53 protein-coding genes (2 of these 53 only partly in view) are annotated in these 57,671 nt (G+C 39.3%); 21 read left to right on the top strand and 32 right to left on the bottom strand.

All coding sequences use genetic code 11. The features are described from left to right. The 5 genes from K0S23_RS03310 to K0S23_RS03290 all read left to right on the top strand — a co-directional run. Positions 1 to 695: the 3' portion of a sensor histidine kinase gene (locus tag K0S23_RS03310; RefSeq protein ID WP_300354223.1), read on the top strand. 457 nt of this gene lie to the left of the window's left edge; only the last 695 of its 1,152 coding nucleotides appear in the window; its start codon lies beyond the left edge, outside the window; it ends in the stop codon at positions 693 to 695. A gap of 9 nt (positions 696 to 704) precedes the next feature. After that, on the top strand, positions 705 to 917 hold the full coding sequence (locus tag K0S23_RS03305; protein WP_300354221.1) for a DUF3820 family protein: 213 nt from the start codon (positions 705 to 707) through the stop codon (positions 915 to 917). Between the two features lie 9 nt (positions 918 to 926). Beyond that, entirely contained in the window at positions 927 to 1,727 is an 801-nt protein-coding gene (locus tag K0S23_RS03300) for a J domain-containing protein (RefSeq protein WP_300354219.1), read from the top strand. Between the two features lies 1 nt (position 1,728). Next, a complete protein-coding gene (locus K0S23_RS03295) occupies positions 1,729 to 2,505 on the top strand; it encodes a J domain-containing protein (protein WP_300354216.1) in 777 nt (258 codons plus the stop codon). 507 nt (positions 2,506 to 3,012) lie between these two features. Then, positions 3,013 to 3,384 carry a helix-turn-helix transcriptional regulator gene (locus K0S23_RS03290; RefSeq protein ID WP_300354214.1) on the top strand — a complete coding sequence of 124 codons (372 nt, stop codon included), beginning with the start codon at positions 3,013 to 3,015 and terminating at the stop codon, positions 3,382 to 3,384. On the opposite strand, the gene mnmA is transcribed toward K0S23_RS03290, so the two are convergent. After that, positions 3,371 to 4,549, bottom strand: coding sequence for a tRNA 2-thiouridine(34) synthase MnmA (gene mnmA / locus K0S23_RS03285; RefSeq protein ID WP_300354211.1), 1,179 nt, complete (start codon positions 4,547 to 4,549; stop codon positions 3,371 to 3,373). The two genes, K0S23_RS03290 and mnmA, sit on opposite strands and share 14 nt — an antisense overlap. Before the next feature lie 415 nt (positions 4,550 to 4,964). On the opposite strand from mnmA, the gene K0S23_RS03280 reads away from it, so the two are divergent. After that, a complete protein-coding gene (locus K0S23_RS03280; protein ID WP_300354208.1) occupies positions 4,965 to 5,675 on the top strand; it encodes a hypothetical protein in 711 nt (236 codons plus the stop codon). 83 nt (positions 5,676 to 5,758) lie between these two features. On the opposite strand, the gene K0S23_RS03275 is transcribed toward K0S23_RS03280, so the two are convergent. Further along, positions 5,759 to 7,540, bottom strand: a complete 1,782-nt coding sequence (locus K0S23_RS03275) for an ABC transporter ATP-binding protein (RefSeq protein ID WP_300354205.1) — start codon at positions 7,538 to 7,540, stop codon at positions 5,759 to 5,761. A 94-nt stretch (positions 7,541 to 7,634) separates the two neighbouring features. Between K0S23_RS03275 and K0S23_RS03270 the strand changes: the two genes are divergently transcribed. Genes K0S23_RS03270 through yajC form a run of 4 tightly spaced genes read left to right on the top strand, consistent with a single transcriptional unit; the run spans position 7,635 to position 10,386 of the window. Beyond that, positions 7,635 to 8,732, top strand: a complete 1,098-nt coding sequence (locus tag K0S23_RS03270) for a Glu/Leu/Phe/Val dehydrogenase dimerization domain-containing protein (protein ID WP_300354202.1) — start codon at positions 7,635 to 7,637, stop codon at positions 8,730 to 8,732. 21 nt (positions 8,733 to 8,753) lie between these two features. Further along, positions 8,754 to 9,701: a transcription antitermination factor NusB gene (gene nusB / locus K0S23_RS03265; protein ID WP_300354200.1), complete on the top strand. Its 948-nt coding sequence runs from the start codon at positions 8,754 to 8,756 to the stop codon at positions 9,699 to 9,701. Between the two features lie 4 nt (positions 9,702 to 9,705). Continuing rightward, the gene (locus K0S23_RS03260; protein WP_300354199.1) at positions 9,706 to 10,101 is read left to right on the top strand and encodes a DUF1573 domain-containing protein; all 396 of its coding nucleotides are present in this window, start codon (positions 9,706 to 9,708) and stop codon (positions 10,099 to 10,101) included. A 21-nt stretch (positions 10,102 to 10,122) separates the two neighbouring features. Beyond that, positions 10,123 to 10,386 (top strand): preprotein translocase subunit YajC, encoded by a 264-nt coding sequence (gene yajC, locus K0S23_RS03255; protein WP_300354196.1) that lies wholly within the window; start codon positions 10,123 to 10,125, stop codon positions 10,384 to 10,386. Positions 10,387 to 10,970: 584 nt separating this feature from the next. On the opposite strand, the gene K0S23_RS03250 is transcribed toward yajC, so the two are convergent. Then, positions 10,971 to 12,149 (bottom strand): acetyl-CoA C-acyltransferase, encoded by a 1,179-nt coding sequence (locus tag K0S23_RS03250; RefSeq protein WP_300354192.1) that lies wholly within the window; start codon positions 12,147 to 12,149, stop codon positions 10,971 to 10,973. 135 nt (positions 12,150 to 12,284) lie between these two features. On the opposite strand from K0S23_RS03250, the gene K0S23_RS03245 reads away from it, so the two are divergent. Next, positions 12,285 to 13,265: a DUF3078 domain-containing protein gene (locus K0S23_RS03245; RefSeq protein ID WP_300354190.1), complete on the top strand. Its 981-nt coding sequence runs from the start codon at positions 12,285 to 12,287 to the stop codon at positions 13,263 to 13,265. Between the two features lie 21 nt (positions 13,266 to 13,286). Further along, positions 13,287 to 15,368, top strand: a complete 2,082-nt coding sequence (locus tag K0S23_RS03240; RefSeq protein WP_300354188.1) for a hypothetical protein — start codon at positions 13,287 to 13,289, stop codon at positions 15,366 to 15,368. 98 nt (positions 15,369 to 15,466) lie between these two features. Here K0S23_RS03240 and K0S23_RS03235 read toward each other — a convergent pair whose 3' ends face one another. Beyond that, entirely contained in the window at positions 15,467 to 16,384 is a 918-nt protein-coding gene (locus tag K0S23_RS03235; RefSeq protein ID WP_300354185.1) for an SPFH domain-containing protein, read from the bottom strand. A 321-nt stretch (positions 16,385 to 16,705) separates the two neighbouring features. Here K0S23_RS03235 and K0S23_RS03230 point away from each other — a divergent pair, with 321 nt between their 5' ends. Then, on the top strand, positions 16,706 to 16,834 hold the full coding sequence (locus K0S23_RS03230) for a hypothetical protein (RefSeq protein WP_281281538.1): 129 nt from the start codon (positions 16,706 to 16,708) through the stop codon (positions 16,832 to 16,834). Positions 16,835 to 17,146: 312 nt separating this feature from the next. On the opposite strand, the gene K0S23_RS03225 is transcribed toward K0S23_RS03230, so the two are convergent. From K0S23_RS03225 to K0S23_RS03215, 3 genes are all read right to left on the bottom strand, one after another. Continuing rightward, positions 17,147 to 19,219 carry a M13 family metallopeptidase gene (locus K0S23_RS03225; protein WP_300354182.1) on the bottom strand — a complete coding sequence of 691 codons (2,073 nt, stop codon included), beginning with the start codon at positions 19,217 to 19,219 and terminating at the stop codon, positions 17,147 to 17,149. Further along, positions 19,212 to 19,676 carry a GNAT family N-acetyltransferase gene (locus K0S23_RS03220; protein WP_300354180.1) on the bottom strand — a complete coding sequence of 155 codons (465 nt, stop codon included), beginning with the start codon at positions 19,674 to 19,676 and terminating at the stop codon, positions 19,212 to 19,214. The genes K0S23_RS03225 and K0S23_RS03220 overlap by 8 nt, the downstream gene beginning before the upstream one ends. Before the next feature lie 71 nt (positions 19,677 to 19,747). Continuing rightward, positions 19,748 to 21,394 carry an acyl-CoA carboxylase subunit beta gene (locus K0S23_RS03215; protein ID WP_300354178.1) on the bottom strand — a complete coding sequence of 549 codons (1,647 nt, stop codon included), beginning with the start codon at positions 21,392 to 21,394 and terminating at the stop codon, positions 19,748 to 19,750. A gap of 99 nt (positions 21,395 to 21,493) precedes the next feature. Here K0S23_RS03215 and K0S23_RS03210 point away from each other — a divergent pair, with 99 nt between their 5' ends. The 3 genes from K0S23_RS03210 (at position 21,494) to K0S23_RS03200 (ending at position 24,686) form a co-directional block, all read left to right on the top strand. Further along, positions 21,494 to 22,138 (top strand): protein-L-isoaspartate(D-aspartate) O-methyltransferase, encoded by a 645-nt coding sequence (locus K0S23_RS03210; protein ID WP_300354176.1) that lies wholly within the window; start codon positions 21,494 to 21,496, stop codon positions 22,136 to 22,138. Between the two features lie 936 nt (positions 22,139 to 23,074). Further along, entirely contained in the window at positions 23,075 to 23,608 is a 534-nt protein-coding gene (locus tag K0S23_RS03205; RefSeq protein WP_300354174.1) for a sigma-70 family RNA polymerase sigma factor, read from the top strand. Beyond that, positions 23,595 to 24,686: a DUF2807 domain-containing protein gene (locus K0S23_RS03200; RefSeq protein ID WP_300354172.1), complete on the top strand. Its 1,092-nt coding sequence runs from the start codon at positions 23,595 to 23,597 to the stop codon at positions 24,684 to 24,686. Before K0S23_RS03205 ends, K0S23_RS03200 begins: the two co-directional genes overlap by 14 nt. Positions 24,687 to 24,873: 187 nt before the next feature. On the opposite strand, the gene trxB is transcribed toward K0S23_RS03200, so the two are convergent. From trxB to K0S23_RS03175, 5 genes are all read right to left on the bottom strand, one after another. Next, on the bottom strand, positions 24,874 to 25,821 hold the full coding sequence (gene trxB / locus K0S23_RS03195; protein WP_300354169.1) for a thioredoxin-disulfide reductase: 948 nt from the start codon (positions 25,819 to 25,821) through the stop codon (positions 24,874 to 24,876). Between the two features lie 100 nt (positions 25,822 to 25,921). Beyond that, entirely contained in the window at positions 25,922 to 26,479 is a 558-nt protein-coding gene (locus tag K0S23_RS03190; protein ID WP_300354166.1) for an rRNA adenine N-6-methyltransferase family protein, read from the bottom strand. Continuing rightward, positions 26,472 to 27,746 (bottom strand): dihydroorotase, encoded by a 1,275-nt coding sequence (locus K0S23_RS03185; RefSeq protein WP_300354164.1) that lies wholly within the window; start codon positions 27,744 to 27,746, stop codon positions 26,472 to 26,474. The genes K0S23_RS03190 and K0S23_RS03185 overlap by 8 nt, the downstream gene beginning before the upstream one ends. 4 nt (positions 27,747 to 27,750) lie before the next feature. Beyond that, positions 27,751 to 29,802 carry a BatA domain-containing protein gene (locus tag K0S23_RS03180; RefSeq protein ID WP_300354162.1) on the bottom strand — a complete coding sequence of 684 codons (2,052 nt, stop codon included), beginning with the start codon at positions 29,800 to 29,802 and terminating at the stop codon, positions 27,751 to 27,753. A 195-nt stretch (positions 29,803 to 29,997) separates the two neighbouring features. Further along, positions 29,998 to 30,750 carry a TIGR02757 family protein gene (locus K0S23_RS03175; RefSeq protein ID WP_300354160.1) on the bottom strand — a complete coding sequence of 251 codons (753 nt, stop codon included), beginning with the start codon at positions 30,748 to 30,750 and terminating at the stop codon, positions 29,998 to 30,000. A 78-nt stretch (positions 30,751 to 30,828) separates the two neighbouring features. On the opposite strand from K0S23_RS03175, the gene K0S23_RS03170 reads away from it, so the two are divergent. Then, the gene (locus tag K0S23_RS03170) at positions 30,829 to 31,056 is read left to right on the top strand and encodes a hypothetical protein (RefSeq protein ID WP_300354157.1); all 228 of its coding nucleotides are present in this window, start codon (positions 30,829 to 30,831) and stop codon (positions 31,054 to 31,056) included. A gap of 1 nt (position 31,057) precedes the next feature. Here the strand turns inward: K0S23_RS03170 and K0S23_RS03165 are convergent, their stop codons facing one another. From K0S23_RS03165 to K0S23_RS03120, 10 genes are all read right to left on the bottom strand, one after another. After that, a complete protein-coding gene (locus tag K0S23_RS03165) occupies positions 31,058 to 31,708 on the bottom strand; it encodes an ABC transporter ATP-binding protein (RefSeq protein ID WP_300354154.1) in 651 nt (216 codons plus the stop codon). Between the two features lie 107 nt (positions 31,709 to 31,815). Next, a complete protein-coding gene (locus K0S23_RS03160; RefSeq protein WP_300354151.1) occupies positions 31,816 to 33,030 on the bottom strand; it encodes a bifunctional 3,4-dihydroxy-2-butanone-4-phosphate synthase/GTP cyclohydrolase II in 1,215 nt (404 codons plus the stop codon). Positions 33,031 to 33,082: 52 nt separating this feature from the next. Next, positions 33,083 to 33,550 (bottom strand): hypothetical protein, encoded by a 468-nt coding sequence (locus K0S23_RS03155; RefSeq protein ID WP_300354149.1) that lies wholly within the window; start codon positions 33,548 to 33,550, stop codon positions 33,083 to 33,085. After that, positions 33,499 to 34,680, bottom strand: coding sequence for a glycosyltransferase (locus tag K0S23_RS03150; protein WP_300354146.1), 1,182 nt, complete (start codon positions 34,678 to 34,680; stop codon positions 33,499 to 33,501). Before K0S23_RS03150 ends, K0S23_RS03155 begins: the two co-directional genes overlap by 52 nt. Next, positions 34,670 to 35,836 (bottom strand): glycosyltransferase family 4 protein, encoded by a 1,167-nt coding sequence (locus K0S23_RS03145; RefSeq protein WP_300354144.1) that lies wholly within the window; start codon positions 35,834 to 35,836, stop codon positions 34,670 to 34,672. Before K0S23_RS03145 ends, K0S23_RS03150 begins: the two co-directional genes overlap by 11 nt. Next, entirely contained in the window at positions 35,833 to 37,311 is a 1,479-nt protein-coding gene (locus tag K0S23_RS03140; protein ID WP_300354141.1) for an LptF/LptG family permease, read from the bottom strand. The genes K0S23_RS03145 and K0S23_RS03140 overlap by 4 nt, the downstream gene beginning before the upstream one ends. A gap of 29 nt (positions 37,312 to 37,340) precedes the next feature. Then, positions 37,341 to 38,153 (bottom strand): choice-of-anchor J domain-containing protein, encoded by an 813-nt coding sequence (locus K0S23_RS03135; protein ID WP_300354138.1) that lies wholly within the window; start codon positions 38,151 to 38,153, stop codon positions 37,341 to 37,343. A gap of 24 nt (positions 38,154 to 38,177) precedes the next feature. Continuing rightward, positions 38,178 to 38,642, bottom strand: coding sequence for a DUF4268 domain-containing protein (locus K0S23_RS03130; protein ID WP_300354135.1), 465 nt, complete (start codon positions 38,640 to 38,642; stop codon positions 38,178 to 38,180). A gap of 425 nt (positions 38,643 to 39,067) precedes the next feature. Beyond that, entirely contained in the window at positions 39,068 to 40,723 is a 1,656-nt protein-coding gene (locus K0S23_RS03125) for a T9SS type A sorting domain-containing protein (protein ID WP_300354133.1), read from the bottom strand. Between the two features lie 398 nt (positions 40,724 to 41,121). Beyond that, positions 41,122 to 41,460: a hypothetical protein gene (locus K0S23_RS03120; protein ID WP_300354130.1), complete on the bottom strand. Its 339-nt coding sequence runs from the start codon at positions 41,458 to 41,460 to the stop codon at positions 41,122 to 41,124. Between the two features lie 524 nt (positions 41,461 to 41,984). Between K0S23_RS03120 and K0S23_RS03115 the strand changes: the two genes are divergently transcribed. After that, positions 41,985 to 43,238: a hypothetical protein gene (locus tag K0S23_RS03115; RefSeq protein WP_300354127.1), complete on the top strand. Its 1,254-nt coding sequence runs from the start codon at positions 41,985 to 41,987 to the stop codon at positions 43,236 to 43,238. Positions 43,239 to 43,357: 119 nt separating this feature from the next. Here K0S23_RS03115 and K0S23_RS03110 read toward each other — a convergent pair whose 3' ends face one another. The 5 genes from K0S23_RS03110 to K0S23_RS03090 form a co-directional block, all read right to left on the bottom strand. Further along, positions 43,358 to 43,654, bottom strand: a complete 297-nt coding sequence (locus K0S23_RS03110) for a hypothetical protein (protein ID WP_300354125.1) — start codon at positions 43,652 to 43,654, stop codon at positions 43,358 to 43,360. A 377-nt stretch (positions 43,655 to 44,031) separates the two neighbouring features. Further along, entirely contained in the window at positions 44,032 to 44,754 is a 723-nt protein-coding gene (locus K0S23_RS03105) for a hypothetical protein (RefSeq protein WP_300354122.1), read from the bottom strand. Further along, positions 44,735 to 47,782: an N-6 DNA methylase gene (locus K0S23_RS03100; protein WP_300354120.1), complete on the bottom strand. Its 3,048-nt coding sequence runs from the start codon at positions 47,780 to 47,782 to the stop codon at positions 44,735 to 44,737. Before K0S23_RS03100 ends, K0S23_RS03105 begins: the two co-directional genes overlap by 20 nt. 271 nt (positions 47,783 to 48,053) lie before the next feature. Next, entirely contained in the window at positions 48,054 to 48,782 is a 729-nt protein-coding gene (locus K0S23_RS03095; RefSeq protein ID WP_300354117.1) for a hypothetical protein, read from the bottom strand. Positions 48,783 to 48,842: 60 nt separating this feature from the next. Then, entirely contained in the window at positions 48,843 to 49,355 is a 513-nt protein-coding gene (locus K0S23_RS03090; protein WP_300354114.1) for a hypothetical protein, read from the bottom strand. A gap of 110 nt (positions 49,356 to 49,465) precedes the next feature. Here K0S23_RS03090 and K0S23_RS03085 point away from each other — a divergent pair, with 110 nt between their 5' ends. Next, positions 49,466 to 49,600, top strand: a complete 135-nt coding sequence (locus K0S23_RS03085; RefSeq protein WP_300354111.1) for a hypothetical protein — start codon at positions 49,466 to 49,468, stop codon at positions 49,598 to 49,600. 147 nt (positions 49,601 to 49,747) lie between these two features. Here K0S23_RS03085 and K0S23_RS03080 read toward each other — a convergent pair whose 3' ends face one another. From K0S23_RS03080 to K0S23_RS03070, 3 genes are all read right to left on the bottom strand, one after another. Continuing rightward, positions 49,748 to 51,673, bottom strand: coding sequence for a M56 family metallopeptidase (locus tag K0S23_RS03080; RefSeq protein WP_300354108.1), 1,926 nt, complete (start codon positions 51,671 to 51,673; stop codon positions 49,748 to 49,750). A 21-nt stretch (positions 51,674 to 51,694) separates the two neighbouring features. After that, positions 51,695 to 52,096 (bottom strand): BlaI/MecI/CopY family transcriptional regulator, encoded by a 402-nt coding sequence (locus tag K0S23_RS03075; protein WP_300354106.1) that lies wholly within the window; start codon positions 52,094 to 52,096, stop codon positions 51,695 to 51,697. Between the two features lie 214 nt (positions 52,097 to 52,310). Further along, positions 52,311 to 54,527 (bottom strand): hypothetical protein, encoded by a 2,217-nt coding sequence (locus K0S23_RS03070; RefSeq protein ID WP_300354103.1) that lies wholly within the window; start codon positions 54,525 to 54,527, stop codon positions 52,311 to 52,313. 203 nt (positions 54,528 to 54,730) lie between these two features. Here K0S23_RS03070 and K0S23_RS03065 point away from each other — a divergent pair, with 203 nt between their 5' ends. Beyond that, positions 54,731 to 55,189 carry an SRPBCC domain-containing protein gene (locus K0S23_RS03065; protein ID WP_300354101.1) on the top strand — a complete coding sequence of 153 codons (459 nt, stop codon included), beginning with the start codon at positions 54,731 to 54,733 and terminating at the stop codon, positions 55,187 to 55,189. A 263-nt stretch (positions 55,190 to 55,452) separates the two neighbouring features. Further along, positions 55,453 to 55,875, top strand: a complete 423-nt coding sequence (locus tag K0S23_RS03060; protein ID WP_300354099.1) for a hypothetical protein — start codon at positions 55,453 to 55,455, stop codon at positions 55,873 to 55,875. Positions 55,876 to 55,972: 97 nt separating this feature from the next. On the opposite strand, the gene K0S23_RS03055 is transcribed toward K0S23_RS03060, so the two are convergent. Together K0S23_RS03055 and K0S23_RS03050 are read right to left on the bottom strand one after the other, a co-directional pair. Further along, positions 55,973 to 56,638, bottom strand: a complete 666-nt coding sequence (locus tag K0S23_RS03055) for a succinate dehydrogenase cytochrome b subunit (RefSeq protein WP_300354097.1) — start codon at positions 56,636 to 56,638, stop codon at positions 55,973 to 55,975. 188 nt (positions 56,639 to 56,826) lie between these two features. Next, positions 56,827 to 57,671: the 3' portion of an MFS transporter gene (locus tag K0S23_RS03050; RefSeq protein ID WP_300354094.1), read on the bottom strand. Its footprint extends 712 nt past the window's final position; the window shows 845 of its 1,557 coding nt (coding positions 713-1,557); its start codon lies off the right edge, out of view; the stop codon is at positions 56,827 to 56,829.

The raw sequence follows: 57,671 nt of genomic DNA, 5'->3' as shown, positions 1-57,671 counted from the left end.
TCTATGTTCTAACGACGAGCTATTCCCGATCGGAAATGATTGAGGTCAATCAAAAGCTTTCAAATCAGAATAAACTTATTTCAAAACAAAATTCGGAGATGGAAGTAATGCTCAGGGAAATTCATCACCGGGTAAAAAATAACCTGCAAATTATTACGAGTTTACTTCGTCTCCAGTCCAATAATATGGATGAAGAACACAGCGGTTCTTACCAGGAAGCGATCGACCGGATAACGGCAATGGCAATTATTCATGAAAAAATGTATCAATCCGGTTCTTTATCCAAGTTTGACCTGGAAAAATACCTGAACTCATTGGTGAGTAGTTTGTTGTTGAATTATTCGATCTCCAAGCGACCGGAACTAATCATTGATGTAGAAGTGGAGGATATGAAGTCGAAAAGTATTGTTCCGCTGGCGCTTTTGATTAACGAGTTATTGCTTAATTCATTAAAGCACGCCTTTCAAAATCAGGATCATCCGCGAATTTCGATCAGCCTGAGTGAAAATGAAGAGAACAAATCAAATCGTTTTCTGCTTGTTTACAGTGATAATGGTTCCTGGATTGAAGGTTCTATTGCTTCATTTGGTACAGAGATTATTCAGGCTATGTCGGAGCAACTGGAGGGAGTTTTCAGTCTTGAAACAACATCTTCTGGAACGAAATATGTTTTTGATTTGGCTAATTTGAGCTAAATTCACGGAATGGATGAGCATCAATTAGTATCGCTGGCCAAAGCCAAAATGCCCTTCGGTAAATACAAGGACCGGTATTTGATTCATTTACCTGAGAATTACATCGTTTGGTTTAAGCAAAATGGCTTTCCTGCAGGTAAATTGGGCCAGCAGCTGGAGTTGATCTATGAAATCAAACTGAATGGACTGGAACATCTGATCTATCCTTTAATGCCTAAATGATTCCGGATCATGTTGCAACTGAATTATCTTTTAATAAGTTACCGTGGAGGAGGCCCGATGTCTGAGGAGGAGCGTTTCTGGAATTGGGTTATTATTTTTGTAATGCTTGGCGGAACGTTTGTTATCCTAATCTATAGAGGATTTATGAAAAGAGGTGGGCGAAGTTGGGATCTGGGAGTTATTCCGAGAAACTTCAAGCCGACAGAGAAAAATATTTTCGAATTATTCGTTGCGGCCTCCGGGGCTATTGTCCGACGAGATTTGGATAACCATTACATGAAGTTTTCATACATAGATCAATATCTCGAAAAAAATTTCGGGGATGTTTACTATCATGCAATTGAATCTTACACCTATTCATTGAATTATGCTGTGAAGATCGACTCATTGGCTTCCTGGTCCAATGAGCATTTATCAGAGGAGTGGAAAATTAAACTGATTAATTTTTTGGCCGGTATTGCCTGTTATGATGGCGGAGTTAACCTGGATGAGCAGCGTCACCTGTTGATTTTGATGTCCAAATTAAATTTGGAAATAACAGATTTTGATCCGGTTTACAGGGAGAAATTAACTCGTCAAAATGAAAGAAGAGATCAAGCGAGGACAAGTTATTCCAAAACGGATTTCTTTTATAAGGTTTTAGGCTTAGAGAAAACTGCTTCTGTAGAAGAAGTGAAGGATGCCTACAGAAGATTGGTCAAATTAACGCATCCGGACCGTTTTATGAAGGAATCCCAAGAGGTTCAAAATCGGATGAGTGAGAAATTTCGTGAAATTCAAACAGCATACGAATCAATTGTAAATCCGTGATATGTTAGTTCTTGGAATTATTTCTGCTTTTTTAGTGCTTTTCCTTGCTGTTGTTTTGGTAAGGAGACAGGTGCAGGATTCCAGGCAGCGAGAAATAAGTTCTGAACTCATTTTGAAGCGCAGTTTTCAGCCTCCTTCCGGAAAGAAAACCGAGAAGATGATTTTCCAGATTTATGTTTTGCTTGCTGCATGGATGATGCGAAAAAATGCAATCAAATCATTTGAAAAACAATCGTTTATAGTTGTTTATATCAATAAAAAGTTTAATATAGATTCCTTAATCATTGCGAATGAATTGGAGTTGGTCGGAGAAACATCTATCCATGTTCGAAGTGTTGCGAATTGGGTAGTGCAGAAGATGCATGGTTCCGCAGAGCGTGCTGAGCTAATGGATTTCCTGATCGATTTGGTTTTTGTGGATAATGAACTGATTGACCGTGAATTTACTGCCTTGGTTCGTTTGGGAGAATTAATTGGAATTCAGTCGTTTTATATTGAGAAAAGAGTGATCGAGCATCGCAAGCGCATTTTTGGTTCCTCACCAAATAATGAGCGCCTGCATACAATTGCGAATGCAGGAAGCCGGAGAAAGATGGCTTTGGCTATCCTGGACCTCGGATCCGAAGCAACGGAAGGAGAGATCAAGAAAAGTTACCGGAATCTTGTTAAAAAGTACCATCCGGATCTGAATCCGAATGTTAAGGAAGAGGAGAGGGCAGAATATGCTCAACGCTTTTTAGAGATCCAGGATGCTTATGAAGAATTGATATCTAATTAGATTTTTTTTGTCACATATGTATTTTCTTGTTTTTATATATAAATACTTGTTTTTTAATGGGTTAATTAGAATTGTTCAAACGCATTATTAAATCAATTTTCAGTTTTTTTTATTTTTTTTGATTGGATTTGTAACCTAAATTAGAACTGTGGCGTAAATGGGTCAAAACAGAATCGCATTTAAGTTTTATATAATATGGAAAGCACAATGATTAATAATGCAGTAAGCTTGGCGAAAACAAAATTGGAACGCCATAAAGCAATGGGTAAGAGTAGCAACTTGAGTATTGTAGAAGTTGCACGATTGATGGACTTGGTTACATTTGGACCGAATATGCCACATGTTCAAAACAGTATGCTTTTCTTTGGTTATAGCTCGAATTAGTCGAAATAAAAATAGTTTAAAAAGGGATTTGCTTTGCGAATCCCTTTTTTTGTATCCGTACTTGTTACAAATGTAAACGCCCAATCATTCAGATATGTAATTATTTAATGATACATTTGTGTTATGGAGATAAAAGATCGTTTGCGGTTGATTATGGACTCACACAAATTAAATGCCGGATCCTTTGCGGACAAGATCGGTGTGCAAAGATCGAATGTGAGTCATGTGCTGAGTGGGCGCAATAAGCCTGGTTTCGATTTTATAGAAAAATTACTGCTTGCTTTTCCGCGTGTTTCGGCTGAATGGCTGTTTACAGGTAAGCAAACAAAGAAAGAGACGGATGATTTGGAGGTGAATGAAAAACAGGTGTCTTCTCCAGTTAAAAGCGTTTCAGATGAAGGGGTTTCATTCTCTAAATCTGAAAAGAAAATAGTTAAAACGCTTGTTTTCTATGAGGATTTCACCTTTGATGTTTTTCTTCCTAATGAGAAATAATTCCTGAACCGATCAATTCGTCTTCCAGGTAAAACGCCGCAAATTGGCCTGGTGCAATCCCTCTTTGTTTTTTATTGAATAGAATGTAGAATCCGTCTTCCAGGCGTGTGAGTGTGCCTTTTTGAAGCGGTTGACGGTATCTGATCCGGATATCAAAATCTTTCACGTCTCCAATACTCATTTCAAACAGCGGATTGATCCAGTGCATTTCGCTTGTCTCGATCTTTAAAGCCCACTTGTTTAATCCGGGATGATCGTCTTTCTGGCCGGAATAAACCGTGTTTGTTTGAGTGTCAATACCAATCACAAAAGAGGGGTTGGGTCTTCCCCCGATGTGAAGTCCTTTCCGTTGTCCGATTGTATAATAATGGGCGCCAATATGTTTTTCCACTTCTTGTCCCATGTTTGGGGAGTAGATGAACTCTTTGCTTAGTTCAACCACATGATTCAGGTCGACGGGGATATTGGAGTAGTCAATATATTGAGATTCTAATTCATTTATTTCTATAATCTTACCGTATTTTACTTCGAGTTTTTGTTGAAGAAATTCCGGTAGAGAGATTTTCCCTACAAAACATAAGCCTTGCGAATCTTTCTTTTCTGCGGTTACCAGTCCGATTTCCTTTGCAATGGCTCTTACTTCCGATTTTTGAAGGTTTCCGATAGGGAAGAGTGCTTTTGAAAGTTGTTCCTGCGACAATTGGCACAGGAAGTAAGATTGGTCTTTATTTGGGTCTAAGCCGGCAAGTAAGTGGTGTATTCCATCTTCTGATGTGCTTTTTCGGCAATAATGTCCGGTAGCAACATAATCAGCTCCCAGTTCCATTGCGGCTTTCAGGAACACGTCAAATTTAATCTCCCGGTTACAGAGTACATCCGGATTGGGAGTTCTGCCGGCTTCGTATTCGGCAAACATGTAGTCTACAATGCGTTCCTTGTATTCTTTGCTTAAGTCCAGAACCTGGAATGGGATTCCTAAGTGTTCTGCAACTAGAAGTGCGTCATTGCTGTCGTCGATCCAAGGACAGTCATTGGAAAGTGTTACGGTCTCATCGTGCCAGTTGCGCATAAAAAGTCCAATCACTTCATATCCTTCCTGTTGAAGTAAATAAGCGCTTACACTGGAATCTACACCGCCTGACAAACCGACAACTACTCTTTTCATGGTGCAAATTTACGAACTTTTGAAAAGCGCTTTTGAAAAATAGCATTCTTTCGAAAAATTAACAGTTACAAAAGTGAATTATAATGTGATACATTTGTATTGGGGCTTGATTAACGATCTTTGTTGTATTGAATTTAGAATCAGATGTTAGCTCAGGGGGCAATAGTCGTATCAATTCAAGTTCCGGATCGAGCAGTTAAATATATCTATCGGATGTTAAAAACATATACAAACGTCGCTATATCTATGCTATATCTATGCTTCAATCATGGTTCATCTATACTTCATCTATACTTCATCGTAGCTATAAAATCGGATAAGATATGTTTATAAATAAGGTTATGATCAGATTCTGAATAATGTAAATAATCGTTAACGGAAATGAATCCGCAGAAAAAAGTGATATTTTAGTCGCATGAAACTGATTGTTCCGATCTTATTATTCTTATCAGCAAGTGTCTATGCCCAGCAGCCATGTACGAGAGTCTGGCTGAGAGGAAAGGTGGAGGATACTTTGAATAAGCACTCATTTTTGAATTTAATGGTGGTCAATACTTCTACCGGGAAAGGCGTTTTTGGTCAGCCCGACGGAACATTCGGGGTTTATGTGAGTAATAACGATTCAATTGTTTTGTCGGTTAAAGGCTATGAGCGCTTTGGGTTTCGCGTGATCGGAGATTCCTCTTGTCACTTCGATGTTTATGCTGTAGTGGAAAGAAAAGCACGTCAGATCGATGAAGTTGTCATCAAGCCTTTAAAATCAATCCAGGAAATTAAGGAAGAGCGGGCTGCCCTGGCTTTGAGAGAAACAAGAACCATTACAGGTCTGGAAGCTTTTCAGAGCCCGATAACAGCATTGTATCAGCGTTTTTCGAAAAGAGAACAATCGAAAGCAATTGTTGCCCAGAAACAATACGAAGATTCAAAAGAAGAAGTCGTGCAGGAGTTGCTGAAATTGTATGTTTCTTATGATATCATCAAACTTAACAACGAGGATTTCATTGATTTCATCCGCTTCATGTCAATGGATGAGAACTTCCTGAAAACAGCGACAGATCTTGAATTAGTTACTTTTATCAAGGATAAACTGGAACATTATATGTTGCTTCATCCGGAGAAAGAATAGAGGTATATGAATTCTTTAATTATATAATTATCAAAGAAGTGAATTTCTTGATAATTCTGTCATTGCTAATTAGCATTTAACGTTTAGTCTTCAAAAACTTCCGGCTCTTCCATAAGCTGTTTATCGTAAAGTTCCCGGTACTGGCTGTTCGTTTGAAGCAAGTCAGCAGGTTTTCCTTCTTCAACAATTCGTCCGTTTTCAAGAACTAAAATGTAATCTGCATTTCTTAAACTGGAAATCCGGTGGCTCACAATAACTGAGGTAGTTTGATTTTCCTTGTTCAGCTGTTTTAAGTTTCCAAGGATAATTTCTTCTGTTTCCGTATCAACGGCTGATAAACAATCATCTAAAAGCAAAATGTGAGGCTTGCGGATCAAGGCACGGGCTATACTTACACGCTGCTTTTGTCCTCCGGAAAGATTAACCCCGCGTTCACCCAGTAATGTTTCGAATTTATCCGGAAAGGCTTCTATGTTGTGTAATACATGCGCGTGTTTCGCGGCGCTTACAATCTCTTCGCGGGTAGTACTTTCCAGGTCGAGCGCACCGAATGCAATGTTATTATAGATCGTATCCGAAAACAGGAATACATCCTGGGGAACCACAGAAAGCTGTTTCCGGTATGCTGGCAGGTTGACGGACGAAAGTTTTTGGGAATTGTAAACAACTTCACCCGAACTTGGATCCAGCTGGCGAACAATTAGCTGAAGAAGCGTTGATTTTCCCGAACCTGTTTTCCCGATAATCCCTAATGTTTCACCGCGTTTCAGCGTGAAATTAATGTTGGACAAAACATCGGGGAGTTCCGGTTTGTAGCGGAAAGACATGTCTTTAAACCGGATTTCACGGAATTCTTCCAGCGGTGCTTCGGATTGATTTTTAATTGCCGGTTCGGTTCTCAGGAATTCGTTGATGCGTTCCTGTGAAGCTGCCGCACGCTGATTGATGCTGGTTACCCAACCAATACTAGCAAAAGGCCAGGTTAAATTGTAGATCAGCAAAATGATGGTAATGATATTCCCGGTTGTAACTCCACTGAACTTATCAAAAGTCAGCAGTCCGCCAATATAAATACTTAATAAAGTACTTGTTCCGATCAAGAGTGAAATGGTGGGCATGAACAAAGCGTTTGTTCGCACCAGGCGCATTGTTTTTTTGAGATACGTTTTTGAACTTTCCTCGAAATTCTGCTTTGCATGTTTTTCCTGGATATACGCTTTAATCACACGGATTCCGGAGAATGTTTCCTGACCTAAAGTACTTAGACGGGATTGTTCCTGCTGTACCTCTTTACTCAATTTATTCATCCGGTTGGAAACCAGGTAAATCAGGCAGGCCATTATGGGAAGAGGAGCAAGGGCGTATAATGCCAGTTCGGTATTGATCTTCAGCATTTCATATAAACTGAAAGGAAAGAGTGCAATGAGGTTAATAGAATACATGATTCCCGGACCTAAATACTGGCGAACCTGGGAAACATCTTCCGAAATCCGGTTCATCAAATCTCCGGTTGATTGACTTTTGTAAAAGCTGTAATCGAGTTGCTGGTATTTTTCAAAGATCTCATTCTTTAGATCGAACTCGATGTAACGCGACATTACAATAAGTGTTTGACGGGTAAGAAAGAGGAAAAAACCCTTAATTATGTTAAAAAGAATAGCCATTCCAGCAAGGCCAAGTGCTACCCAAAAGAGTGTTTGCCCTGCGCTTATGGGTTTATCACCCTTTAAAACATTCATGGATTCACCTATAATTGCGGGAATTCGCGCGCCGAAGTAATTGCCGGCAATAATACAAAGGATGCCCAGCAGTAATCGCCAGCGGTATTTGAAGAAATATTTGTTTAAATAGCTTAGAGACTTCATTCGATAAATTTCCTATTTTTGCGAGCGCTAATGCGATTTTGTTCGAATTACAAAATTAGCCATTCGCATTGAAATAAAAGATTAAAAGTCGCGTATGTTTGAAGTAAAAGAAGTCAAAGATTTAAATCTGGCTGAAAACCCCGTTATTTCTCAAATGAGTATGTATAACCACGAGCAATTGTTATTCTGTAACGATACTGCAACTGGTCTGAAAGCAATTATTGCTGTACATAACACCGTTTTGGGCCCAGCTTTGGGAGGAACCCGAATGTGGATGTACAACAATGAAATGGAGGCTTTGAATGATGTATTGCGTCTTTCAAGAGGTATGACTTATAAGAATTCAATTTCAGGATTGAATTTAGGTGGAGGAAAAGCAGTAATCATTGGAGATTCGCGCTCAATGAAATCGGAAGCTTTATTCCGCCGTTTTGGAAAGTTTGTAAATTCCCTTGCCGGAAAATACATTACTGCGGAAGATGTAGGTATTTCACCGGTGGATATGGTTTGGGTTTCTATGGAAACAAATCATGTTGTCGGTTTACCGGGGAAAAGCGGTGATCCGTCTCCCGTAACTGCTTACGGAGTTTACATGGGAATGAAGGCTTGTGCAAGTCAGCAATTCGGTTCCGATTCACTAGCTGGTAAAAAAGTAGCTGTTCAGGGTGTTGGTCACGTTGGAGAATATTTGGTAAAACATTTGGTTTCAGAAGGTGCTGACGTAACGATCACGGATATTCACGAAGAAACATTGAAAAGAGTTTCCGGTCAGTATGGAGTAAAAGTTGTCGGATTGAACGAAATCTACGACGTACCGATGGATATTTATGCACCATGTGCTTTAGGGGCGACAATAAACGACGATACAATCAATCGTTTAAAGTGTTCGATCATTGCAGGGGCAGCAAACAATCAATTGGCGAATGAGAAAATTCACGGTCAATTGGTGAAAGAAAAAGGAATTATCTATGCTCCGGACTTTGCACTGAATGCAGGTGGTGTGATCAACTGTTATTCGGAAGTAGCAGGATTGCCGGCACAATGGTCAATGGCTAAAGCAGAAGAGATTTATACAACAATCGGGAACATTGTTTCCCGTTCAAGTGCAGAGGGTGTTCCAACCTATCAAATTGCAAACAAGATCGCAGAAGAGCGCATTGAGTCCATCGGTAAAGTGAAATTACCACTATAAAAGTTAGGAGAGTAGTTTATAATGCTGAACAGAAGACATTTAAGAATCAAAGTTTTACAAGCTCTTTATGCTTATTTCCAAGGCGACGAGGATAGTATCAAGAAGACCGAAAACGAATTAATACAGGCTGTAGACCGGATTTACGATCTATATCTTTATTTATTGCTGAGTTTTGGTGAGTTGAAAGACATTGCGGAACATCGCATTGAAGAAAATAAAAAGAAGATCCGTCCAGCGGAAGAAGATCTGAATCCGAACAGAAAATTTGTGGATTCGGTGATTATTCAAACTTTACAGGACAGTTATTCGCTGCGTGAAGCTTCTGAAGACCGCACGGTAAACTGGATCGGTGACGAACATCATGAAATGTTCCGCAAGATCTATATTCAAATGAGAGAAGGGGAGACCTGGTTCGCTCATATGAGTAATGAACTGACTGGTTTTGAAGAAGACAAAAACTTCATGATCAACCTGTTTAAAGCAGAAATCGCAAATTCGCCTTTGATCTATCACTTCTTTGAAGAGAAAAGTATTCACTGGCTGGATGATATCGATTTGGCTTGTCAGATGGTGATCAAATCGCTTAAAGCGATGGAAGAAGGGGAGAAATTTGTTGCTATGCCTTTGTACAAAGACAAGGAAGACGAGCAAGAGTTTATCCGTACTTTACTTCGTAAGACCATTTCAATGGATTCGGAGAATTTAAAACTGATTGATGAATTGACGGATAACTGGGAACTTGAACGCATTGCTAAAATGGATATTCTCCTTTTAAAAATGGCAATTACGGAACTTCAGGTTTTCAAAAGTATTCCTAAAAAAGTGACTTTGAACGAGTATATTGAGATCTCAAAATTCTATTCAACTCCGAAAAGTCACGGATTTATCAACGGTATCCTGGATAAGGCCGTTGATAGATTGGTAAAAGATGGAAAAATTGCTAAGCTCGGAAGAGGTTTAATGGATTAATGTTATGAGAAAAATTGTTTTTTTAGGGGTGGCCTTGTCGTTTTTAACGGCTTGCGGATCAGATTCTCCTTCAGAGATTGTCGGATATAAGACTACAATGAAAATTCCAAGTGTTTTTAATGCAGGAAAAATTGCAAGAGGTGAAGTAATTCACGCTAACTTTGTAGTTGAAAACACAGGTGAATACCCTTTGGTATTGTCTGATGTTTCAGGATCTTGTTCCTGTACGGTTGCTGATTGGAGCAAAGACCCGATTCCTCCGGGAGAAAAGGGATTTGTAAAAGCAAACGTAAAAACAGAATCTTTTTCTGAAGGACCGGTTACAAGAAGTGTAACGATCCTGTCAAATACAACGCCTCCAAATACCAAAGTGGTTGTGGAAGCAACAATTATTAAGTAATTAAAAATAAAAAATAGAGTTATGCAAATTATAATGCTCGTGTTGATGTTAGTGGTGTTTTACTTCTTTTTAATTCGTCCACAACAAAAAAAACAAAAAGAGCTTAAATCGTTTCGTGAGAATTTAAAGCAAGGTGATAAAGTGGTTACAATCGGTGGAATCCACGGGAAGATCCTTGAAATTACAGATACTACTGTGTTGATCAATTCAGAAGGTACAAAATTGCGCATAGAGAAATCTGCAGTTTCTACCGCTGTTGCTGAAAACCTTGGTGTACCGGCATAATCTTTAATCGGATAAAATTGAAAGCATCGTCATTTGGCGGTGCTTTTTTTGTTATTTCCCGCAGATTCCGCAGAGGAGCGCGGAAGTTTGGATGTTTATTCACAATGTTTAAATTTTAGAAGAACGGAGTTATTTCCGGCAACTAAGAAAGTTATAAAAATCTGCGTAATCCGCGATATCAGCGGGAGAAATAGGGGTGTTATATTTCGTGGTTAAAATATTTCCTTTCCTATGTGCGCTATGCGCCTTCGCTGATCACATGTCGCCAATAGCTTTAGCGATGGCACAAGCTTCTGCGTAAGCGTTGTTCCTATGTGGTTATATTACAAATTCTCAAAGAAATCATTGAAATCCGGCATTGTCCTCCCCTCTGACGGAGTCTGATACTCGTCAGAGTCATCAGACCTTTATCCCCTCTGACGGAGTCTGACACTCATCAGAGTCGTCTGACCTCCAAAGGGGGAATTGCGAAAAACTCCTTCGTGCTCTTTGTGGTTAAAACCTATGTGTTCTATGTACCTATGTGGTGATAATAAAAAATGCCACCTCCCGAGGGAAATGGCATCGTTTATAGTGAATTTATCTTAGATATTCTCGATAATCATAGCAGAAGCACCGCCGCCGCCGTTACAGATTCCTGCACCACCGATCTTTCCTCCGTTTTGTTTCAATACGTGGATCAATGTTACAATAACGCGGGATCCCGAGTTTCCTAGCGGGTGACCCAAAGCGACAGCTCCACCGTTCACATCCACTTTAGCAGGATCCAATCCTAAAATCTTCGTATTTGCCAATCCGACAACAGAAAATGCCTGGTTCAATTCCCAGAAATCTACCTGATCTGTGCTTAAACCTGCTTTTGCCAATGCTTTCGGAACTGCTTTTGAAGGTGCCGTTGTAAACCATTCCGGCTCATGAGCAGCATCAGCATAACTTACAATTTTTGCAATTGGTTTCAATCCGTGTTTCTCTACAGCTTCTTTTGAGGCTAAGATCAATGCAGAAGCTCCGTCATTCAATGTAGAAGCATTTGCAGCTGTAATCGTACCTTCTTTGTCGAATGCAGGTTTCAATGAAGGAATTTTATCTAAAAACACATTCTTGTATTCTTCGTCCTCAACCATCATGATCGGATCACCTTTACGCTGTGGAACCGAAACTCCAACGATCTCGTCATTGAATTTACCTGATTCCCATGCTGCAGCAGCACGTTTGTATGAAGTGATAGCAAAGTTGTCCTGGTCCTCACGGGTAAAACCATATTTCTTAGCTGCCAATTCAGCACATGTTCCCATAGGAACTTTACTGTATACATCCAATAAACCGTCTTTCGTGATCCCGTCAAGCATAGTGATGTTCCCGAATTTCATTCCGTTTCTGCCATCAATATAATGTGGGGTCTGGCTCATGTTTTCCATTCCACCTGCAATGATAATTTCGTTATCACCAGCTAAAATGGTTTGAGCACCCAGCATAATTGCTTTCATTCCTGAAGCACAAACTTTGTTTACAGTTGTACATGGAACCGTATTCGGTAAGCCCGCTCCTAAAGCAGCCTGACGTGCAGGAGCCTGTCCGACACCGGCCTGGAGTACATTCCCCATGAAAACTTCATCAACTAATTCAGGCTTCAATCCTGATTTGTCCAATGCTCCTTTAATAGCGGCTGATCCTAACTGAGTAGCGGAAATAGAGGATAAGCCTCCCATAAATGCTCCAATTGGGGTGCGAACCGCGGCAATAATGTATACTTCTTTCGACATAGCAATTTTAAATTTCGAACCCAAATTTACTCATTTTTCTTCTTTTATTGAAGCAGCTTAGTGCTTTCTCAAATAGGTTTGTTAATTTAATTTGCTGATTTAGCTAAATTTGTAGGATTAAATACCAAATTGCTTATGAAAATCATTATTCTCTTCCTGGCCTTATTCACCGGTTCACTTGCTTTTTCTCAAACGGATGCTGAAAAACTGCGCGACGATCTAAAAAAATTAGATGCCCTTCACGATTCATTGCTGCCCAAATATTGGACAGTTACCAGTTTGTTCGGTTTATCCGGTTCTCAAACTGCTTTTGTAAACTGGGCAGCGGGTGGTCGAAATAATATTGCAGTATTGGGATTTGTTGATTTTTCGGCGATCTATCAAAAGCGCAGGATTAAGTGGTCTAATGATGTGAAATTAGCACTTGGCGGAATGTATTACACGGATTCCGTTGGAAAGGTACAGGGACTTCAGAAAACCGATGACCGGATCGATTTGGCTACTTCTATTGGTTATGAGTTTAAGCAACATTGGTTTTTAACTGCTATAGGAGGATTTAGAACCCAATTTTTGGACGGTTTCAGCTTTCCTAATGACTCCGTACCGATTTCGCGGTTCATGGCCCCGGGATATGCCAGTTTCTCTTTAGGGATCGAATATGCACCTGTCGACTACTTCAATGTTTACCTGTCGCCAATTGCTTCTAAAATGACTTTTGTAAATGATCAGCGCCTTGCGGATGCCGGTGCATTTGGTGTACAGGCTGCAGAATTGGATACGAGCGGAAATGTATTGAAAAGAGGATTGCGTTTCAGGAATGAGATCGGGGCTTATTTCAGATTGCGTTTCCAGAAGGAGCTTGTCAAGAATATTGAAATGAAAACGCGCCTGGAATTATTTAGCAGTTATACAAATAACCCGCAGAATATTGATGTGAACCTGGAGAATATCTTCACCTTTAAAGTAAACAAATGGTTCCAGGCATCCCTGCAGTGGAATCTAATTTACGATGATGATATTGATATTCGCGATTCAAAAGGGAAAACCGGACCCAGAACACAATTTAAATCGGTGTTGGGATTAGGAATTTCATACACTTTAACGAATACGAAATAGTAAAAAGCGTATTTTCGTTCCATGAATTATTTTTCCGATCATTCTTTATGGTGGTTGCTCCCTATATCAATACTTGCTGTAGGCTTCTCATTTTATTATTATTTCAGAACCGAACAAAAAGCAATATGGGAAAGAAGGCAATTACGCGTTTTATTTTCTCTTAGAACACTGAGTCTTTTTCTCATTGGTTTGTTGCTGCTCGGATTGGTTTGGGAAACGACTACTTACAGACCTGAAAAACCACTGATCATTACTTTGGTGGATTCATCTTCTTCCATGATGAATTATAAGGACAGTAGCCAGGTAAAGAAACAAATCGGAAATTTCCGACGTGAACTTCCCCAGTCTTTGGGTGATGGATATGAATACCTGGAATTGGCTGTCGGGACAAATGTCCGGGATTTGAATAAACTTTCTCTGAACGATAAATCGAGTGACTTGGCTGCAGGATTCAAACAGATCAAGGATCGTTTCTTCAACAGGAATATCGGAGCTATTGTTTTAATCTCAGACGGGAATTACAACCAGGGAGTTCACCCGATGTATGAAGCTGAGCGAATTGAACTGACTCCTGTTTTTTCTCTGACAGTAGGTGATACGACCTTAAAGCGGGATATTGTTGTCAGATCCGTTAACTCGAACGAAGTTGCGTTTATGAACAATGAATTCCCGATCCAGGCATTGATTGATTTTCAGCGGGTTCCTCTCGGCTCATACCAGGTAAATTTATTGCAGAACGGAAAAGTAATTCAATCCCAGAAAGCGACAGTTAATAATACCAACCTGGATCAGAAAGAATTTCTGTTTAGCATATTAGCGAAGAATAAGGGATACCAGCATTTTACGGTTTCTGTGGAGCGGATAGGAGGTGAGTTTACCAAAGACAATAACCAGCAAACCTGCTTTGTAGAAGTGATTGATTCGAAAAGCAATGTCTTATTGCTGGCAAGTGCCCCGCACCCGGATGTTGCTGCTTTGCGTTCCGTATTTGAGCTAGACCAGGAAGCAGTGATCTCCTCCGAATTGATCTCGAACTATTCGTTGGGAGCAAAACTTCCGGATTTTGTGGTGTGGTACGAAAACGGTTTGCGTCCGAATGCCGGTTTGTTCAAGCAATTACAAGACAAAGGGATTCCCGTTTTGATGATTCTCGGACCGAACGTGACGAGCAGTCTACTCCAGACTTATGGTTTGGCTGTGAAAGCTCCGAACGGGAATCAGTATGAAGATGTTTATCCTTCCGTCTCCAAAGGATTTAATTCATTCGGGCTGTCAGCAGATTTTACTTCGATTGTTCCTGTTTTGACACCTTTAAGAACGAAATTCGGGATGTATAAACTTCCCTCGAACAGTGTGGTCATATTGAATCAACGGGTAGGGAATATTGCGAAAGACAATCCTTTGATCGCGGTTTCACAAACTCAGAAATCAAAAATCGGTTTTATATTGGGTGAAGGTTTGTGGCGCTGGAAAATGAAGGAATTCATGCAGAAGAAAACCACTGCCGGTTTTGAGGAATTCGTTCAGAAGCTGACACAATATATTTCAGTGAAACAGAACAGAGAGCCATTGCGAGTGACTTTACCAAAGCGATTTAATACGATAGAAGATATCATTTTTAAAGCAGAATTTTACAATGAGTCAATGGAGCTTATTACCACTCCTTCTGTTGAAATGACCATTACGAAACGTGGGGCAAAAGGATTTAAGCAATTGTTCTCTCCAACAGCCAATTTCTACCAGTTAAATGTAGGCCAGCTGGAATCGGGAACATATGACTGGAAAGTGGTTGCAGACAATAACGGAAAGAAATACGCCAAATCCGGATCGTTTGCAGTGGATGAGATTTCTTTGGAAGATCAGGACACACGAGCTAATTTCTCCACATTGAATCAATTGGCTGTTCAGTCGAACGGTTCCTACAAGACGCTGGATCAATACAAAGATTTGATCCGGGAGATTAAAACACGGAGTGATATTACTACGATACAATACGAAGATACCGGATACCAGGAACTGATTGACTGGAAATGGATCTTTGCTTTGATTATTGCATTGCTGTCGGCAGAATGGTTCTTAAGACGCTGGTGGGGAAGTTATTGATTTGATAAAACCCGTAAGCATGCAATTAATAGCGTGCCTACGGGTAAATTTATAAATATCTGCTACCGCAGATAAGTTATCGAAAGCAGTGCTTTCTCTTATTTCTTCATCATATCGTTTGCAAGCATCTGTTTTACAGTTTTTTCCATCCCGTCAACAGATCCGTCCAGGAAGATCACATTTCCTTTCCCTTTTTCAGCAAATTCTTTCACAGCTTCTGTCCACATAGAGAACATGATCAAGGAAGTATCCAGGTCCGCCTCTTTCATTTTTTCAGCCGCTTCTGTCATACCTTGTGCAACTTCCTCACGGAATAATGCGATACCCTGACCTTTCAGTTGAGCCGCTTCTTTTTCAGCCTGAGCCGCAATCTTAATTGCATTTCCTTCTGCTTCGGCAGCTTTTGTTTTGGTAATCAATAGTGCCTGACCTTCGTTTTCAGCAGCAGCTTTTAAGTTGTTCGAAGCAACTACCTTCGCCATGGAAGTAGTGATTTCCGCATCAAAGGTAATGTCGTTCAATTGCAGATCGATCAAATGGAATCCCCAGGTTTCCAAAGTGTGATCAAGGCTTTCTTTTACATCAGCAACAATTTCACCGCGCAATAATAGAATCTCGGCTTGTTTCTTTGTTGCAACGAATCCACGAACGGATCCTTCGATGGTGCGGATCAGGGCCTGGATAAAACTTCTTTGATCCACGAACTTAAAAGCAACGTTTTTGATTGTTTCTTCTTCCGCATTCAGAACCGAATAAACCAGCATGGCTTTGAAATACACATTTGCCTGGTCTTGCGTAATTGCCTGGAATTCCATTTCAATTGCACGGTTCTGAATAGAAACGCGGACATTCAAACGCTCAAAGAACGGAATCCGAACATTTAATCCGGGTTTCATGATTCTCCGATACTTACCGAACATGGTTACAACCGCAATAGTTCCTTGTTGAACAGTTACGAAACTGAAAATGAGCAGGAGTGCTACAACTCCGATTACAATGTATTTAATTTCTACCATAAAAAGTGATTTGAAACAAACTTACTATAATTCAAAATTCAAAAGGCAAAATTCAAAAATTAAATACTGATTGTTAGTTATGAAGAAATTAAAAGAAGGTTGAATGCTTGTGCAGAGGCTGTTAACTTTCTTGTAATCACTGCGGTAAAGCAAGGATCGATAGGTGTAGCGGAGTTGAAGTAAGCTTTTTAATAAGTTTCACGAACAGTTTAATATTTTTTCGGAAAAAGTTTTTCGGCGTTATAAAATAAACTTAAAAGAAAAGCGTTAAAAGAAAAAACGCACTTTATTAAGCCTATGGTAAACAAATACTTGACAAACATGCAAACACAGGAAGTTACTGAGATTGCGAATCCATCCGCAGCTGTTATCAGTCAGATACTGAACTACAGCAAATCATTGGAGGTAAAAAAATTAAAGCGCAAAAAAGTGCTTTTGAATTTAAACTAGAAAAGAGAGACCCTTAAATGGGTCTTTTTTTTGCCCTGTTCTTAACCTAAAACGGAGATGATAGTTCCCGCAGATGCGCAGATGGAATTGCCTTTGTCTGTTGAGATGGCGCCTACCGGTCGCCATCTAAGACGAGTCCGGTAGGCTCGTCCAAAAATATCTGTGAATCAGTGGGAGGGTAAAGTCGACTAGTCGCTAAAAATAATAGTCATCATTTCAGATGCAAGGCATCTTGCATATAGCTTTGGCTTGCATTAACAAAAAAAGCACCGCCAAATTGACGATGCTTTCAAATTTTCTATTGTTTTCCGACTACCAGATCTTAGCGACCTTTTCATCCGGGTTTCTCATTTTATCTCCCGGTTTCACATTGAAAGCAGCAAAGAATTCAGGGCAATTCATTAACGGTCCGTTTACGCGGTACATTCCCGGTGAGTGTGGATCCGTAGCAATTCTCTTTTTCAATTCTGCATCTGTGTAATTGATCTTCCACAATTGTGCATAAGAAATAAAGAAACGCTGAGCAGGAGTATATCCGTCGATGATTACATTTTTCTTGAAATCATCTGTCATCGTGTAGGCATAGTAAGCCATTGTTAATCCTCCCAAATCTGCGATGTTTTCTCCCATAGTCAGTTCAGGATTTACACAGTTGTCAGAAATAGGGCAGAACGAACTGAATGTTTTTCCCAGGATCTCCGTTTTGGAAACGAATTTTGCTTTGTCAGTATCTTGCCACCAATCGTTGTAACTTCCGTCTGCTGCAAATTTAGATCCATTGTCATCGAAACCGTGTGTGAATTCATGCCCGATCACCATTCCGATTCTTCCATAGTTTACCGCGTCTTCTGCTTTTTCGTCAAAGAAAGGGGGCTGCATGATTCCTGCAGGGAAAGCAATTTCATTCAAAAGCGGGTGGTAGTATGCATTTACTAAATGTGCAGGCATTTCCCATTCTTTACGGTTGACAGGTTTGTGCAATTTTTCCAGGTTTTCCTTAAATGAGAAATTACGGCAATTATCAATGTTTGCAACATAATCAACCGGGCTGATCACCAATCCTTTATAGCTTTTCCATTCATCCGGGAAGCCTAGTTTTCTTCCGATCGCATTCAGTTTTGCCAGGGCTTCTTTCTTTGTACCTGCTGACATCCAGTCCAAACCTTCGATGCGCATTCTGAAACTTGCCAATAAATTGTCAACCATTGTATTCACCCGGTTTTTTGCATTTACAGAGAAGTTTTTCTCTACGAATGCTTTTCCAAGTAATTCTGCTAAAGTGGAACCGGTGATTTCCTCAATGCAGCGTTCGTCAATCGGTTTCATATTGCTTGTACCACTTAGAACTCCACTGTAGAAATCAAAATTATGTTTTACCCAGGTGTCGTCCAGTTTTCCGGCATAAGCGTTAATTGTACACCAAGACAGGTAGTTATTCCACGATTGGAAAGAAACCTTGTCCATCATCGTGTTTACCTGTTTCATGAAGTCAGGTTGTCCAACGATCAATGAATCAAAGCTTTCGCATCCTATCTTTGCAAGGTAAGCTTCGAAATCGAATTTCGGCATTGATTTTACAAGCTGGTCCAACGACATTTTGTTGTAGGTCTTTTCCGGTAAGCGGGATTCCGCCGGAGTCATCATTGCACCTGCCAATTCTTTCTCAAAGTTGAAAACGTCATTTGCTTTCGTTTTAGCTGCATCATCCGGATCACCCAACATTTGAAATGATTTTTGAATATGCAGGATATATGCGTCGCGAATAGCCTGTTTGTTTTCCTGGAAGTAATAGTCGCGATTTGGTAAACCGATTCCGGCCTGACCCAAATAAGCAGCGTTTTTATCCACATTTTTCAGATCCTGTCCTACTCCGAAACCAAAAACAGATTCAATTCCCAACTGGTGTTGCTGTGCAATCAAATTAACAAACTCATCTTTCGATTTGATCTCTGCGATCTTAGCCAAGCGATCCGTTAAAGGTTTTACACCTGTTGCATTGCGGATATTCATATCCGTAAAAGAAGCATAATAATCTCCCAGCAACTGATCCTGGCTTCCTGATGTTTTGCTTTTAGATCCTGAAGCAGATTGAAGAATTTCTTTCAATGTAGCTTTGTTTCTTTTATCCAGCTCGTTGAAACTTCCCCAACGCGATTCTGTATTTGGTACCGGGTTGTTCTTACACCAGGTTCCGTTTGCGAACCGGAAGAAATCATCCTGGGGTTTTATCGATAGATCCATATAGGACACATCAATACTCGTAGGTTTCGATGAAAGATCGGAAGTAGAAGCAACAGCACTGTCTGGAGTTTCAACGATCGTCTTCGGCTGGCATGCAATCAGTGAAGTTGCAATTACAGCAAGCGGGAGAATTTTATTAACCATTGTTTTCGGGTTTTAAAAGCATTTCAACATGTGGGATTTCATCTTCGAAGTATTCTTTTCCTGTAGATACAAATCCGGATTTATTGTAGAATTTTTCCAGGTGTTTTTGTGCTGAAATTCGAATCGGAACTTTTCCAAATTCTTCGTGAACAAATTGAATACATTTTTCCATCAACTCAATTCCAACACCACTTCCACGACATTCCGATGTAAGAACCACTCGGCCAATTGCCACTTCCGGATAAGAAATCCCCGGGTGTAAAATCCGTGCTGTAGCAATTACATCACCTTTTCCGTCACGCAGAAGCAGGTGGTAAGCTTTTTTGTCTTTACCGTCCAAGTCCAGGTACGAACAGTTTTGTTCTACTACGAAAGCCTTTAGTCTCAAAGCAATAATGTCGTGAAACTCATTCAGCGTAAGTTCTTTGTAGGGTTTAAATTGCCAATCTAAATGCATCTTTATTTAATTTAAAATTATGAATTCAAAATGCAAAGGTTTTGAATTTTGCATTTTTCGTTTTGAATTAATCAGGTCTGGATTACTCCAACGTTATAAGGTTTTTCAGCTCTTTTGTGACTTGCCATTTCAATTCCAACCGATAAGAACTCCCTGGTTTTTGCCGGATCAATGATTGCGTCCAGCCACAAACGCGAAGCTGCATAATACGGTGAAATTTGTTCGTCGTAACGCGATTTGATCTTGTTGTAAAGTTCTGCTTCTCTTTCCGGAGTAATTTCTTCCTCTCCACGGGCTTTCAATGAAGCAACTTCGATCTGAAGCAGGGTTTTAGCTGCTGCCGCGCCACTCATTACAGCCACTTCGGCAGTCGGCCAGCCAACAATTAATCTCGGATCATACGCTTTTCCGCACATGGCATAGTTTCCTGCTCCATAAGAGTTTCCAACTACAACCGTAAATTTCGGAACGACAGAATTTGCCATTGCATTGACCATTTTCGCACCGTCTTTGATGATCCCGGCATGTTCTGATTTTGAACCGACCATGAATCCCGAAACATCCTGGAAGAAGATCAAAGGAATATTCTTTTGATTGCAGTTCATAATGAAACGTGCAGCTTTATCTGCCGAGTCATTGTAGATCACGCCGCCAAATTGCATTTCACCTTTTGCGTTCTTGGATAATTCCCGCTGATTTGCAACAATTCCAACACTCCAGCCGTCCAAACGGGCATAAGCGCAAACAATGGTTTTGCCGTAATCGCTTTTATATTCTGTTAAACTTCCCTCATCAAAAATACAGTCTAATATATCGTGTACATTATAAGGTTTGGATCTTTCCGAAGGCAGAATACCGTAAACTTTCTTCGCCTCTTCTTTTGGAGCTATGGATTCGATTCGGTCAAACCCTGCGGATTCAGGTGCTCCGATCTGACTCATCATCTTACGGATTGTCATCAAACACTCTTCATCATTGGCTACTTTGTAATCACAAACACCTGAAATCTCAGTATGTGTTGTGGCTCCGCCCAAGGTCTCATTATCAATATTTTCTCCGATTGCAGCTTTAACCAAGTAAGATCCGGCAAGAAAAATAGTTCCTGTTTTATCCACGATCAATGATTCGTCAGACATAATCGGAAGGTAAGCACCACCTGCAACACAACTTCCCATTACAGCAGCAATCTGGGTGATTCCCATGGAACTCATTACTGCATTGTTGCGGAAAATACGTCCGAAATGTTCTTTGTCGGGGAAGATCTCATCCTGCATGGGAAGATATACACCTGCTGAATCAACCAGGTAAATGATCGGCAGCTTGTTTTCCATTGCTATTTCCTGTGCACGCAGGTTTTTCTTTCCTGTGATCGGAAACCAGGCCCCGGCTTTTACGGTAGCATCGTTGGCAACAACAATACATTGTTTTCCTGAGACTTTACCGATTACTATCACAACACCGGCAGAGGGGCAGCCGCCGTGTTCTTTATACATTCCCATTCCGGCAAAAGCACCAACTTCGAAACGCGAGGTATTCGCATCCAGAAGCATGTCAATTCGCTCCCTGGCGGTCATTTTCCCCTTTTCATGAAGTGCAGCGATCCGTTTTTCTCCGCCGCCTTTCATTATTGAAGCTAATTCAGACTCCATACGGGAGATCTTAAGCCTCATTTCATCGTCGTTCTTATTGAATTCCAATTCTTTTGAATCAATTGCCATGTTTTTTCGTTTATTAGCGTCCCAAATATACACAATTCACTGTAGAAACTTTCTTGAACAAACTGAAAGAATGAGCGATTTCTAAATTACTTTTGTTACATGCAAGATACATACAAGCACAAGGGAATGAGAAAGCAATTGATTGATCAATTGCGCCTGAAAGGAATAACTGATGAACGTGTGCTGACAGCCTTTGATGCAATTCCTCGTCATTTCTTTCTCGATTTGGTATTCGAACAGCAGGCTTATTCAAATGTAGCTTTCCAGATCGGGGCCGGTCAAACGATTTCTCATCCTTATACTGTTGCTTTCCAGACTTCGATCCTGGAGTTGAAAAAAGGGGAGAAGGTTCTGGAAATTGGCACCGGATCCGGATTTCAGACTTGTATTTTGTGCTCGATGGGAATGAAAGTGTTTTCCATCGAACGCCAGAAAGAACTGCATATTAAAGCTAAAAAGATCATCGATCATTTCCGGTTTACGCCCAAGTTGTTTTTTGGAGATGGTTACGAAGGAAAAGAAACTTTTGCGCCTTTTGATAAGATCCTGGTAACTTGCGGAGCTCCGTTTATTCCCGAAAAACTTGTTCAGCAATTGAAAGTAGGAGGAATAATGGTAATTCCTGTTGGAGATTTGGATTCCCAGGAAATGCACCGGATCACAAAAATCTCTGATTCGGAATACAAAGAAGAAGTATTCGGTAATTTCAGTTTTGTTCCAATGCTGGAAAAAACAGTTCGGTAATTCAAAAGGAAAAATTCAAAATGCAAAAATTTGAATTAGTAGTTAGTATTTAAAATTGTTCCTTTTTCGGCAAAATGGAAAAAACCGGTAACCCGAAGTATTTGAGAGTAGTCACAATTATTCTTTTGATAGTGTATGTTTTGTTTATGCTCATGAATTTCCTGAAAGGAATTTGGGATTGGACATTTTATTTTGGTAATGGAGAATTGAATTCCTTGATACGAATCAAAAATTACATGGGGAAATTTCACTTGGTGATTTATGTGGTAATCTATATAATGGAGATTATTTTTCTTCTTGTTTTGAATAGGTTAGTAAAAAAGTATGGAATAGGAAAAGGATACCATTTTTTAATCATCTTATTGTCATTCCTACCTGTAGCAAACTGCTTTCTTTTCTATATTATTAAGAGGAAATTGAATAAGCAACTTTTTACTTATTCCGAAATGAGTGTGAGGAGATCTGATTTGAAAATTGTTACTACCTGGGTTTTGATGATTCTTTTTATCATTTATACATTTTTAATACCGCTTCTGATGTTTTATGTAGTTGAACCAGAGCTGGTCTCGAGGGCTGATTATTATTTGCATTTTTCTGTTTTGGTAACTGATTGCTATTTTTTAATAACCTCGCTTATCTGTTTGTTATACTACCTTGAATTTAAACAGATGTTGAATAAAATGGATTTAACTGTAAGTGGAATAGGTAACACTCCATTATTGGATAACTGATTCAAGCAGTTGAAAATGATTTTTTAAGTATACTTTGTAAGTATGTTTACTAACATGCTAATCACGTTGGTTTTAGATTGTTCATTATCTTATGCTTGTTGCGGTGTTGTAAGCACTTTTACACTTCATTTAAAATTATTTTCAATCCCGTGTCACTTTTTCGAATCTCCTTACACTAACTTTATCAAGAGACCAATTTAGGAGGATGGCGACCACGAAAAAGAAACGTTTTATGGAACTGTATGAACCTGTGCATGTCAGGTTTGAAAAGTTTTGTAAAGCAAGAGCATACGGAAATTTCAACTTCAAGGATTTGATGCATGATGCGTTGGTGGTCGCTTACGAACGTTTCGAATCCCTGAAGAATGACGGAGCGTTTTTACATTTTCTCTTCGGAATCGCCATCCGCTTGTTAGCAAATGAAAATCGAAAAATGAGCACCGAACGCTTATCCGATCACACACTGGCTTATAATTATTCGGTTGAAAACGACCGGGCAGATAAGCTTTTGGAAATTAATTTGCTGTACGAAGCGATCTCTAAATTACCTGATTTGCAAAAGGAAAGTATTATTCTTTTCGAGATTTCAGGATTCTCAATTAAGGAGATAGCGGAATTACAACAGTCGTCGGAGGATGCAGTGAAACAACGCCTGGTCAGAAGCAGAAAAAAACTCCTGGAATTGATGACCGGGAAGAAAGAAGAAGAATTAAATAATTTGAGTTATGACAGAAGATAAACTTTCAGGTTTGTTCGATGAGATTCGAAATGAGTCAGCTCAGACTTCTATTTCTGAGGTTGATCAATGGATCGATTCTGCTATAGCAGCAGCTGCAACGGCCGGACTTTTAGCAACATTGAAATTAATACTCATTAAAAAACCTTTGATTATGTGGACTACATTATTAACAGTGACCGGAGGAGCTTCATTGGGGGTCGTAATGATCTTCAGCAAGCCGGAAACAAAAGAAAAAGAAACCCGGAAGGAGCAAATTTCTTATTCCATTCCGGCAAATCCAGATGCTTACCCGAGCAAAGAAGAAAAACCGAATGAACCGGCAGATCTGGAGACTCCCATATCTGAAGAACCTGTCAGAGCCGAAAACCCAAATGTATCCGAAGATATGGGAACTGCTATTCCTTTAAAATCTCCGTGTTTTGAACGGGGAGCTATGGGAATTCCTCCCTACAGAAAACCTCAGATAACTGAATCCTTTACAAAAGTGCACGTGTCCGGGGCTTTGTATGTTGAACTTTCCCAGGGAAAAGCATGCAGTGTGACAGTGGAACCTGAAACTGCAAAAGATCTGGTTCACGTAGAAATCCATGACGGAACACTTTATTTGAAAAATGAACCAAATAAAAGGGATCGAAAAGAAAAGGTTGTTGTAAAAGTAAGTGTACAGGATTTAACTGAATTGCATATGAGCGGAGCTACCAGTTTAATGAGTGTAAATCAACTGGGATTAGATGTCCTTGATTTAGAAGCTGACGGTGCAAGTAACGTAAGTTTGAGCCTGAAAGCAACAAAGTTAAATGGTGAATTCTCAGGAGCAAGCAATGTTGAAATTGCAGGTGTTTGCGAAACAATTGAAGTGGATGTTTCGGGAGCCTCAAATGCTAAATTGTCCAATTTGTCGGCTAAAAAAGCAACTGTAGACAATAGTGGAGCTGCTCACCTTGAGATTTCTGTTTCCGAAACTTTGAACGCGGATGGATCCGGTGCCAGTGAGACCTATTATAAAGTTAGCGGGGAATCAAAATCAATCAGAGTAGATATTGAAACGAGCGGAAGTGCCGTGATCAAAAAGAATTAGAAATTGAAAATCATAACTTTTGAATTATAAAGAGGCTGTAACAAAGCATGGTTAGGTATAATATAAGTAGAGTAAAGTAGTCAGCCACGGTTGATGAAAAAGCCCCTGAGGAGAGTCAGGGGCTTTTTTTATATTCTGCAATTATATGAATGTCATTTCGGAATGTATCGAGAAAGACATGAAACAATTAATGTTCCAAACTTGCTAAATAACGCTCTGCATCCAAAGCTGCCATACAGCCTGTTCCCGCAGCAGTTACTGCCTGGCGGTATGTTTTGTCTGCCGCATCTCCGGCAACAAATACTCCCGGAATATTTGTCAGTGAAGTTCCCGGTTTTTCGTATTTGATGTATCCTGTTTCGTCCAGGTTGATGTAATCTTTGAAAACATCTGTGTTCGGTTTGTGGCCGATTGCCACGAAGAAACCGGTAGCGGGAATCTCTTTTTCTTCTCCAGTAATATTGTTTTTCACTTTTACAGCTGTAACTCCTTGTCCGTCACCTAAAACTTCAACAGTTTCCGTATTGTGGAGAATTTCAATGTTAGGTGTTTTTCGAACACGGTCAGCCATGATTTTCGAAGCACGGAATTTATCTGTGCGAACCAGCATGGTTACTTTCTTACACAACTTAGAAAGGTAATGAGCTTCCTCACAAGCAGAATCTCCTGCACCAACGATTACTGTTTCCTGACCGCGGTAAAAGAATCCGTCGCATACTGCGCAGGCAGAAACTCCACCACCAATCGAAAGGTAATGTTGCTCGGATGGTAATCCAAGGTATTTTGCAGCAGCTCCTGTAGAAATAATTACCGTTTCTGCGTGAATTTCGTGTCCGTCTTCTGTCCAGCACTTATGAATAGGTCCTGAAAAATCAACTTGAGTGATAAAACCAAAACGAATATCTGTTTCAAAGCGTTTCGCCTGAGCTTCCAGCTGGGTCATCATTTCCGGTCCGGTAACTCCATCCGGGTAACCGGGAAAGTTCTCAACTTCGTTTGTAGTTGTCAGCTGTCCTCCAGGCTGCATTCCCTGATACATCACAGGTTTCATATCTGCTCTGGCAGCATAGATTGCAGCAGTATATCCGGCGGGACCTGAACCGATGATCAGGCATTTTACTTTTTCGGCACTCATGTTTGTTTTATCGTTTTTTAGTTTGAACTATACAAAATTAGGATTTTCTCGCTTTGGAATACCTGTCAAAAAAGGATGTGAATTTGATAGGATTCCAAGTTTATTTCTTGCAGTAATAAACAAAAGCAGGGGGGAAGTTGGCAGGAGTAAATGCAATATCTACCTGTTTGTAGAACTGTTTGATGTTCTTTTTCGCATTCAGTGAATATTGAAACTGAACATACAGGGAGTTCGGATGCATTACCCGGTGACTTTCCGTAAGGATTCTGTTCTTTAACTCACTCGGGAAATTAGCAAGGGGGAGTGAGGAAACTACCACATCGGCATGGGAATAGCCATATTTCTCAAGGTATTCACCGATTTTTTCTGCCGAATCATGGATCAAAATAACGCGCGGATCTTTAAACTCTTTTTGAAGCATATTCATAAAGCTGTCATTGAGTTCGAAAACCAATAAAATACCATCAGGTCGTAGGTTTTGAAGGATCTTTCGTGTGAAAACTCCCGTTCCGGGACCAAGTTCCACAATAACTTTAGCTGTTGAGAAATCAATTCTCTTCAACATTTTCTTTGCTAAATACTTTGAGCTTGGAGCCATAGCCCCAACCATTTTACGTTCTTTCCAGAAATTACGTATAAACGAACGCTTATCAGACATTTTCTCTTGTTTCTTTCAGTGCGAATTTACCATTATTGATAATTCCATAAACAAAACCGTTTAATTGTTTGTTCAATGCCGGTGTATTGGTGCACGGTATAACTAATTCTTCTTTTGTGAATACCCAGGTTTTATCAGGAATAAACAGCGATAAATCCGCGATCGTTTGGTTTTCAATAGGTGAGGTGTCCAGTGATAATAATTCTCTTCCTTTTTCGGTTAGTCCGTTTATAACAAGTTCCAGATTGAAATCAGGACATGCGCCCAATTCTCCGAAAAGAGTTTGAAGCGTACTGTTTCCAAAATTGGCGTGATCGAACTCCAAATCTGTTTCTTCAGTATCATTTGGCCTGTGATCCGAAACGATGCAATCAATGATCCCGTCTTTCAAACCTTGCCACAAGGCTTTGCGATCTGCTTCGGTACGGAGCGGAGGCATTAACTTAAAGTTTACATCGAAATCAAGAACAGCGGTTTCGTTGTAGATTAAATGCTGGGCATGAACATCTGCAGTTACATTCAGTCCTTTTGCTTTCGCTTTTCGAATGAGATCAACAGATTCTGCGCAGGCAATACCAGTTGCGTGCAGGTTTCCTCCTGTATATTCCAATAAACGCAGGTTGCGCTCCAGCTGGATGATCTCACTGATTGCAGGGTCTGCTTTCAAACCTGTTTTTGTAGAGGCTTCTCCTTCATTAACCATCCCACCACCGGAAATGGATTTATCATGGGCAAAACCAACAACGATTCCGTCAAAGTTCTTGGAATAGAGAAGTGCACGGTACATAATTCCACCATTTACAGGAACCAGGTCGTCTGAAAACAAACGAACGCCTGATTGGAACATATCATACATTTCTGCCAATGCTTCACCGTTGTTCTTTTTTGTGATACAGCCCATCGGATGCAGAGAAGTCACTGCGTTTTCACTTCTTCTCAGGACATACTCAACGCTTGTTTTATTATCAAGAACGGGTTCTGTAGAAGGTAAAATGGTTACATGTGTAAATCCGCCATAAGCTGCGGCATCCAAACCACCTTGAATGGTTGATTTGTGTTCTTCTCCCGGATCAGCAAAATGTGCTTTTAAATCTACCCATCCTTTGGAGATATGAAGGTTATCTTCCTGAATCTCTATTTCGCATGAACGGTCAATCTTGTCTGCAATTTCATGGATCTTTCCATCTTCCAGGTAAATGTCTGCTTTCTTTCCATGCCACTTGGAACTCTTGTCTATAACTCTTACTTGTCGAATAAGTAATTTCATATCTTTATTTCTTGTAGAAAATTAGTAAAGCCATTTCACAAAGGACGAATATTGCTGCAAAGAAAACAAACCAAAACCATATGTCATAACTCTCTCCGATTTCCAACAGAGATGCGCTATTCCAGTTTGATCCGTCCTGAATGCTGTTTACCCGTATTCCGGCTTGTTCAAAAGCTGTTTTGATTTCTTCAGGGGTAGATTCCAGTGTTTGGGATTCGAGTCGGTTGTAGTTCATGGAAAGTGTTCCTCTCGGTTTCCCGTCTTGTGAAATACTGTAATTACCGGCTTCCAGGATTCGAATGGCTTCCAGTCCCTGAATCGAAAGATAGGATCGCTTGTTTTTGGTGAAAATGACAGGAATATAATCTATAGCACCCTGTTTTAAATGTACCGGATTTTCACTGGAAGAATTTATGTTTAAAGGATAGCTTCCGTCAGACCCGATTATCAGGTAATACGGATTTTGGCGCTGACTCAGATTTCCAACATGGAGTAAAAGTGTGGAAAACAACTGATTACTCGTAAATGTGCTGAATTCCTGTTTCAAGGAAGTGGAGAATAAATACGAATTGTTTTTCCCGGTACTCTTAACAAAGAATGGCGTTCCGTTTTGATAATTGATCAGGTTGCTTGAAAGTGTTCTCGAATTATTCATCAGGCGATAGGCTTTTGCAACCGCAGGAAGTGAAATATTTTCGGGTTTCCCTTCGAAAACTCCCTGGAAGAAGGGATCTTTGATGTTTAATTTCTGAATGCCCAAACCAACTGTTTGGGTTCCGTTTATGGAAGGTAAACTCAGTTTTTCGAGCAGGGCATTCCATCCTGTCGGAGAAACATTTGTTCCGGGAATGAGCAAAATTGAACCTTGTTCCTCATAATAAGCGGTCAACTCTGTGCTGAGATTGCTTGGAACCTGGTTTAAGCCGTTTAATACTACGAGATCAATGGATTCCAGGTTTTCCTGGGATGCCTGGTTTGTGGTGACTTCTTTGATCTTGTAGAAATCATCCAGTCCAAAAACGATGGCAACATTTTCCACGGCATCTTCACCGTTGATAATCATTACAGAACTGCTTTTCTTGACTTCGTAATTGAAAAAGAAGGAATCATCGCGGGTCATTTGTTTATCGTTGATCGCTATTTTTCCTTTTGCAACTCCTGCGTCCTGGTTGAAATAGTTTAATTGTACGGTATCCGATCCATTGGCGGGCAATTCTGCAAATAAATCGCGTTTCAATTTCCCGATCTGAACACTCACCACTGCGGATTCTATACGTTCTTTCCCTGTATTTACAACACGGATGGAAAGTGTTTGCGCAGAACCGAGTTTTTGAATCGGAGTTTCGAACCAAATGGTATCAATGTATAAGTTTCCTGTATTTTGAGGACTCAGAATGAGCGGTGAAACTGATGAAATTGATTTAAACTTTTTGTTCGGATTAATTGATTTAGTTTTTTGAAAATCAGATAAATAGATTAGGCTTGGTTTTGATTTGATGTTTCCTTCTTTTTGAGCATCTTCTACCCATTGATTCCAGTATGAAAGTATTTCCTCCTGCGAACGGTAAATAGGGGAATAATTCACTTTCGCCACCTCGTCTGTAAATTTTACTTTGGTTAGCGTCTGTTTTTCATTTCCGCTCAGTTCATTGGTAAACAAAACGTATTGGGTATTTCTCGGTGCTTTATCGACAATCGAACTTGCCAATTCTTTTGCTTGTGCCAATAATTCTCCCTGTCCACCAATTCGCGACATTGAAAAGGAATTGTCAATGTAAACCCCAATCAGCTGAGCGTCCTTTTTAGTTGCATCCGAATGTGGAAAATAGGGTTGGGCAAATGCAATGACAAGACAGGTAAAAGCCAGCATCCGCGAAATTAAGATCAGTAAATGCTTAATCTTTCTGGGATTCTTCTGTTGCTGTTCAACAGATTTTACGAAAGCAATACTGGAGAAATAGATCGTTTTGTACTTGCGAAAATGGAAAAGATGAACGAGGATTGGTACCACCAAAACCAGTAGGGCAAATAAAAATTCAGGATAAACCCATTTCATAACGCTAAGTTAATTACGAATTCCTAATTACGAATTATGAATTGTGAGAGTTTTCCCCAATTTTTGAACAATTTGTGAGCCTTTAACAGGTTTGGCTTCGACTCCCATTGACGCTTAGGTCAATGTTTTCAACACTCAGTCACCTTATCGACGCAGAAAATAGTAAAAGGTGGTTGAGCACAGTAGAAGGCACAATCATTTTAATCCCTCAAATACTCCCAGTCCGAATAACGCGAAATCGTATTTACACGGATCTTTCGGATCAAATTGCACCAGTTGTTCCTGGATTTCAGCAACACTTTTCCAGTCGTTTTGTGTGCGGGTGAGAATACCCAGTTTTCTGGCAACGTTTCCCGTGTGAACGTCCAGCGGAAGATGTAATTCAGACATTGGAATGGTATCCCAGATCCCGAAATCTACTCCAGATTCATCTTTTCGAACCATCCAGCGCAAAAACATGTTGATCCGTTTGGCTGAAGATCCTTTTAGCGGATTAGCAAGGTGTTTGTGGGTTCTGTCGGGAAAAGGTTCCTGTGTAAATGCATTCCGGAATGAGATGATCCGCCCTTGTACACCCGGAATTTCGGGATGGGATTTAAAGGCCTGTTCCAGCCCGCCTTGTTGATAGATGCGCTGTAATGAAACGAAAAAGGCATTCAGGTCATCGCTGTTGAAAGTGCGGTGAACAAAGGAATGCTTTTGTTCCTGGTAGTTTCTTACGTACTCATAAGGCTTAAAATCCATGATATCGAGCAAACGCTGGCCACTTTTGATAATTGCAGTGCGATTCCCCCAAGCAAGTGTCGAAATCAGGAATGCGCTGATCTCAATGTCTTCTTTCCGGTCAAATTGCTTTGGAATCTGAATCGGATCGCTTTGAATAAAGTCCGGCTTGTTGTATTCAAGTACCTTATTGTTCAAATAATCAATAAGTTGAGTTTGGTTCATTTTTTCCAAAAAAATATAATTTATAGCTGTATCTGTTTTTCAATTACTAAATTAATAGTTCATTCAAAATGCTGTCTTATGAGAACGATAATTTATTTGCTTGCATTCTCCACAGGTATTTCCATGTGTTTGTTATCAGCCTCTTCCTGCAGGATAAAAAAGAAAGGCAATTGTTATTGCAAATTCGTTAGTGGTGACCGAACACATTATGATTTGACATCTTTACCCCGAAATGAACAGGAGGATTCATGCAGTGTAATTGATAACAATGCAGAAGCATATGGAGGAAGTTGTAAGCTGAAATAGTTTATTTCAATGATCCGTCTGCCATCACAATACTTCTGTCGGCCATTTCTGCAAGCAGGTTGTTGTGAGTAACAATTACAAATGTCTGACCGAACTCTTTTCGGAGGTCGAAGAATAATTGATGCAGTTCCGCGGCATTTTTAGAATCGAGGTTTCCGGAAGGTTCATCTGCAAAAATAATGTCCGGTTCGTTCATGAGTGCTCTTGCGACTGCCACGCGCTGCTGTTCTCCACCCGAAAGTGCTGCAGGTTGATGATTTTCACGGTCGCGCAGCCCTAATTTGTTTAATAAGTGCTTTGCGCGTTCCTTGGATTCGTTCATCCCTTTACCGCCGATCAAAGCGGGCATGATCACGTTTTCCAAAGCAGTGAATTCCGGCAATAACTGGTGGAACTGGAAAATAAAACCGATCTTCTGGTTTCTGAATTCGGCTAATCCTTTCGAACTTAGAGAAAAGGGATTTACCCCGTTTAATGTCAAAATACCGGAATCCGGCTTGTCCAGGGTTCCCAAAATCTGCAGCAGGGTAGTCTTTCCAGCCCCGGAAGATCCGACAATCGAAACAATCTCACCGGACTGTATTTCCAGGTCAATTCCTTTCAATACATCTAGCTGGCCGTATTTCTTTTGGATTCCTTTTGCAACAAGCATCTTCTTGATATTAATATTCCTAAATCTGTGCTATTGGTTGATCTGTATCAAACAAAAGTTGCGTATTGCTGCACTAACGTTTGCAAAATCAAAAGCTGAGCTTTTTCTTATTTATCCAATTTAATCGAGTGTCCCATTTTGTCGACCTTTGTTTGTAAGTAGCCCTCATTGTGAGCATTTCGACCAACTTCAATAGCAACATTTTCAATGATCTCCAATCCGTAACCGACCAAACCGGTACGTTTCTTTGGATTATTGGACATTAAGCGGATCTTAGAGATTCCAAGATCATGCAATATTTGTGCTCCGATACCGTATTCGCGTTCATCGGATTTGAAACCTAATTTTAAGTTAGCTTCAACCGTATCGTATCCTTCTTCCTGTAACTTATAAGCTTTTAGCTTGTTCAAAAGCCCGATTCCACGTCCTTCCTGGTTCAGGTAAACAATTGCTCCTTTACCTTCTGCTTCGATCATTTGCATCGAGTGGTGCAGTTGAGGACCACAGTCACAACGGCAAGAACCAAAAATATCTCCAGTTAAACAGGAAGAGTGCATGCGAACCAAAACAGGTTCGTTTGGCTCCCAGCTTCCTTTTACCAATGCCAAATGTTCCTGGCCGTTTGATTTTACCGAGAAGGCCACCAGTTTGAAATCACCGAATTCAGTAGGCATATCTACTTCAACCTCACGGGAGATCAATGATTCGTTTTTCATTCGGTAAGCGATCAGATCGGCAATTGAGATCAATTTCAGATCAAACCTTTTCGCTATTTCAAACAATTGTGGCAAACGCGACATCGATCCGTCTTCATTCAGGATCTCAACAAGGATTCCTGCAGGCTTGAAACCGGCCAAACGTGCAAGGTCAACTGCTGCTTCTGTATGGCCTGTGCGCTGTAAAACACCACCTTTCTTCGCACGAAGCGGAAAAATGTGTCCCGGACGACCTAAATCTTCCGGTCTCGTTTCATCTGAAACCAATGCTTTGATGGTCTTGGCGCGGTCAAAAACCGAAATTCCTGTAGTACATCCATGACCGATCAGGTCAACAGAAACAGTAAATTGCGTTTCGTGCAATACGGTGTTATTCGTAACCATAAGGTTTAATTCCAGTTCGTTACATCTTGATTCGGTGAGAGGAGTACAAATGAGTCCTCTTCCGTGAGTAGCCATGAAATTGATCATTTCAGGAGTTACCATTTCAGCAGCGGCAATGAAGTCTCCCTCGTTCTCACGGTCTTCATCATCCACAACAATAATAACTTTTCCGGCTTTTATATCTTCAATCGCTTCTTCGATTGTATTTAACTTTCCTGACATAAGGTTTAATAAAGTACCACAAATTTACTTCGAATTCTGCAATAGCGGTAAACTATTTAACTTTTTTAAAGGTAAAGAAGATGCCGTTGGGATCGTTTTTCACGTTTTCAATCCAAACAGACATTTTATTGGCTCGGGGTTTGGCGTAATTAATCCTTTTTGGGAAAGGATTCTGGTTGTTCACAAATGTTAATGTGTCTTCGTTTTGGTAGTTTTCACAGGTGAAGATCAAGGTGTCTTTTTGAATGATTATCTGGTACTGCAGGACATTGTCTTTTTCAAAGATCCGGAGTTGTTCTTTTTGGAACTTATTTTCGTAGTACATATAGTTTTCGCCATAGATACAGTGATCCCGAAGTTTCCAGTTTTCATGAATGGTTTCGTTATCCAGGGATGTTATCCACTTGCCCTTGATCCAGCCAGGTAAATTGTTTTTATCCGAACAAGCTGAAAGAATCAGCAGGATCACTAAGAATGTGGGTGCAATAGTTTTAACAGTTTTGAAGTTTGTTTTTCCCATGAATACAATAGTTCAATATAGTATTTGCCATTCTTTGCAATAGAACTAAAATTACCTTCTATAACTAAAACCTGGGTTATTTTTTCGACAAAGCTATCGATATCTTCTGCCAACAGGATGTTTTCGCCGTCTATGCCACCCAAGGCATTGTTAGACAATGGAGTAGTAATGCAGGGAAGTCCGCTGGCCATTGCTTCCAATAACTTGTTTTGAAGTCCTGTTCCGATGAAAAGCGGCGCTACAAACACCCGTGAACGTTGATAACTGATACGGATGTCATCGACCCAGCCGGTAACGGTGATGTGCTTTGATTGCAGTTCCAGTATCCGTTTTGCAGGACTTGCCCCGGAAAGAAGCAATCTACAGTTTATCCCGTTTTTATGGAGGCGGGGAAGAATCTCTTCTGCCAGGCAAACAGCTGCTTCAATATTCGGTGCGTAGGAAAAATTTCCTGTGAAGACCAGCTCGTAATCCTTTTCAACGGGTAGAACTTCGAAGAAAGATTCGTCGATTCCGTTCCGAATAATAACAATGTCCTGGTTATCCGGATGATAGATTAGTTTTCGGTCCTGCTCGGAAATAATTGTTTTGTGTTCGAAGTAATCGAAAATGCGACGTTCGTATTGCTTTAAACGTTTGCTTTCCAGGCGATAAAACCACTTTTTATACCATGATTCGGTTTGGATCCTGCGTTCCATTCCTTTCGAAAGCGCATCCATATAATCGAGCGTCTTGGGGATCAGATGTTCGTTCTTTACATATTCCGAAACACGGATCAATTGACAGTAAATGTGTTTTGGTTTCGACTGGGCTATGATCGCTTTAATCTTCCTGTGGATGGATTTGCGGTAAAAATAATGAACCTGTAATGGTTTTGATCCGAGGATCGTTTTCAACAGCTGGAATAGCAATCCTGCTTTGGTGAGTTTAAAAATGTGAATTTGGTCACAAAACTGATTCACTATTTGCTGATGCTGTGCCGGAACCGGGATATCGGTAGTGCAGATCAGCGTTACATTAAATTCTTTCGAAAGTTCTTTGAGTTGGTAGAAAGCCCTCAGTTTATCTCCTTTTTCCAGGGGATAGGGAAAACGGGAAACAATAAATAGAATGTTTTCTTTAGATTCCAAAAGTGCTTTTCATTAATGCTGTACAATTGTCAAAACTATGAACTTTTGAGATATAATCACGCGATGTGTTTCCAACTTCTTGCCTTAGCTGCTCGTTTTCATGGAATTTAAGTATCATCTCAACAAAGGATTCCGCAGTGTCGGCAATTTGAATCCCCGATTTTGAAATGTCGATTCCTGAAGCACCCAGTTTGGTTGTAATACAGGGAATTCCAAGTGCCATAGCTTCCAGCAGTTTGATCCTGATCCCGCTTCCGGATAGGATAGGGGTGACCAGTGTTCCCGATTTTGCCATGAATGCATTGCTGTCTTTTACCCATCCGAGCACTTCAATGGAATTGGTAGCATGGAAACCGAAATGTTCACTTTTGGATCCGGCAATTCTCAACTTGAATTCGGATATTTTCGGATTGATCCAGATTTTCTTTACCAAATAATTGACCGCTTCCTGGTTGGGTTTCCAGTCCATAGATCCGAGATGGAAAAAATCTTTGTTTTTGTAATCCACTTCAATTTCGGGACTTAAACTGACGGAAACGGGAAGCAGCAAAGCATTTTTATGATCTGTATGCCTGGTGATCCAATGGCGGTCTTCTTCAGAAATAGCCCAAATAACATCTGCCTTGTTCAGTATTTCCGTTTCTTCTTTTCGTAAGGTCTTCTCCAGTTTTCGCAGGTAAAAGCGTTTCAAAACAGAAACTTCCAGGCTGGCGTGCAATTTCCAGATCTCGGATTCGATGTTGTGGGAACGAATGATAACCGGGGCCAGATCATTAAAATCGAAATGACTTAATTGAGCGGCAGCAAATAAGCTGTCACAAACAATGTAATCGTATTTTTCGCTTAGTTTCTTGGCAATTTCCCGGTAAAGTTTTTCGGATTTGAACCTGGAAAGGTTGTAATTCTTCCGTTGGATGAAATTTACCAGGGCGCTTGTAGCTTTGAGTTCCGTATTTATCCGGACAACCGTTATTTTCTTTAAGTATTGCTTTAAGATGCGCTCGGATTCCTTTGTGTAGGGATGCTTATATGTTTCCAGGATAATACCGTCCACTTCTGCAACCTGGCTCAGACCTTTCAGGCATTCCATCATGGCAAAGCATCCTCCGTCGATGATCGGAGCGGGAGATTTCGGTGCGATGTATAAGACTCTCATCTTCTTCTTCCGAAAGTTAAGATATAACGCCAGAGTTTCCTGTCAAAAACTCCCAGGTCATTTGCTGCTGCAACCATCAGGATACAGGCGATGGGGATCAAAACAGCAGTTGGCAGCCACATTCCCCAGAAAGGTGAAAGCACACCGGAACCTGCAAGATTTTGACCAACGCTGAATAGTACGAAGTAAACCATGAAAAGTAATGCGGCAATAACTACCGGGGCACCGAATCCGCCTTTTCGCACAATAGCACCCAGGGGAGCGCCAACAAAGAACAAAACAATGATTGCTCCCGAAAGCGCGAACTTACGATGGAATTCGATTTGATACTGCTCGTAATTCAATTTAAAGGCTCTCAGGAATTCTGCCTGTTCTTCGGCTGTTCCGACCATGCTGCGCGCGCTGACAATAGCTGCGTTCACGGCTGCAACCCGCTCTTTTTTTGTCAGGTCGGAAAGTTTGATGATTTTTGAAGGAATGGCCTGCAACTGCTCAATCTCATTGGCGACTTTAGGCTTGCCCAGGTTTGATTTAGGTAGACCCTCAAAGTTGATAGACTGGCTGAAGGGCCTGTTATTTAAGTTGGTTTTCCCGAAATCGGATAAAAATTTGTCTTGTTTCCGCTGCAGGGAATCTTTTGCTTCATTGATCTGGAATACATTGAGCATTTCGTAGTCATTCTTGAAAAGCTCTTCATCCGATTTGTTCAGGTCAAATCCAACCAGCTCCATTTTATAAGTTGCAGCTTTGAATTGGGTAGTTCTGCTCGGTCTGAAATCACCAGTGTGGAATGGCTGTCCCTGGTTCGTGAAAACGGGTGCCTGGGCTTGTAATTCTTCGTGTACAATTCCGTTTGAGAGGTGAAATAACAGGTATTTTCCGTTATCACCCTTATAAACTGTTCCTGAATCTGCTTTTACAGTTTTTAAAATATTCGGATCGGTGTAATCGTGGATCGTAATGCCGTAAAAGGTATTGTCGTTGCCGGATTTAACCTTGATAGCGTATCCGTCAATTTCTTTGGAATAAGAACCAGGGGTAAGCAGCATTCCGACTTTTGTTTCCTGTATATCAAAAATGATGGTGTGCCACTTTAAATTGGCAACCGGAATGACGTAATTGGAGAAAAAGAAAGTGGCTACAGCGATCAGGACAACAGTTTGTGTCAAAGGTCTCAGGATCCGGAATAAGGATAATCCGGAGGATTTAAGGGCGGTTAATTCGTTGTTTTCAGCAAGGTTCCCGAGTGTCATAATAGAACTCAGAAGAATGGCAAGGGGAAGAGCAAGTGGAATCAAACTCGCGGAAACGTAAAACATCAACTCAATGATTACTCCGACACTCAATCCTTTTCCCATCAGATCATCGATATACACCCAGGTAAACTGCATGATGAGCATGACCATGGAAATGAAGAAGGTCACAACAAAGGGACCGGCGAAGGATTGTATGCTAAAAACAGTGAGTCTTTTCAAAGTTTATACGGTTTGTTAGCGTTCCTTTTTTAGAGCTTATGGACGCGTTTTGTAATTTGTTGTCCGTTGCTTGTTGTTATCTGAACCAGGTAAATTCCCTGGTTAAAACTGTTCATTGAGATCGGGTTTGCTTTTTCCTGCGAATAGATCAGTGTTCCTGAAGTACTGTAAATAGCAACCTGCTTCAAATCGGCAGAAGAGAAATGGATCAGATCACTTGTCGGATTGGGATAAATGTTTACATCCGTTTGAAGGAATTGTTCGTCCAATGCCAAAGGATCGTCCTTACGCAGATTAATACTGTCCAGGAACAATTGGAATCCGCCCTGTGTTTCCAAAACGAATGCAATGTGAACGGTTTCGTTGTTACTGTATCCGTATTCATCCAGGTTTAGTTCATGTTGTGCCCATTCTTCCAATTCAAATTCAACACGAAGTAAAGTATCGGTAAAGCTTGCAATTTGCGTATCAGTTGTAGAAATGAGTACTCTATAGCTATCCGGGTAACTCGGGTCGTAAGAACGCGCGTTCCATTTCAGGTAGTTCCCGAAGCTTCCGATCGTGATAGGTGGGGAGATCAGCCAGCGATCTGCTTTCTGGGCTACGGTAAAATAGGATGTTGCAGCTGCAACGGTATCGGAAGTATTGTTTGGATCGGCAATTGAGATCCAGCCCGGTGAAAATTCACTGACAGTTGTGTCTTCAATATACGGATCGTTTTTTATAATCGTCCAGTTGGCAGGAATTCCCTGTTGGAAATCCTCATCCAGGATGGTTGTTTGAGCATTGGCAGAAAGCGCTGAAACGAACAGGCTTGAAAGAAGGGCAATTTGTTTTAACATAAGGCAAAAATACAAAGACTTTAGCTACATTGCTAGATTTATGAGGATATCCTTAAATTCCTGGTAAAAGGCATCAAAATGAATTAAACGGTCAGCTAAATAGTTTATTATTTCGGGGTGATCTTCGGGCTTATAAAAGTTCAGGTCGGAGCGTTCCCATACGATGCGGTTAAAGATAGGAACAGTAGGTGTACTGGCATTTTCAATCCAGATACCCTCGGTTCCCATTTCCTGCTCCATCACGAGCTTCAATTCATACAGCTGTTCCCACAAAATCTGGCGTACACCTGCATCTTTTCCCTGGATATCAAAGGTGAGGCGCGCTCCCTTCCCGTCGGCGTCCACACGGATATAAATGTCTTTTACTTCGGAGGGGTAAGCCAGCCAGTTCATTCTGCGACCGTTGGAAGAACGCGTTTTCTGCATCTGAACCTTGAATTGGTTCCAGAAATCGGTTTTTAGTTGTTTTAGCTCTTCCTTGGAATACATCTTTTGTAAACTTTGCTGCAAAGATACATTTGTAATTGAGGTATGAAAGTTTGGTGATTTCGTTTTAACAACTTGTAACTAATTCCGGGTTTGTTTTATAGCTGAAAGCCTGTATTTACAAGGGCTGTTCGCAATATCGCGAACATGCAACGAAAGCAGCTAAAAGACCAAAAAGTAACCGCAAAGCAGCAAAGACGAAAAAAGATCAGGGGATTGTTGTAAAAAACATTGCGTTCTCCACATTTCCATAGTCAAAAATCTGCATCAATTCCTTGTCCATAAAGGGCTGTTCGCAATATCGCGAACATGCAACTAAAGTAGCTAAAGGACCAAAAAAAACGCAGAGAAGCAAAGAACACAAAGGGGATTGTTATAAAACATTGCGTTCTCCGCGTCTCTGCGGTTAAAAGAAAAATAGTTAACAGTTACTCAAAAAGTAGTTTACCCGTTCCTGTTTTTCCGTCCTTGCTTTCCACTTTCAAGATCGCAATTCCTTTATAATCTGCATCTATTTCAATTTGCGTAATGCCTTCGGAAACTTCACCCTGATAAAGTATCCTTCCGTCCAGGGAAATTAACTGGATGCTTGCTGCTTCCTCTATATTAACGACGAAGTGCTTATTCGTAACCGGGTTTGGATATGCTGAAAAGTCCTGTTCTCCGTAAAATTCTTCAACAGCCAGGTTGTTCGCAGGACCATAAATCAGCTGTAAAATGTAAATACTGCCTTTCGTGGCTCCTGCAAGCGGGTTCCGGTATCCTGTCAGGATGATTTTATTGCTCTTTAAATCAATATCCATGAAATTTGCCAGTTTCCCGTTCCAGCCTGATGTACCAACCATTCCATGATCGAAGGTCATATAGCCGTTGCCATTGAACCCTGTATTTAACTGGCCTTGTGCATTCATACTTGCGATCAGACCTTTGTTTTGATAATTTCCGCTCACATAATTGGTAGTGAATCCACAGATCAAAAATTCATTCGGACTTTTTTCAATGATCTTATTAAAGAAGGTTGCGCTGTCCTGTACGAAATCAAAGTTGGAGAATCCGTTGGGAACACTCATATCCATTGATCCGCTTGTGTTTACAAAAGCTACAAATCCTCTGTTCGCCCGACCATATCCGCTAAAATAGAAGTTGTTTATTGGCATATTATAACCTGTAACAAGCAGTTTTCCGGTGCTGGATAGCATAATAGCAGCTGCTTCGTCTGTATTATCCGTTCCAAAACGGAAAAGTCCGTTGGTACCGAATGTCAGATCGGGTGTACCGTTCGGATTTAATTTAAAGATCGCATTATCCGTATAATTGGCAGAATCATAGGTATAGGTAGTTGTATTCCAGGTGTCTGTTCTCAATAATCCGTAAGCTTCGCCATTTGGTCCGATAGCCATGTCGATAAAACGTGATCTCGGAACATTTGTTAATGAGAAAACACCGTTTGTTCCATATGTATTATCCGGGAAACCATCGGGTTTCAGGCGCACAATTGCAGGTTTTCCGCCAGGACCAGTTCCTCCGACCATAAACTTTCCGTCAGGAAGGATCTGAAATCTTTTGGGAATAGAACCGGTACCGGTAGTTCCGAAGACGTGATTAGACAATAAATGACCGTTGACTCCAAATGTAGAGTCAAGACTTCCGTTTGTGTTTAAACGCATCATAACAAACTGACTTGCTCCGCAAATTCCGTTGATACAGTATTCGGATTCACCGACCAATACAATTTTCCCGTCCGCCTGAATTTCCACATCGTATCCCTGACTATCTTGTCCGCAGAAAGTGTTGACAGCCCCATTTACTCCAAATCCTGGATCCGGCATTCCGTTTGGCATATAGCGGTAGATGTGCATCGCCAAATCCGGAGTATTTGGATCTCTTCTCAATACCGTAACAATTTTCCCGTCCGCCTGGATGGCAGAAGCATAGGCACTTCCTAAGTTTCCTTCACTGTTTGAATTGGGGCCCAGGTAGGGGAGGTAGCCATTCGTATTGAATGTCAAATCAAGTTGTTGCGCGAAAGTATTCATCGTGAAAAGGGATGAACACGCCGCAATTACCAGTAAACTTTTCTTCATATTTTTTAAGTATTTAGTATTGGGTTCTGAAGAAAGACTCCGATTTAACGCGAAAAGTTTGATGGAAACTGCACTTTTTTTGATTGATTTATCAATAGATGATATTTGCTTGAAGGGTGATTTCGATCTAACGACTCGTAACGAATTTAGCTTCATTTTTCAGGCTAAAAGCCTGTATTTATAAGGGCTGTTCGCAATATCGCGAACATGCAACTAAAAGCTTAAAGAACACAAAGGAAATTTCTCCACATTTCTGGATACAAAAAACTTTTATCAATAGATAATTCTCGTTTGGGACACAATTTCTATTTAACATAACTCAGAAATCGCGAATTTTCCCAATTACGGGTTACGAATGAGATGTGAAGTAATTGCTACTAGGGGTTCGGAATCCGCAATTAATACCGAATGTATTCCTCACGTAATTGATCAATTTCCGCTTGGTCAGCTGAATCCTTGGTTTGTAATTCATCTAATCGTTTGGTAACTGGTTCAATAATCGTATGAAGTCTAAGCAATTTGTCAGATTCGGTTTCTGCTATTTTTTCTTTGTCGTTTTGATATTCTGTCATGGCAGATTCTAAAAACGCTTCGTCCCGAATTTCCTGTGCTGATCGCTTTTCAATCCCTTGTTCCAATTCGTGTATTCGCTGTTTGATTTCGGATTTTCTGTTCGCATTGAAATTACAGCTTACCAGGACAGTTATTAAAGCAATTAGTAATACGAAATTTTTCATAGATTGAATTATTCTACAATAGTAAAAAAATATCCTGCGTCAGAATGAATTATTCCGTACAAATTCCCATGCAAAAAATTCTGTGCGATTCTCAGGAAGCAGAATTTCGGATGTTTTAATTTTTTAGGATTTAATTATTTGCCGACGATTGTACGAAAAGAAAATTCTGCGCGATTCTCAGTGATTTGATTTTAATCAGAATTCAATAGTTGTGAACGATTACGCAGCCGGAGAATTCCAGACGATTCTCAGAGTGAAGATTGAATGAGTGTAATTGGATAGAATAGGGAGATCCGAACAATCTCAATTCATTCGCGTTAGAATAACTTGCATAATATCTATTTAACATAATATTAATTATAGGACAAGAGAAGCGATAGCTTCGAGAAAGCTAAAGCGTTAGCGCTGTTGTGGTGGTTAATTTAAATTGTGGAATCCGGTTATTTTAAAATGTGGAATTCAAAAAAGAGTTATGTTTGCTTAAACATTGTTCACTCACTGAATTAGAATATCCCAATTAGAACATGGAAGATACTTATTTAGATACTCTAGGATTCTATGAACCGAACTGGTTCTTTATGTATGTTTCTGGAATTCCCGCCGATTTAAAATTAGATTTTGATCGTTTTAGTAACAAACAAAATGGACTTTACCTTCACGAATACGGACACTATTTACAAAATATAACTACTCTATCTGGAGTTTTGAACGCTATTGAATATTATGAGTTTACACATAATATTAGAGTGAGATCCGAAAAATTAGACACCATCAATTTGCCTTTTACTAACAAATCGATTAGAAGCGAATATGAGCAAAAGAGGTTAAATAGATTCAAGTTATTTAGAGGAGACTACTATGATGTTTTAGGTATTACCGACTATGATTATTTTGAAGTATCAACTCATTATGAGTTAGAAACAAAAGGAACTCGTAAACTCAGTTTTTATAAGAATAGTACATTATTAAAGAGATATAATTTTGGAAATTTAGCGGTAAAGGAGGGAATGTCACGCGCATTACAAATTGTATTTGATAAAGAACCTGGGCATCCCTTTTATCCTTATAAAATGGTTCAATGTGTAGTTGATAAATATTGCCCCAAATTATCTAATAATCCAATCGAGATTGCCGCTCTTTGCAGTTTGGCATTAAACTTTGAGAATGCTGGACATCATTTTTTTCGTTTAGTGATCGACTATAATAATGCTGATATTTCGATGAAGGAGTTTATTCATCAAGAGTTCTCTCGTAAACTGGATATCAGCGATGGTTCGGGGCTAACAATCAAAGAGCTTCTAATTCAATCAATTGAAAAATTGAGAAGTACAATTCATTTTCTTTTGGGATCTAAAGTTAAATATATTGATAGCTTATTTGATAATATAATTGCTATCGAAAAGGCTCACGATTTATTATTTTATGATCTTTTGAGTGACCCTAACATACCTCTAGTATCAAAACTAAACGAGCTTAAAGGCTACTACGGTGTACCTTTAATTCAACTTGAGGATTTAACTTGGATTTTCCCTGTTGCAGATACTCCTTCCGGAGTTGCGGAAGAACTTGTTGAATTAAGAACAATCAAGGTATTGTTGGATAGATTGTTTGAAGTGGAAGGTAGAAAAGAATGCCGTTATATTCCAATGTGTGATATGAAACAAGAGTTTATTACAGATGACTGTTGTTATGAGAAGCAATGGCTCAGAGAAACAATCTGTCCACTTACACAAATGTTGGAATATTGGAAAATAAGAGATCAGTTGTCTAAGTCTTAGAAGATCAAGATAATATGGAGAAACAAAAAAAGGTCTAATCCTATTTTCTTGGAAATTGGTAGGAATCTAAAAATGGACAACAGCATATGTTGTCCATTTTATTTTAAAACCACTGGTTACTATTGAAAATCTGGAGAGTCAGAACTGTAATGCAAAGTGTAATCTATATTTTCCTGAGTTTCTTTCATTCCATTAATATTGATTAAAGCGATGAATGAAACTAAACCCGATGATCCCGAAGGATAAAAGGTTAAACCTTCATTTGGGAATATTTTATCATGAACATGGTGTTTCATGATTGATTCCATTTCAAAAAGTTCTTTAGCATTTTGAGGAGATGAATGTGATGTTACAATTGCCCCTGTAATTTTTGCATCATCTTCATAGAGTTTTTTAATTGTAATTCGAATTTTCATAAATAGTGAATATTTGGTTGCAGCTAATATACTGTTTTAGTTTGATTTAAAGAACGCCATTTTAAGACTTGAAAGAATAAAAGTTGGAGCCTGTTTTAATTGAAGTAAAAACCTTAGCCCTTCCCTTCTGCCGTCAATCTTGGTCTGATTACCCAAGCTATATAACATCACGCAATAACATTATAGGACACTTCGCAAGTTGTACATCCAATAATTTACGCTATGCAAAACAACCACACATTTAAACCGCGAGTTATGCTGATATATCGAATTTTTAAGAGATTTTTGTGTACTCTTTGGAGTATAGTTACACGAAGATTTGTGTCATTTTTTGAGGTTGGAATAATGAAAAAAGGTTGTTAGTATAATGTGCCGCTTTATGCCTTATACAAATCAAATAGCAAATGATGTATAACAAATTCCGTATCCTGACGTGAGTGTAAGCTGTCAAAAGTAAATGGGGCTTCTTGTATTGAATTATTTTTTGTGCTAATCAGGTCTCCTTCAGGAGAAATCAGAAATTTTTCGTTTAACTTCTTCACAATTTCTGTCTTTATATTATTGCTATCTCCATCTAATATAAAACCGATCATTCCACCAAAGGTTAGGTTTTGAGCATATTTTCCATTGAAATAACGCAGAACCCCACCATCAAAGATATTTTCATTGTTAACATCTTTTTTATAGGTATTATAGCAAACATACTTATCTACCAAATCTTTACTACCATCTAAATTTTTGCATTCAAAGTAGAAGTCTTGATTCTTCCAATATGTATTATGAATAGTGATGTCGTAATTCCCTTCTATGTCCTCATCATTTGTTTCTTCACCTTTTACAGAAAAATTTAACCCGAATTCTCTATTTGCTTTCAATTTGAGGCGTATAAATTTTGCTATTTCTCTTTCGGTTCTTGGATATTGCTTTTTCTTTTCTTCTTCAATTTTAGACTTTAATTCAGCGCTATTATAGTTTTTATAAAAATCAAGCAAATAATAAAACACCCAATTTTTCCAAAACTCATCATCTAAAGTCTTTAGTTGGCGAGTATCAAATGGTAATGGAGCTGGCTTCTTAATCCTAATGTATTCTCTCTCCATTCTCATTGGATATTAAGTGTTTTAAAATATCCTGTCCATCTTCAAAGGCTTTTGTTTCTGTCCAGTTTTTATTTATGTCCTCTTTTATAATGTATACACAATCTTTCCCGAAAATCTTTTCTTGACTTGCTAAAAAATTTGCATTAGGATTTTGCTTAAAAATCTCGTTAAGCAAATACTTCTTGGTTTTAGCAACTTGAGTAGTAACGGAACTACTACCAAACGATATTTTTACAACAATTAAACCAAAGTCTGTCGATGTTTCTTCTATGCTTACAGGGCTTTCAAAATAAAAGCCGACTATTTCTTTTAGTGTATTTTTGTACTCATCTAAAGCGTTTTTCTTTCTTCCAATTCTTGATTTTTGAAGAAAATAGTCCTTTACTCTTTGCTTTTCCCAATAAGACAGCTCAAATAAATCATAAATCAACTCATTCAATTTCTGTTCTTTTTTGATGTATTCGCACTGTACTTCCGATAAGCCTTTACTTATATCTGATATTTGTTTTGCAATATCTTCATTTAGTTCCCTAGGTACAGGAATATTTAATATTGCATCATATCCTATTTTCGTGTAAGAGCCATCTACTCTTTTTCGAAAAGACAGGTCAATCACATAATTAATAAGATGTGAATTAATTAATGCTGTATACAGATAGATGTTTTCACTTTCTTTTGGGAAAATAGAATACACGTCAAAGTTGTAGAATATTTTATTTAAACTAACAGTAGCCTTTAATTCTTTTCCTGTCCTATTTATAAGGATTTTTGGAAGGGTATAAATATTACTACTTCTTGTTCTCTGAAAATTAGAAATATCTCCCAAATACATTCTTGGGTTACTATTATACCCAAATCTATATAAATCTCCAGGTTCTAATAATGGTATAGGAAAGTCTTTACTACAAGATGTGTTTGTATATTTTTGTTTGAACTTATTAGAATAGGCTGTTCTTTGTTCCCTGGTTAGTTTTTTATACTCACTATCCGAAATGTTGAACTCTGATAATATTTGTTCCTTACCTACTATTTGAAGTCCATTATTTATTTTGCTTTTACAACCTTCAAGAGTGATAATATGATTATCTAAAATATCATTTTGAAAATGAATTTTGTTTACAAACTCTAAATCAAATTGATTTCCGACCAAAAAATTTCTTAATCTTATTTGTTTGCTTTTAAGTTCGTTTTGAATGATTTCAATTGCTTTGTCTTCCTGAATTATAAGTAACTCAAAAGGTTTTTCTGAAAACAGACCTAAATCTACAGGATAATAATCAATAACGCTATCTTCAAGATTATTTGTAAAAATGATTGCTACAACGCTCTCTTTTGCCTTTTCAAACAATATCTTTTTTACCCTTGATAACTCATAAATTTTCTCAATACCGAAGTGGGTATAAAAATAGGATTGAAAAACTTCTGAATAATCATTATAAAAATTAGAACTATTTGAAATAAATCCAAACCTTGTGTTTTCATCGCTCCAGTCTTTGATTTTCAAAAAAAAGCATTGAGATATTTGAGACTTACCAACGATGTTCTTTGCAACTTTTCTAGTCTCATCAGAAATATCAACTTGATAAGAGTTTAAAAAAGATATCTCGTTTTGAAACTCCTCTGTGTTTGATATTTCAAAAAATGGCGGATTTCCAACTATGTAAGAAAACATCTTATCTTCAAAAGGTTTATCAGATGTATTAAGTGTGTTGGCGTGTTTTATATTCTGAAAAAATGAAAATTCCGAAAACAAGTTGATTTTTTTGTTCTCATTTAGTTCATTTGCTATGAATTCTTTTATTTCCGTCGGGTCAATTCCGTTAAATATTTGAAGTGAAAGAGAAAATAAAGTAAACCGTTGAGCTGTTAATTCTTTTTCAATTCCAAAAATATTATCTGCCAGAAGCTTGGTTCTATACTTTATTTTGCCAATGCTATCCTGGGGTTCTAAATTTTGCTTTTTAGAGATTTCCAAAAGCCTTTGATATCCGGTAATCAGGAACATACCTGACCCGCTCGAAGGGTCTAAAATTGAGCCTATTTTGTCTTCTCTTATTACATCATCTACGATTAACTGTGCTAATTTTTTCGGTGTATAGTATATCCCATTTTCTTTCTGTTTTTCAGACAAAAAGACTTCGTAAATGTAGCTTATAAACTCAACGGGTAAAACATCAAATCCGAAATCAAACAATCTTAATTGACCTGTATTTACATTGTGATTAAAAGAGCTTGCTATCAGTGAACGTACATCACTCGTCAAATACTGATCATCTATTGTTGGCTGGTCAAAAAGTGCATTATTAAATATTTCGTGAATGATTTTATACAGTTTGTTGATGTCTTTATTAGAATTGTTTTCTAATAACCTTTCGTAATTAAGTTTATCATCGTTAAAATAATGATTAAAAAAATACGCGTTAATAATATGATTATCTTCTAAGTATTTAATGTACAGCGTTCTATCAATTAATGCCTGAACTACTTCATTTCTCTTACTATCATCAGATATTAATTGGGTTAAAAGATTGCTTAATTGCTCTTTTAATGCCTTCAAAGTAGCAACTAACTCTTTATCAATCCCTTTATACTTCGCTTTATCAATAAACGAATGATAATTTAGCCAAAACACGCCACTATCAAACTGCCAGTGCCTGATTTTTTCAATCGTATCTATATCTTTTTGAACAGTTGAAAAGACCTGTAAAACACTGTCATTATTTGAAACTTTAGGGGAATATTTGGCATACAACATTCTTACTTCGTCAGCTTCATTAGGATAATAGAAAATTATATCTACATCATTTTCATTCCAAACATATTTTCTAAACTGTTCGAGTTCTATTGTTTCTAACAAAGAAGTAACAAGGTAAAAAGAGGTATTGGTGTTATTTGGACTTTTATAAAAAAAAACCGAATTTTTAAGTTTTTGAGATAAAGTAGCTTCTTTCTCAATATCAATAGCTTTTGGCCTCAAATCAACATTGAAGTCAAAACCTAGATCAGAAAAAAAATCCACATAAGTCATTGATTATCTTATAATTAAATTGTGTTAAAGACAAAGCTACCGAGGGTAAAGTTATAGAAAACTTTTCATAAAGAACTGTATCTCTTACATCATTATCTTGAAAAACTAAACTAATAATTACTAGTCTATTTTATTATTCAAATATCTTGATTGGAGTACGTAATCTATTTACGTTCTTAGTTGAGAAAAACTAAAACTTTTGCGCCCTATTGAAGTCTATCAGTCTGATGCCAAAAGCTATATTAACATAACGCAATAACATTATAAGACCTTATTGATTTTTTGGTACAGGCTGTAGATCTATTTTGCCAAAAATGCTATTCATAGTTTGGTAGTCTTTATCAGAAACACCATTGAGAATAGTGATTTGTCGTGCTTTTAATACTTCTGGGGCAACTGTGTTTACTTGAAATTTTTCTATTCCTCGATTACGTAATTCGAATTCCATCCACTGGATGTTGGTGGCTAATGCTTCTTGGCATTGCTCTTTAAACAAGTCGGATGCAACAAACTTACTTTGAATAATAAGAACCAATTTTTCACATTCCACCATTTCAGCCATAATAAATGCTGAAATATCTCCTTCCTGCAAATATTTTCTAGCAAGATCATTCATAATTATTGATAATGTATGATTCAAACTACTCTCTAAAATCCCAAGGCTATTATATTGGCTTTGGTACTGAGCCTCATGTTCTTCGTGTTTTTTCTCTATTTCGGATATTTTGTTTTGATAAAAATCCTTCAGACTTTGGAAAGTGAGAAATGCGAATAAGGCGAACCCAATACCAATAAAAGTGAGAATCACAGAGGTGCTAGTTTCAGAGGAAATATTTGGTTGAACCTTGCTAGGATTTATAGTTACTTCAGCATCCACTTGAGCTTTTAATTGATAATTCAATATGAATAAGTAAATCACTACAAGTCCAAGAATTGATATGAGAATAGTGTGAATTATTCCAGTATAAGGTTTTGATGAGTAAAGAAATGGTTTTTTCATATTACATAAAAATTAGATACTGCAACGGCATTAGGTAGTCAATAGTTTTTGCGGATTCTATCACTCCGCCACACTTGCTCCGACTAATTGAACCCTAAAATTCTCATAAGCCTGAGGATAGGATTCTGTTTTGAATGAAAAACTGGTAGTCGATCGTGGTTCAATGTATTCGTAAATCACATAAGATTGTTCCTCAATCAGTGTATTAGTCCTCGAATAAAAAAGAATCTTGATCTTTGGGTCTTTGAATCGTCCTAAAGTTGCACTGCTATTGATAGTTCCTCTGAAAATTGCTCCATCGGGTTCATATTCTGCATCGTGAAAAAGTCCGGCACTTCTTGTTTGAACTTGTTGTGGACTCATTCTTACTTCTCCGCATGATAGATATTTTTCAGGTGAATTTTCCTCGGAAGCTTTCAATTCAGCTCTCAGTTCTTCAGGGCTTTTTTCTATTTCAGGTTCAGGTGATCCTTCAGTGAATTCATCCCGAAAATTATTGGAATGGGAATTAGTTTCGCAATTTGTCAGCGTGAATAGTATTGCCGAAAGCAATAGGGTAATGAATAGTTTCATGTGTAGGTAACAATTTAGGTCTCGAATGTAAGAATTAGATTTTCAAATTGCAAATGGAACAAAATCAATCAAGTAAAAGACGAAACTTGGTCAAAAAAAATCACTATCTCATGGAAAAATTTGGCTCAACTGAAATTCTTATTGTAATTGGTATTCCCGTACTCCTCTTTTTATTTGGTTTTTGGGTTGGTAAAATGGCTGGTAGAAATGCTGCCAATAAAGAGTTCTTGAATAAAAAATCCTGAACCCTCCCCTCCTACTTATTATCCCACCAACAAAGCCCCGATTGTTACTATCGGAGCTTGTTTAGTAAAGCGCTCGCGCTGGCGAACCTACTTTACTTCATCTTTAACTGTACTCATGTCTTACTTAGGCTTTGTTTTAGACATGCATTAATGCGTATCAATGTTGTACAAGATGCGCATGCCGGGTTTGGTGTATTTTTTTACTTTCTGGAAAAGTGAGTCCGCTTGTATTTTTCCGTTAATTATTAGAGTTTTCTCACTCAATTCGAAGGAATGGATCTTTCCCTTGAAACCTGCCTTTATTAAATCTTCCTTGACCTTTTCGGTGATATCCTTTTCAATTGACAGGTGGTTCAAAGGAGCTAAGGTCACCTCTTTTTCCTGCAATTTCAGTTTTGCATCGATCTTGCGCGACTGTTCATCGATCTTACGTGCCTGCTCGTCAATCTTGCGTGCTTCCTGATCAATTTTGTCTGATTCCGCCTGGATTTTGACCTGTTCTGCTTCGATGCGGCGTTGTGCCTCATCGTGTTTTTTCCAGTTGATCTTCCCGTCTTTTTGATTGGTTTCGGCTTCGATAATCTTTACCTGTTTGTCAATAACCGCTACATGTTTATCAATAACTGCCGAATGCTTGTCAATGATTGCCGAGTGTACGTCTATGATTTTCGATGCTTCATCAATGATCCGTTCTTCTTCTGAAAGATCAACTTCTGCTTCCGGATAGTCACCGGCTGTATACCCGTCAATTTCTTTAGCAGCAATGGCTTTTTCATAACCTGTAATCAACTGGTTGATTTGTGGAAGGTACTTCTCCCGATCTCTTCCGGTAATCAATTTGCCGTTGACCTTAAAATGTTCCAAATTTTCCGGAACCTGGTACAGCATTCCTTTGCTCTTGAAAATGTATATGTAGGACTTCTTCCCCTTGTCCTCAGCAACGTATCGGATGGAAGTTCCTTCCGGAATCTCCTTCGGATCATATTTTTCATTACCCAGGGTGTCCGATACAGGTACTTTAATTTCCTGTGCGGAAGAGGAATTCACGTTCAGGACCACTAGAAAGAGAACCACACTCATCGCTACACAAGCCGATAGAAAGTACTTTTCACGGATACTAAGCATCTTGTTACTGTTGAAAAGAATCCGTTTTGCACGATCTGCCAGCTTCATTTTCTGATCACCGAATTGCAGGGCGAATCGCTGTGTGTTCATGTTGTATTCCTGGAAAGAAATCAGGGCATTGACAAATTCTTTTTTATTGTTTGTAACGCTAATTGCTAAATCATCGCAGCAATTTTCACGTTCGTCTCTCAACAAGGAGGAAATCCATAAAATACCGGGATTAAAGAAAAACAAGATTTCAATGAACGTTTGCATGAGATTGACAAGGTAATCGCTGCGACGAATGTGTGCAAGCTCGTGCAGCAAAATAGCTTCTACCTGCTCGTGAGGAATATTGTTCAACAATCCAACCGGAACCAAAATAACCGGTTTGAAGAATCCTGTTACCGATGGAATCGTGACTAATTTCGATTCAAGTAATTGAACGCTGCGTGTGATCCGGAGTGAAACCTGTAGTTCAGACACGCGTTTCCGCCACATTTCCGGTGGAGAAATCGTTTGATAATTTCGTGCACGGTAAACCTGCCGTAATTCACCTGTCATTCGGATACATTTGAAAACAAAAACGACAAACCAGATGAAAACGATCCATGAACCGGATTTGCTGATGAATTCAGCTATTATTGAAAATGGTGCACTCACCTCTTCCTTTAATCCTGTGTTGGAAATCGAAACGAGCTGTTCTGTTTGAAGATCATTTTTCACCAATTTATCCGCTTGTAAAACGGATGTTTGTGGTTCGAATTCGTTATAGAAAATGAAACCGATTGTCACCAAAAATGCAATACTCAATCCTGCGAGTAAGTTGTATCGGATTGCCGAAGTTGATTTTTTTGTAAGCAAAAGGGTAAGTCCCGCCAGTAAGGCCGCTGCGAGTCCCAGCCAAAGCGAATGGATCAATGTCCAGCTGACTGCTTTAATCATGGAGTCGTTCACTAAAGAATTCATAGTATTGGGTTTTAAAAGTTTTTATTTCTTGTCCAGTTGGTCCAGCATGGCGCGGATTGCATCCAATTCTTCAGGTGAAGTTTTTTTGTTCCCCAACAACTGCATCATGAGGCTGGTACTTGAACCATTGAACATTGTATCGATGAACTTATCAAGTAAAACAGTCTTCGTTTGATTCTCTTCGATTGCCGGTCTGTAGATATGCTTCATGCTCGATGCGTCACGCAGTAACATTTCTTTCTCAGTCATGATCTGCATTAATTTCAATGTGGAAGTATATTGTACGGCACGTTTCTGTTCGTTCAGATAATCATTAACAAAACGAACTGTTGAAGGACCGTTTTTCCAAAGAACCTGCAAAATCTCCAATTCTGATTTTGTCGGTTCCGATTGCGGATTATTTTCAGCGTTTTTTGTTTTCATTTTTCAAAGGTAGGAAATTTTTCGTACGAAACAAGTTGTAGGTGAAATTTAACAAAAAAATGAGCAATGCAGTTTGGGCTTGCCCCATGAAACCTTTGGAAGTGGGGTTGCCAATGAAGGATGCGGAAACCTGGTTACGCATTATGAGTATTACACAATTGATCCGGGAATGAGAAACAAATTTCGTTTGCTGAAAATAAAGTGAGCCTTGATTCTACCCAAAAGGCACTATTCCACTTGAATACTTCTTAAAGAACATTTTTTTCGGTGAAAACTGATGTTCATTGGTCATTAGGTATAATGCGGTGAAAATGAGTTTTTTATTTCTACTCATCAATGCTTCGGCTTCAAACTGTTCCGACGGTGTTAAGGTTCCTTGCGATTGTTCCAGCTCCTGCAGGGAAATCAATGTATCGGAATATTCAACACGCGTTTTAGGGATGTCGATGTTTTGCAGCCATAAATCCCTCAAATCATTGTAGGAAGAAAGTGAGTTGCCAAAATGATCTTGTTTAATTTGTTGGTAAACCAGGTGGTATACTTTTTTACGTAAGTTGTCTTTCATTTGATCGTCCATCAACCCGGTCGTACGAACTGTAAGGGTGTTCGGAACTGATTTTGACCAAACATCATGAAAAGATTGCTTACTGATATTTTGGTTTTCATCTACGAAAGTCTGGTTTGCAGGGCCGTACATATTGAAATGCCACAAATCATTTTGTTCATCAAAGATGTTTGTTTCAATTTTGGCACGAACCTGGTCCGTTATTCGGATGAAATCCTGTTGGAATTTGTCCAGGGCTTCCTTCTTTTTCTTAAAGGACTGTAACTTTCGCAGGTGATTGTCATAATCCGGATTTCCTTCCTGCTGCCGTATACTCCTCAACATTTCGCGAACTTCACTGTTCACATCTTTACGGAATTCTTCAGCACCGGTAAACCAACCTTCCCAAACGTCATTCAGAAATACTTCGGACTCTACACCGCGATTGTAATTTTCAAAGGTAACGGTATCCGGTCCGTCTTTTGCTACAACGGCCGCATGGTGATCTCCGAACTGAACAAGTCCTCTGGCTTTTTTATATTGACTTTTTGCCAGCCATCCCAGCTTTTCGGAACTCGATTGCAGAGCCAGGAACTCTTTGATTAGTTGTTGAATTTCCAAACCATCCAGCTTGGTCAAATCAACACCATCGCCGGTTATTCCTTTTTCATCGATTGTTCCCGGAGACGGGAGTGCAAAAGAGGAAAACGACTCTCCTACTTCAGGGGCTGTATGCTCATTGATTCCCAAATTGGTTGTCAGTTGCTGATTGTCTTTTGTTTTTGTGTACCTGATGGTGTCGTTCGTCTTGAAATACCCGATGATATGTCTGAAAACATCTCCTTCAATCAAATTATTGTTTTCGGCTTCCTTTTTATCATAGATTTCATACACCTGTTTCCATAATTCTTTTGGAGTTCCTTCTACACTGAGCGCCCGTAAAATCCGGTCGCTGGGTTTGACATGGATTCCAAGGATACCTGTTTTAAAGTACTGATGAACTTCCTGACTGATTGGTCCGTTATTCAGAATATAAGGACTCACATCATTTTGCCATTGATCTTCAAAACCTTTCGTAGTATTGCTTTCATCCAGTTGGTTCAAAATCCTGCCAAACTTGTTACCGTCTGAAGTGCTTACGGATCCAAGTACTTTTTGGCTCCCGACTTTATTTCCGATCACCAGGTGTTTTCCTCCTACAATTCGTTCGGATACAAATGTACAAACACTCGTATCCATCAATTCTCCTCTGGGATCTACATGCGGACTTTGAACGGGTTTTACACGGATTAAATCCTGGGTTTGTCCGTCAGGGTTTGTAGGATTTTTTGGAGTACTTACTTTCGCTCCAGGTTCTTCATCCAGGGTTATGCGGGATTTGATATTGATCAGGCGCTGGCGGGAAGCCTGGATATTCGCGGGTTTCCCGTAAAAAACTTTGGGCTGACCAACAGTGCTTTCCAACGCAAGCAAGCCTTTTTCAGACACTTTTAACGGAGGATTGTCCAGGTTTCGTGGTTTCCAGTTTCGTTTGGAAACAACTGATTTAATTCCATCCTCTTCTGAACTTTCTCTTCTACTCTCCAGTTGATTGCTCGGGAACAAAGGTTTCTGTCCGTCATTCGTTGTTTGATAGTCACCCGGTTTAAGGATTGTATACCGCTGAATAACTGCATTTGAACCGGTTGATGAAACTGTAGGCGTTTTTGCTTTCGCTTGTACTGTATCTGATGATTTATGGATGCCTTCAATGATTTTTTGCTGCTGAATCGTACTCGCTCTTTTATCTTCAAAAGAAACTTGCTGCCGGGTTGATGAACTTTTAATCTGCTTGCTTTGAATGACAGAGCTATTTTGAACAGTTCTTTTGCTTAAAGGAGTATTCATGGTTCAGTGAATTTTGACTACCAGATAAATATAACTAAATCTTTTCCTCGTATAGATAATTTGAAAAAAAAGCGCTATTCCGCATAGCTAGAGTCTCAGGTTTGCATTCGGAAAGGGTTTGTTTCCGAAAAAAATAAAACTTTTTCGCCCTTGACTTTAAAACAAAACTTCCTTAACTTGGTAAGTAACAAAAGCACTTTCAGATGAAAAAACTAAGTTATACCAAGGAAATTTCTGCTTCTCCTGAACACGTTCACGATGTGATGCTCGGTCTTAGTGACAAGCATACTTACGAACAATGGACCGCCCCTTTCAACCCTACTTCTACCTGGGAAGGTGGATGGAACAAGGGCGACAAGATCTTGTTCGTTGGAATATCGGAAGATGGCACCAAAGGAGGAATGATCGCCCGTATTGTCGAAAATGACCCGGGAAAATATGTATCCATCGAGCACTATGGCATGCTGGAAAATGGTGTGGAAATAACGGAAGGGGAAAAAGTCGACAGTTGGAAAGGAGCTCATGAAAATTATCGCTTTGAAGCTACAGCGAACGGAACACTTGTAACAGTTGAAGTGAATACGGTAGATGAGTATGCCTCGCATTTCGACGAGACCTGGCCACAGGCACTGGACGTGTTGAAGAAGATTTGTGAGCAATAATTAAACTTTGCGATCTTAGCGTCTTTGCGTTTAAAAAAAACATGTTCTCCCATCTAAATAATTAAAACTCTGTGTTCTTCCGTGTTCTTCCGTGGGAGACAACCGGGAGTTTACATCAAAAAAACTTTGCGATCTTAGCGCCTTTGCGTTTAAAAAAGGTGCTGGTTATTCTATTTCACTCGGACAATACTGGTTCAAAATACATCATTTGCCTTATTGGAGGAATCATTCAGCAGCTGTTTCTTTGATAAAAAAAAGAAAGCATGAAACATATTTTGTATTTGTTGGTTGCAGTTGCCTTTACAATGAGCTGCAGCAAAGAGAAAAAAGCACTGAAGAGCATCGGTGGAGAAACCTGGGTTATGACTAAGTCAACTTATGAAGATACCGGTAGTGAAGATTTGACAGGAATTCGGAGGGCTTTTACTTTTGATAAGTGTAAAGCCAAGGATCAACCGTGTTCGGGAACTTTTGAATACCAGATTCCTGCGTATGACCAGGATTTACAATGGACCATTACCTACAGCGTTTCAGCTGGTGCGGATTTACTGACTGTTGTACGCACTCCTTCCAATTTCCAGGGAACTGCCCAAACAGACGAGTATGAAATTTTGCAATTGGAAAAAGATTTCATGGAACTGAAGGATTTGGAAAATAATCACGTTTCGGAATGGAAAACGGAATAAGGTTCATTCCAAGTCCTTGTCTCCCGTTATCACCTGCAAACAAAGCAGCCCGGATCATTAGACCCGGGCTGTTGAACAATAAATTTTTGGTTAGTAATCATTTCAACCATCCGAAATAAAAGGAAATGGGCATCATTGCCAGTATTAGTGGAATCAGAATCGCAAAACCATAAGATGCTTTCAGTATCAAAGGATTGTATTTCCGGTGATTTAACCCTAGCGATTGAAAGGCACTTTTGAAACCATGTAACAGATGCCAGCTTAGAGAGAAGCATCCTAGGGTATAAATGATTACTTCGACTGGATTTTGAAATTTTTCAAGCATAAGTTCATATAACGGAAGCTCTTCACCTGTTTGAAATTGATGGATACGATTGGGAATCCAAAAGTTTTGGGTGTGAACAACCAGGAAAAGCAAAATCAAAGTGCCAAGTAAGGTCATACTTTTACTGTACCAGGTAACGTTTGGTGTATGATCCTTTTTATAAGCATAACTAATGGGTCTGGATTTCCTGTTTTGCCGCCAAAGGAGCAATCCCTGGACAATGTGAATAATGAAACCAATGATTAAAACAATCTCGATTGTTCGGATGATTGGATTGGTAGCCATAAAATGGGCTCCTATTGTAAATGTTTTACCGTGATCATTGTAAAAAATGAGTGCATTTACCGAGGCATGTACAATCAAAAAGCTTATCAGGAATAAGCCGCTTAGTGCCATGGTGAATTTCTTTCCCACGGAACTTGTCAATAGTTTTTTCATCTTGTATCATTTTACATGTTGACAATACAAAGTTGAAGATTGGGGGCTTGAACAAACTTAAGCTGGTTTAAGAAATGTAAGAATTATTTATAAATGTAACTAAAACCTTGTTTTTGAGCAGGGTAAGTTCAGGATTTTTAGTGTAAAATCAGGAAAGTATATGATTCGGGATAATGATTACTTTAACATCATGCAGGAATTTGCTTCTCTTCTACTTTCTTCCCCTCTACCATAAAATAAGCGATCAATGCCGAACTATAGCACATCACGGTGCACACGATCAATATGGTTTGATAGGCATCCAAAAAAGCATTGCGGTAAACCTGCTTAATTTGCTTCTTTTGATCCGGAGTAAAGGTGTCGGCAGGAACTTGTGCATTTCCCAGGTTTATGGTTTCGGAAATAATGTTGTTTTTTTGAGTTTCTCTGAAATCGGATTTTTCTAATTGTTGAACAACCAGGTTGGTAAAGAGTAACAGGGCCAGTGCTCCGAATGCAGCATTGGAGAAGATCCCGGCAATGCGCGATACGGCATTGTTGACTCCGGAGGAGATTCCTGAATAGTTTTGACTGATGGAGGTCATAACCGAGGTAGTAAGTGGTACCACGGTTAAAAGCATTCCGATACTGATTAAAATGATCCCGGGGAAAAAGGTGAGCCAGTAGTCCGAAGCGCCGCGGGTTTGTTCGATAAATGACAGGAACAGGAAACCCAAACCTACGGTGAATGGGCCTGCAATCAGAAAGATCCGTGAGCCCAGCCGGTCGGAAAGTGAACCGATGTACCTGGAGAATAAACCCAAAAGAAAAGTAAAAGGCAGAAATGTTAAGCCGGATTCTGTTTGAGTGTATCCCTGGATTTGAACTAGGTTCAGGCTCAGGAACAGCATTCCGCCGCCCAAAGCGCCATACAGGAAGAATGTGAGCAGGTTCAGTCCCGTGAAATTCCTATTCCGGAAGAGTGTTAAGCGGATCATGGGACTTTTACTTCGCTTCTCGACAATCAGGAATAAGACCAGGTCCAGGACTCCGA

It is taken from the genome of Fluviicola sp. (assembly GCF_029266855.1).
Classification (GTDB): Bacteria; Bacteroidota; Bacteroidia; order Flavobacteriales_D; family Crocinitomicaceae; genus Fluviicola.
This window is presented reverse-complemented; position numbering and strand designations above follow the sequence as displayed.

Coding starts and splice junctions, on each gene's coding strand:
- K0S23_RS03280 (WP_300354208.1), top strand. CDS start 4,965: ATGAAACTGATTGTTCCGATCTTATTATTCTTATCAGCAAGTGTCTAT.
- K0S23_RS03180 (WP_300354162.1), bottom strand. CDS start 29,802: ATGAAATGGGTTTATCCTGAATTTTTATTTGCCCTACTGGTTTTGGTG.
- K0S23_RS03165 (WP_300354154.1), bottom strand. CDS start 31,708: ATGCTTGTTGCAAAAGGAATCCAAAAGAAATACGGCCAGCTAGATGTA.
- K0S23_RS03125 (WP_300354133.1), bottom strand. CDS start 40,723: ATGAAGAAAAGTTTACTGGTAATTGCGGCGTGTTCATCCCTTTTCACG.
- K0S23_RS03240 (WP_300354188.1), top strand. CDS start 13,287: ATGAATTATTTTTCCGATCATTCTTTATGGTGGTTGCTCCCTATATCA.
- K0S23_RS03290 (WP_300354214.1), top strand. CDS start 3,013: ATGGAGATAAAAGATCGTTTGCGGTTGATTATGGACTCACACAAATTA.
- K0S23_RS03295 (WP_300354216.1), top strand. CDS start 1,729: ATGTTAGTTCTTGGAATTATTTCTGCTTTTTTAGTGCTTTTCCTTGCT.
- K0S23_RS03185 (WP_300354164.1), bottom strand. CDS start 27,746: ATGAAATTACTTATTCGACAAGTAAGAGTTATAGACAAGAGTTCCAAG.
- K0S23_RS03305 (WP_300354221.1), top strand. CDS start 705: ATGGATGAGCATCAATTAGTATCGCTGGCCAAAGCCAAAATGCCCTTC.
- K0S23_RS03115 (WP_300354127.1), top strand. CDS start 41,985: ATGGAAGATACTTATTTAGATACTCTAGGATTCTATGAACCGAACTGG.
- K0S23_RS03205 (WP_300354174.1), top strand. CDS start 23,075: ATGGCGACCACGAAAAAGAAACGTTTTATGGAACTGTATGAACCTGTG.
- K0S23_RS03225 (WP_300354182.1), bottom strand. CDS start 19,219: ATGGTTAATAAAATTCTCCCGCTTGCTGTAATTGCAACTTCACTGATT.
- yajC (WP_300354196.1), top strand. CDS start 10,123: ATGCAAATTATAATGCTCGTGTTGATGTTAGTGGTGTTTTACTTCTTT.
- K0S23_RS03210 (WP_300354176.1), top strand. CDS start 21,494: ATGCAAGATACATACAAGCACAAGGGAATGAGAAAGCAATTGATTGAT.
- K0S23_RS03110 (WP_300354125.1), bottom strand. CDS start 43,654: ATGAAAATTCGAATTACAATTAAAAAACTCTATGAAGATGATGCAAAA.
- K0S23_RS03130 (WP_300354135.1), bottom strand. CDS start 38,642: ATGTATTCCAAGGAAGAGCTAAAACAACTAAAAACCGATTTCTGGAAC.
- K0S23_RS03160 (WP_300354151.1), bottom strand. CDS start 33,030: ATGTCAGGAAAGTTAAATACAATCGAAGAAGCGATTGAAGATATAAAA.
- K0S23_RS03200 (WP_300354172.1), top strand. CDS start 23,595: ATGACAGAAGATAAACTTTCAGGTTTGTTCGATGAGATTCGAAATGAG.
- K0S23_RS03275 (WP_300354205.1), bottom strand. CDS start 7,540: ATGAAGTCTCTAAGCTATTTAAACAAATATTTCTTCAAATACCGCTGG.
- K0S23_RS03260 (WP_300354199.1), top strand. CDS start 9,706: ATGAGAAAAATTGTTTTTTTAGGGGTGGCCTTGTCGTTTTTAACGGCT.
- K0S23_RS03230 (WP_281281538.1), top strand. CDS start 16,706: ATGCAAACACAGGAAGTTACTGAGATTGCGAATCCATCCGCAGCTGTT.
- K0S23_RS03190 (WP_300354166.1), bottom strand. CDS start 26,479: ATGTCTGATAAGCGTTCGTTTATACGTAATTTCTGGAAAGAACGTAAA.
- trxB (WP_300354169.1), bottom strand. CDS start 25,821: ATGAGTGCCGAAAAAGTAAAATGCCTGATCATCGGTTCAGGTCCCGCC.
- K0S23_RS03215 (WP_300354178.1), bottom strand. CDS start 21,394: ATGGCAATTGATTCAAAAGAATTGGAATTCAATAAGAACGACGATGAA.
- nusB (WP_300354200.1), top strand. CDS start 8,754: ATGCTGAACAGAAGACATTTAAGAATCAAAGTTTTACAAGCTCTTTAT.
- K0S23_RS03090 (WP_300354114.1), bottom strand. CDS start 49,355: ATGAAACTATTCATTACCCTATTGCTTTCGGCAATACTATTCACGCTG.
- K0S23_RS03095 (WP_300354117.1), bottom strand. CDS start 48,782: ATGAAAAAACCATTTCTTTACTCATCAAAACCTTATACTGGAATAATT.
- K0S23_RS03135 (WP_300354138.1), bottom strand. CDS start 38,153: ATGTTAAAACAAATTGCCCTTCTTTCAAGCCTGTTCGTTTCAGCGCTT.
- mnmA (WP_300354211.1), bottom strand. CDS start 4,549: ATGAAAAGAGTAGTTGTCGGTTTGTCAGGCGGTGTAGATTCCAGTGTA.
- K0S23_RS03105 (WP_300354122.1), bottom strand. CDS start 44,754: ATGGAGAGAGAATACATTAGGATTAAGAAGCCAGCTCCATTACCATTT.
- K0S23_RS03170 (WP_300354157.1), top strand. CDS start 30,829: ATGAGAACGATAATTTATTTGCTTGCATTCTCCACAGGTATTTCCATG.
- K0S23_RS03055 (WP_300354097.1), bottom strand. CDS start 56,638: ATGAAAAAACTATTGACAAGTTCCGTGGGAAAGAAATTCACCATGGCA.
- K0S23_RS03060 (WP_300354099.1), top strand. CDS start 55,453: ATGAAACATATTTTGTATTTGTTGGTTGCAGTTGCCTTTACAATGAGC.
- K0S23_RS03075 (WP_300354106.1), bottom strand. CDS start 52,096: ATGAAAACAAAAAACGCTGAAAATAATCCGCAATCGGAACCGACAAAA.
- K0S23_RS03145 (WP_300354144.1), bottom strand. CDS start 35,836: ATGAGAGTCTTATACATCGCACCGAAATCTCCCGCTCCGATCATCGAC.
- K0S23_RS03070 (WP_300354103.1), bottom strand. CDS start 54,527: ATGAATACTCCTTTAAGCAAAAGAACTGTTCAAAATAGCTCTGTCATT.
- K0S23_RS03065 (WP_300354101.1), top strand. CDS start 54,731: ATGAAAAAACTAAGTTATACCAAGGAAATTTCTGCTTCTCCTGAACAC.
- K0S23_RS03155 (WP_300354149.1), bottom strand. CDS start 33,550: ATGGGAAAAACAAACTTCAAAACTGTTAAAACTATTGCACCCACATTC.
- K0S23_RS03235 (WP_300354185.1), bottom strand. CDS start 16,384: ATGGTAGAAATTAAATACATTGTAATCGGAGTTGTAGCACTCCTGCTC.
- K0S23_RS03300 (WP_300354219.1), top strand. CDS start 927: ATGTTGCAACTGAATTATCTTTTAATAAGTTACCGTGGAGGAGGCCCG.
- K0S23_RS03120 (WP_300354130.1), bottom strand. CDS start 41,460: ATGAAAAATTTCGTATTACTAATTGCTTTAATAACTGTCCTGGTAAGC.
- K0S23_RS03080 (WP_300354108.1), bottom strand. CDS start 51,673: ATGAATTCTTTAGTGAACGACTCCATGATTAAAGCAGTCAGCTGGACA.
- K0S23_RS03100 (WP_300354120.1), bottom strand. CDS start 47,782: ATGACTTATGTGGATTTTTTTTCTGATCTAGGTTTTGACTTCAATGTT.
- K0S23_RS03085 (WP_300354111.1), top strand. CDS start 49,466: ATGGAAAAATTTGGCTCAACTGAAATTCTTATTGTAATTGGTATTCCC.
- K0S23_RS03245 (WP_300354190.1), top strand. CDS start 12,285: ATGAAAATCATTATTCTCTTCCTGGCCTTATTCACCGGTTCACTTGCT.
- K0S23_RS03220 (WP_300354180.1), bottom strand. CDS start 19,676: ATGCATTTAGATTGGCAATTTAAACCCTACAAAGAACTTACGCTGAAT.
- K0S23_RS03175 (WP_300354160.1), bottom strand. CDS start 30,750: ATGAACCAAACTCAACTTATTGATTATTTGAACAATAAGGTACTTGAA.
- K0S23_RS03250 (WP_300354192.1), bottom strand. CDS start 12,149: ATGTCGAAAGAAGTATACATTATTGCCGCGGTTCGCACCCCAATTGGA.
- K0S23_RS03270 (WP_300354202.1), top strand. CDS start 7,635: ATGTTTGAAGTAAAAGAAGTCAAAGATTTAAATCTGGCTGAAAACCCC.